The sequence below is a fragment of the Frankia sp. CcI49 genome, from assembly GCF_001983215.1.
GTDB classification, from domain to species: Bacteria; Actinomycetota; Actinomycetes; order Frankiales; family Frankiaceae; genus Parafrankia; species Parafrankia irregularis.
Window position 1 is genome coordinate 1 of record NZ_MOWP01000017.1, and the last position, 57,671, is coordinate 57,671.

The 57,671-nt window shown below is 72.3% G+C and carries 45 protein-coding genes (1 of these 45 running past the window's edge); 23 read left to right on the forward strand and 22 right to left on the reverse strand.

All coding sequences use genetic code 11. The features are described from left to right. Positions 1-760: hypothetical protein (locus CcI49_RS41555; RefSeq protein ID WP_198955549.1), on the reverse strand; the 760-nt coding region annotated here is incomplete at its 3' end. A 60-nt stretch (positions 761-820) separates the two neighbouring features. On the opposite strand from CcI49_RS41555, the gene CcI49_RS15390 reads away from it, so the two are divergent. Continuing rightward, positions 821-3,346: a sensor histidine kinase gene (locus CcI49_RS15390; protein WP_241840084.1), complete on the forward strand. Its 2,526-nt coding sequence runs from the start codon at positions 821-823 to the stop codon at positions 3,344-3,346. A gap of 126 nt (positions 3,347-3,472) precedes the next feature. Here CcI49_RS15390 and CcI49_RS15395 read toward each other — a convergent pair whose 3' ends face one another. From CcI49_RS15395 to CcI49_RS15430, 8 genes are all read right to left on the reverse strand, one after another. After that, positions 3,473-4,546, reverse strand: coding sequence for an NDP-sugar synthase (locus CcI49_RS15395; protein ID WP_076827414.1), 1,074 nt, complete (start codon positions 4,544-4,546; stop codon positions 3,473-3,475). 149 nt (positions 4,547-4,695) lie between these two features. After that, a complete protein-coding gene (locus tag CcI49_RS15400; protein ID WP_076827416.1) occupies positions 4,696-5,607 on the reverse strand; it encodes a glycosyltransferase family 2 protein in 912 nt (303 codons plus the stop codon). Positions 5,608-5,624: 17 nt separating this feature from the next. Next, entirely contained in the window at positions 5,625-6,755 is a 1,131-nt protein-coding gene (locus CcI49_RS15405; protein ID WP_006538404.1) for a glycosyltransferase family 1 protein, read from the reverse strand. 64 nt (positions 6,756-6,819) lie between these two features. After that, positions 6,820-8,112, reverse strand: coding sequence for a glycosyltransferase family 1 protein (locus CcI49_RS15410; RefSeq protein ID WP_076827418.1), 1,293 nt, complete (start codon positions 8,110-8,112; stop codon positions 6,820-6,822). Positions 8,113-8,533: 421 nt separating this feature from the next. Further along, a complete protein-coding gene (locus tag CcI49_RS15415; protein WP_054570574.1) occupies positions 8,534-8,722 on the reverse strand; it encodes a hypothetical protein in 189 nt (62 codons plus the stop codon). A gap of 130 nt (positions 8,723-8,852) precedes the next feature. After that, positions 8,853-9,566, reverse strand: coding sequence for a class I SAM-dependent methyltransferase (locus tag CcI49_RS15420; RefSeq protein ID WP_076827420.1), 714 nt, complete (start codon positions 9,564-9,566; stop codon positions 8,853-8,855). Continuing rightward, a complete protein-coding gene (locus tag CcI49_RS15425; RefSeq protein WP_083749529.1) occupies positions 9,563-10,939 on the reverse strand; it encodes a glycosyltransferase family 4 protein in 1,377 nt (458 codons plus the stop codon). Before CcI49_RS15425 ends, CcI49_RS15420 begins: the two co-directional genes overlap by 4 nt. Next, complete coding sequence (locus CcI49_RS15430; protein WP_054570571.1) at positions 10,929-11,873, reverse strand: glycosyltransferase family 2 protein; 945 nt, start codon at positions 11,871-11,873, stop codon at positions 10,929-10,931. Before CcI49_RS15430 ends, CcI49_RS15425 begins: the two co-directional genes overlap by 11 nt. 141 nt (positions 11,874-12,014) lie before the next feature. Here CcI49_RS15430 and CcI49_RS15435 point away from each other — a divergent pair, with 141 nt between their 5' ends. The 3 genes from CcI49_RS15435 (at position 12,015) to CcI49_RS15445 (ending at position 17,530) form a co-directional block, all read left to right on the forward strand. Then, positions 12,015-12,689: an acyltransferase gene (locus CcI49_RS15435; protein ID WP_235498380.1), complete on the forward strand. Its 675-nt coding sequence runs from the start codon at positions 12,015-12,017 to the stop codon at positions 12,687-12,689. Positions 12,690-12,692: 3 nt separating this feature from the next. Further along, the gene (locus tag CcI49_RS15440) at positions 12,693-14,804 is read left to right on the forward strand and encodes a DUF2142 domain-containing protein (protein ID WP_076827422.1); all 2,112 of its coding nucleotides are present in this window, start codon (positions 12,693-12,695) and stop codon (positions 14,802-14,804) included. A 119-nt stretch (positions 14,805-14,923) separates the two neighbouring features. Continuing rightward, positions 14,924-17,530: a protein kinase gene (locus tag CcI49_RS15445; protein ID WP_277872728.1), complete on the forward strand. Its 2,607-nt coding sequence runs from the start codon at positions 14,924-14,926 to the stop codon at positions 17,528-17,530. Positions 17,531-17,734: 204 nt separating this feature from the next. Here CcI49_RS15445 and CcI49_RS15450 read toward each other — a convergent pair whose 3' ends face one another. Next, positions 17,735-17,944, reverse strand: a complete 210-nt coding sequence (locus tag CcI49_RS15450) for a hypothetical protein (protein ID WP_054570567.1) — start codon at positions 17,942-17,944, stop codon at positions 17,735-17,737. Between the two features lie 283 nt (positions 17,945-18,227). Between CcI49_RS15450 and CcI49_RS15455 the strand changes: the two genes are divergently transcribed. Together CcI49_RS15455 and CcI49_RS15460 are read left to right on the forward strand one after the other, a co-directional pair. Further along, a complete protein-coding gene (locus tag CcI49_RS15455) occupies positions 18,228-18,482 on the forward strand; it encodes a type II toxin-antitoxin system prevent-host-death family antitoxin (protein ID WP_054570566.1) in 255 nt (84 codons plus the stop codon). Further along, positions 18,479-18,853, forward strand: a complete 375-nt coding sequence (locus CcI49_RS15460) for a type II toxin-antitoxin system VapC family toxin (protein WP_076827426.1) — start codon at positions 18,479-18,481, stop codon at positions 18,851-18,853. Before CcI49_RS15455 ends, CcI49_RS15460 begins: the two co-directional genes overlap by 4 nt. Positions 18,854-18,869: 16 nt before the next feature. Here CcI49_RS15460 and CcI49_RS15465 read toward each other — a convergent pair whose 3' ends face one another. From CcI49_RS15465 to CcI49_RS15475, 3 genes are all read right to left on the reverse strand, one after another. Next, a complete protein-coding gene (locus tag CcI49_RS15465; RefSeq protein ID WP_054570564.1) occupies positions 18,870-19,235 on the reverse strand; it encodes an MTH938/NDUFAF3 family protein in 366 nt (121 codons plus the stop codon). Positions 19,236-19,498: 263 nt separating this feature from the next. Beyond that, entirely contained in the window at positions 19,499-21,676 is a 2,178-nt protein-coding gene (locus tag CcI49_RS15470) for a class I SAM-dependent methyltransferase (RefSeq protein ID WP_241840085.1), read from the reverse strand. Next, entirely contained in the window at positions 21,673-24,264 is a 2,592-nt protein-coding gene (locus CcI49_RS15475) for a haloacid dehalogenase (RefSeq protein ID WP_054570562.1), read from the reverse strand. Before CcI49_RS15475 ends, CcI49_RS15470 begins: the two co-directional genes overlap by 4 nt. Positions 24,265-24,686: 422 nt before the next feature. On the opposite strand from CcI49_RS15475, the gene CcI49_RS15480 reads away from it, so the two are divergent. From CcI49_RS15480 to CcI49_RS15500, 5 genes are read left to right on the forward strand one after another with little or no spacing between them, the layout of a single operon-like run. After that, the gene (locus CcI49_RS15480; RefSeq protein ID WP_054570680.1) at positions 24,687-25,649 is read left to right on the forward strand and encodes an ABC transporter permease; all 963 of its coding nucleotides are present in this window, start codon (positions 24,687-24,689) and stop codon (positions 25,647-25,649) included. Next, positions 25,649-26,902 carry an ABC transporter ATP-binding protein gene (locus CcI49_RS15485; RefSeq protein WP_054570561.1) on the forward strand — a complete coding sequence of 418 codons (1,254 nt, stop codon included), beginning with the start codon at positions 25,649-25,651 and terminating at the stop codon, positions 26,900-26,902. The genes CcI49_RS15480 and CcI49_RS15485 overlap by 1 nt, the downstream gene beginning before the upstream one ends. Positions 26,903-26,940: 38 nt before the next feature. Next, positions 26,941-28,359, forward strand: coding sequence for a glycosyltransferase (locus CcI49_RS15490; protein ID WP_076827430.1), 1,419 nt, complete (start codon positions 26,941-26,943; stop codon positions 28,357-28,359). Further along, a complete protein-coding gene (locus CcI49_RS15495) occupies positions 28,356-29,960 on the forward strand; it encodes a glycosyltransferase (protein ID WP_054570559.1) in 1,605 nt (534 codons plus the stop codon). Before CcI49_RS15490 ends, CcI49_RS15495 begins: the two co-directional genes overlap by 4 nt. Before the next feature lie 47 nt (positions 29,961-30,007). After that, entirely contained in the window at positions 30,008-31,144 is a 1,137-nt protein-coding gene (locus CcI49_RS15500; protein ID WP_076827432.1) for a glycosyltransferase family 1 protein, read from the forward strand. A 258-nt stretch (positions 31,145-31,402) separates the two neighbouring features. Here CcI49_RS15500 and CcI49_RS15505 read toward each other — a convergent pair whose 3' ends face one another. The 5 genes from CcI49_RS15505 to rfbD form a co-directional block, all read right to left on the reverse strand. Then, entirely contained in the window at positions 31,403-33,388 is a 1,986-nt protein-coding gene (locus CcI49_RS15505) for a hypothetical protein (RefSeq protein WP_076827434.1), read from the reverse strand. Between the two features lie 22 nt (positions 33,389-33,410). After that, entirely contained in the window at positions 33,411-34,283 is an 873-nt protein-coding gene (locus CcI49_RS15510; RefSeq protein ID WP_054570557.1) for an NAD(P)-dependent oxidoreductase, read from the reverse strand. Further along, positions 34,280-36,016: a hypothetical protein gene (locus CcI49_RS15515; protein WP_076827436.1), complete on the reverse strand. Its 1,737-nt coding sequence runs from the start codon at positions 36,014-36,016 to the stop codon at positions 34,280-34,282. The genes CcI49_RS15510 and CcI49_RS15515 overlap by 4 nt, the downstream gene beginning before the upstream one ends. An 85-nt stretch (positions 36,017-36,101) precedes the next feature. Next, positions 36,102-37,790, reverse strand: coding sequence for a methionine--tRNA ligase (gene metG / locus CcI49_RS15520; protein ID WP_054570555.1), 1,689 nt, complete (start codon positions 37,788-37,790; stop codon positions 36,102-36,104). 50 nt (positions 37,791-37,840) lie between these two features. Then, positions 37,841-38,740, reverse strand: a complete 900-nt coding sequence (gene rfbD / locus CcI49_RS15525) for a dTDP-4-dehydrorhamnose reductase (RefSeq protein ID WP_076827439.1) — start codon at positions 38,738-38,740, stop codon at positions 37,841-37,843. A gap of 123 nt (positions 38,741-38,863) precedes the next feature. Between rfbD and CcI49_RS15530 the strand changes: the two genes are divergently transcribed. After that, positions 38,864-40,831 carry a glycosyltransferase family 39 protein gene (locus tag CcI49_RS15530; RefSeq protein WP_076827736.1) on the forward strand — a complete coding sequence of 656 codons (1,968 nt, stop codon included), beginning with the start codon at positions 38,864-38,866 and terminating at the stop codon, positions 40,829-40,831. Positions 40,832-40,893: 62 nt separating this feature from the next. On the opposite strand, the gene CcI49_RS15535 is transcribed toward CcI49_RS15530, so the two are convergent. Continuing rightward, complete coding sequence (locus tag CcI49_RS15535; RefSeq protein WP_076827441.1) at positions 40,894-41,247, reverse strand: metalloregulator ArsR/SmtB family transcription factor; 354 nt, start codon at positions 41,245-41,247, stop codon at positions 40,894-40,896. Positions 41,248-41,402: 155 nt separating this feature from the next. On the opposite strand from CcI49_RS15535, the gene CcI49_RS15540 reads away from it, so the two are divergent. The 3 genes from CcI49_RS15540 (at position 41,403) to CcI49_RS15550 (ending at position 46,318) form a co-directional block, all read left to right on the forward strand. Next, the gene (locus CcI49_RS15540) at positions 41,403-43,370 is read left to right on the forward strand and encodes a heavy metal translocating P-type ATPase (protein ID WP_063793303.1); all 1,968 of its coding nucleotides are present in this window, start codon (positions 41,403-41,405) and stop codon (positions 43,368-43,370) included. Between the two features lie 214 nt (positions 43,371-43,584). After that, positions 43,585-45,087: an LCP family protein gene (locus CcI49_RS15545; RefSeq protein WP_235498378.1), complete on the forward strand. Its 1,503-nt coding sequence runs from the start codon at positions 43,585-43,587 to the stop codon at positions 45,085-45,087. 265 nt (positions 45,088-45,352) lie between these two features. Beyond that, positions 45,353-46,318 carry a TIGR03089 family protein gene (locus CcI49_RS15550; RefSeq protein WP_076827443.1) on the forward strand — a complete coding sequence of 322 codons (966 nt, stop codon included), beginning with the start codon at positions 45,353-45,355 and terminating at the stop codon, positions 46,316-46,318. Between the two features lie 55 nt (positions 46,319-46,373). On the opposite strand, the gene CcI49_RS15555 is transcribed toward CcI49_RS15550, so the two are convergent. Further along, positions 46,374-46,946 carry a carbonic anhydrase gene (locus CcI49_RS15555; RefSeq protein ID WP_054570550.1) on the reverse strand — a complete coding sequence of 191 codons (573 nt, stop codon included), beginning with the start codon at positions 46,944-46,946 and terminating at the stop codon, positions 46,374-46,376. A 631-nt stretch (positions 46,947-47,577) separates the two neighbouring features. Between CcI49_RS15555 and CcI49_RS15560 the strand changes: the two genes are divergently transcribed. From CcI49_RS15560 to CcI49_RS15580, 5 genes are all read left to right on the forward strand, one after another. Continuing rightward, on the forward strand, positions 47,578-48,063 hold the full coding sequence (locus CcI49_RS15560; protein ID WP_054570549.1) for a GtrA family protein: 486 nt from the start codon (positions 47,578-47,580) through the stop codon (positions 48,061-48,063). 245 nt (positions 48,064-48,308) lie between these two features. Then, entirely contained in the window at positions 48,309-48,911 is a 603-nt protein-coding gene (locus CcI49_RS15565) for a TetR/AcrR family transcriptional regulator (RefSeq protein WP_076827445.1), read from the forward strand. A 415-nt stretch (positions 48,912-49,326) separates the two neighbouring features. Next, positions 49,327-50,592 (forward strand): hypothetical protein, encoded by a 1,266-nt coding sequence (locus tag CcI49_RS15570; RefSeq protein WP_054570547.1) that lies wholly within the window; start codon positions 49,327-49,329, stop codon positions 50,590-50,592. Between the two features lie 349 nt (positions 50,593-50,941). Next, a complete protein-coding gene (locus CcI49_RS42085) occupies positions 50,942-52,645 on the forward strand; it encodes a hypothetical protein (protein ID WP_054570546.1) in 1,704 nt (567 codons plus the stop codon). A 12-nt stretch (positions 52,646-52,657) separates the two neighbouring features. Next, positions 52,658-53,332 (forward strand): hypothetical protein, encoded by a 675-nt coding sequence (locus tag CcI49_RS15580; protein WP_083749530.1) that lies wholly within the window; start codon positions 52,658-52,660, stop codon positions 53,330-53,332. 37 nt (positions 53,333-53,369) lie between these two features. Here CcI49_RS15580 and CcI49_RS15585 read toward each other — a convergent pair whose 3' ends face one another. Further along, positions 53,370-53,879: a PH domain-containing protein gene (locus CcI49_RS15585; RefSeq protein ID WP_054570545.1), complete on the reverse strand. Its 510-nt coding sequence runs from the start codon at positions 53,877-53,879 to the stop codon at positions 53,370-53,372. Positions 53,880-54,014: 135 nt separating this feature from the next. Further along, positions 54,015-54,941 (reverse strand): biotin--[acetyl-CoA-carboxylase] ligase, encoded by a 927-nt coding sequence (locus CcI49_RS15590; RefSeq protein ID WP_241840087.1) that lies wholly within the window; start codon positions 54,939-54,941, stop codon positions 54,015-54,017. A 182-nt stretch (positions 54,942-55,123) separates the two neighbouring features. Between CcI49_RS15590 and CcI49_RS15595 the strand changes: the two genes are divergently transcribed. The 3 genes from CcI49_RS15595 to CcI49_RS15605 form a co-directional block, all read left to right on the forward strand. Next, on the forward strand, positions 55,124-56,719 hold the full coding sequence (locus tag CcI49_RS15595; RefSeq protein ID WP_076827449.1) for an acyl-CoA carboxylase subunit beta: 1,596 nt from the start codon (positions 55,124-55,126) through the stop codon (positions 56,717-56,719). Positions 56,720-56,819: 100 nt separating this feature from the next. Next, positions 56,820-57,071, forward strand: coding sequence for an acyl-CoA carboxylase epsilon subunit (locus CcI49_RS15600; protein WP_054570543.1), 252 nt, complete (start codon positions 56,820-56,822; stop codon positions 57,069-57,071). 130 nt (positions 57,072-57,201) lie between these two features. Then, a protein-coding gene (locus tag CcI49_RS15605) for a biotin carboxylase N-terminal domain-containing protein (RefSeq protein ID WP_054570542.1) crosses the window boundary here: on the forward strand, positions 57,202-57,671 show its 5' portion. It continues 1,294 nt past the right edge of the window; 470 of the gene's 1,764 nt are visible here — the first part of the coding sequence; it begins with the start codon at positions 57,202-57,204; its stop codon lies beyond the right edge, outside the window.

Consider the following 57,671-nt stretch of genomic DNA (forward strand, 5'->3'; position numbering starts at 1 on the left):
ACCCGGACACCGCCGGCGCCGAGGCGCTCGACCTCACCACCGCGCGCCTGCCCTGGCTGAACACCACCGTCACGGTCGAGGCCACCGCGACCACCACCGACGACAAAGAGATCACAACCAGCTGGACGACCCTGCAGACCGGCGACGGAACGATGGTGCCGGCGCTCCTCGCCCGGCTCCCCGGARGCAGCCTGGCCGCGGCGGCCCTGACGGACGACACCGTCATCGTCACGCTGACCGTCACCCCCGCCGACCAGGTCTGCCCGGCCCAGATGCGGCTGCGCATCCGCAACGTCCCGTCGAGCGCCTTCGCCGCGGACCCCACCGTCCCAGCGCCCACGGCGACCCCGACGGAGGACACTCCGACCGTGACGCCGTCGCCCACCGCGGCACCGACCACCACCGCGCCCACATCGCCGAGCGCCACCGCGGCACCGACCACCACCCCCACCACAGCGGCGCCCACCGCCACGGCCACGCCGACGGCCACCGCGACACCGACGCCGACCACTCCCGCGACGACCAAACCGGCGGCGACCACGCCGGCGGCCACCACGCCTCCCGCGAGCGCCACGGCCACCGCCAGCGCCACAGCCACCACGACCAAGGCCACGACCACAACAGCGCCCAGCACCACGTCGCCGGCGGCGTCCTCAACCGCGTCGCCCACGACGGGCACCAGCTGACCGGCCCCGACCAGCTCCGGGTGGGCCGCATCCACCCGGATGATCGGCCCGGAAATCCACAACTCGGCGACCATCGGGCACGACCCGGGCACACTCGTCCTGTGCCGGCAAATGCCCACCAGGCGCTCGACGCGGTGGCAGTACGGACCTTCGCCGCGATGCGGGCCCTGAACATCGCCTTCCTCGTCGCCTACGTCGTCGTCTGGCGTTCCTGGTACGCCGCACACCCCGCCGGGCTCGCCGCCGCCGTCGTGACGGCGCTCTGGGGCACCGTCTTCGTGACCGTCGCTCTTGCCCGGCCGCGGCTCGTCCGCCTGCTGGTCCCCGGCAACGTCGCCGTCGCCGTCGGTGTCAGCGCCGGTGCGGTGCTGTTCCTGCCGGCGCAATCCGTCGGTGGTTCCGCCACCTGGGTCTTCTCCGCGGCCGCCCATGCGGCGATCGTCGCCTCCTGGGCCTGCCGCCGGCGGGTTCTGGCCGCCGTGGTCGTGCTGATGGTCACGGCCCTCGTCGGCGGTGCGGCCATCGCCCAGGTCACGATGGACGACCCCGCGGCCGGCGGGAACCACACCCCGCTGGCGCGCGCGTTCGCCGCGTGCCTGCTGGTGATCGCGATCGCGGCCCTGTTCCGTCTCGCCCTCACCCGGCTCAGCACGATCGCCCGGCTGGCCGACGCCAGGCTGGGCACCGCCGCGGCGCAGCGGCAGGCGGCGGCAGTGGCAGCCGCGAGGCTTCGCGACGAACGAGAACGCGAACGGATGCTGCACGACACCGTTCTCAACACGCTGACCGGCATCGCCTGGGGAGGCGGCACCCGGGACCGCTCCGGCATCGCCCTGACCGCCGAGCAGTGCCGCTACGCGATCGACGCCGTCCGCACCATGCTGGACGGGACCGCGTCCGCCACCCGCGACCTCACCGAGCCGATGCTGCGGGTGGTGTCCGTGGCGGCGGCCCGCGGGCTACAGGTGGACGTCGCCTCGCTGCCCACCACGGACCTGCCGGAGGAGGTGGTCCGCGCGGTGGCCGCGGCCGCGCAGGAGCTGCTGGCGAACGTCCGGCGCCATGCCGGGACGGATCACGCCACGCTCACCGTCACGAACCGGCCCGGCGGCGGCGTGGACGTCGTCGTCGCCGACGCGGGCCGGGGCTTCGCCGCCGACGACGTTCCCGACGACCGGCTCGGGCTGGCCCGGTCGGTGCACGCCCGGCTCGCCGAGGTCGGCGGGCAGGCGACGATCAGCTCGGCCCCCGGGCACGGAACATCCGTCCGCCTGCGCTGGCCGGCACCAGCCCCAGCCCTGGCACCAGCACCAGGGCCGGCACCGGCATCGGTTCCGGCACCAGCACCGGCCGGGCCTGACCGATCGGCAGCCTCAACGGCACCAGGGCCCCTGCCACGGGGAAGGACGGCCGGCAAGGTGCCGGAATCGGCGGGAATGCTGCCGGGAGGCGTGCCGGCGGCTGCCGGGACGTCGGCCACCGAGCTGCGGGACTCCTACGCGGCCGTGCTGCGCCGCACGGTCGCCCTCGCCGCACCGGCCTGGTTCGGCTGCACCGCCGTCATCGTGCCGCTCACCCTCCCGTCCGCCCGGTCGGTGCCGCTCGCCGTGCTCTGCTGGCCCGCCATGGCGCTGATCGTGGCCGCCGCGGCCCGGACGTCCTACCGGCGGCCGCTGCGCCGCGGCGAGGCCGTCGCCGCTATCACGCTCGCGCTGGCGGTGACCGTGGTGGTGGCGCTGAACGTCACCCAGGCCCACGGTGCGACGGGGGCCGGCGGGCCACCGAGCCGGATCAACACCTGGCCGGTGCTGGTGCTCCCGGTGCTCCTCGCCCTGCTCGCGGTGTCCCGCCTGCTGGTCGCCTGGGCTTTCGCGATCATCGCGACCATCGCGGTGCTCGGCGTGCTCGTCCTGGCCGGCTCGGACACCGGCCCGCTGGCGCTCGCCCAGCTGCTGGCCGCGGCGAACAGCCAGATCGCGCTGCAGATCATGGTGGCGATGGGCGGCCCGGTGCTGCGACGCACCGCCGACCAGGTCGCCCGAGCGCTCGAGGAGGAGACCGCCCGCGCGGCGCTGGAGCAGTCGGCGCGCGCTGTCCGGGCCGACCGGGAGCGTGGTCTCGCCACGATCGAGCAGGAGGTGCTGCCGCTGTTGGAGGCGGTCGCGGACGGTCTGCTGGACCCGCGTGACCCGGCCGTGCGCGACCGCTGCGGCCAGCGGGCGGCCGCCATCCGCCGGGCCCTGGTCACCGGCGCCGGGCAGACGCTGGGTGAGCTGGGGCCGGCAGTCGTCGAGGCCCGCGCGCGGGGGCTCGGGGTCGAGGTGCGGCTGGCCGGCGAGCCGGGGCGGATTCCCGCGCCGGTGCGTGCGCGGCTCGCGGACATCCTGCCCGGCCTGCTCGGTGCCGCGCCGGCCACCGGCGCGCAGCAGGTTGTCCTCACCCTGATCTGCGACGACACCGGCGGGCGGCTCTTCCTCACCTACCCGGCCACAGGCCTGGGCGGGACGGCCGCGGCCCAGCCGTCCCCGCTTGCGCCGTCCCCGCTTCCGCCGGAGGACGGAGAGGAGGAGCTCCTCTCGTTGCACCGGGACGTCGACGACAGCCAGGTCTGCCTGGAGATCACCTGGCCCGCGCTGAGCCGGCAGACCGACCCGCGCTGAGCCCGCGGCCCCTTCCGCAGCGGCAGCCCGAAGCCGCGGCCCGATGAGTGGAGGACGTTCGTCGCCAGGACGACCGAAATCCTCCACTCATCGCCCCTCGCCACCGGCGCCATGGAGGCGCCCTTGCTAGGCGCGGTCGGAGCTGAAGCGGACGGCGCCCGCGCTCAGCACCGTGCCGGGGAACACCCGCGCGCCGGCGCGCAGCTCGTTACCCGGCTCGATCACGGCGCCGTCGCCGACGACGACGTTCTCCAGCACCACGCCGTTGCCGATCACCGCCGCCCGCCCGACGACACTGTCGCGGATGTAGGCGCCCGCGCCGACGGAGGCGCGGTCGAACAGGACGGAGCCGTCGATCCGCGCCCCGGTGCCCACCGACGCACCCGCACCGATCGTCGAGCCACCGCCGATCTTGGCGTCGGTCGCCACCGTCGACCCGGGCAGTACCAGCCGGTCGCCGACCGGACCGGGCAGCGCCGAGGACGGCATCCGCCCGGTGACGAGGTCACGCGAACCGCGGACGAACGCGGCCGGGGTACCGAGGTCGAGCCAGTAGGTGTCGTCCGGGTAGCCGACCACCGGAACCCCGGAGGCGAGCAGTGAGGGAAAGGTCTCCCGCTCGACCGAGACCGGTCGCCCGGCGGGGATGTCGTCGATCACGGAACGCCGGAAGACGTAGCAGCCGGCGTTGATGAGGTTGGTGGGCGGGTCGGGGGTCTTCTCCAGGAAGGCGGTCACCCGGCCGGCGTCGTCGGTCGGCACGACGCCGAACGCACGGGGATCCTCCACCCTCGTCAGATGGAGCGTCACCGCGGCACCGGCCGTGGTGTGCCGGGTGACGAGGGCACCGATGTCGAGACCGGAGAGGATGTCACCGTTGAAGATGACCACCGGATCGTCGGGGGCTGATTCGAGGCGCTCCGCGACATTGCGGATCGCCCCGCCGGTGCCCAGCGGCTCGACCTCCGTGACGTACTCGAGAACCAGCCCGTGCTCGGAGCCGTCCCCGAAGTACTCCTCGAAAACCTCGGCCCGATAGGAGGTGGCGAGCACCACCCGGGTGATCCCCGCGTCGCGGGCACGGGCGAGCATGTGGGCCGTCACCGGCACGCCGGCAACCGGCAACATCGGCTTCGGCGCCGACATTGTCAACGGGCGGAGACGGGTTCCCTGCCCGCCGACCAGCATCACTGCGTCCATGATTCGTCAGTGTCGCAGAGCACCTCGTCGCAGTTGCGCACACCTGTCCGGGAAATCGTGCCCCCTCAACGAGAGGCCACAACCCGGACACACATGCTCTATACCGAGTTCACGAGTCGTGACGGATATCCGTTATCTGGGTGAGAGAATCAGTGCTGCCGGCGCGCCGAAGCGAGCAGGTCAGCGGACCGGGTGGCCCGCGCGCCCGCGCTGTCCCGGGCGAACGCCAGCGCCAGCAGCAGCCGGGCACCGAGGCCGACCGTGAGCGCGGCACGCAGCGGCAGGTAGGCCGGGCTGTCGTACTGCCGACACAGATAGCGGATCATGCTGCGGTGGTGCGCGATCACCATCCGGCGCGACGACCGCTTCGTCGAGTGCCCGCCGAGGTGCTCGACCACGGCGCCGGGGACGTAGACCAGCTGGTGGCCGGCCAGCCCGACGCGCCGGCCCAGATCGACGTCCTCCATGAACATGAAGTAGGACTCGTCGAAGCCGCCGACCGCCTCGAACACCTCGCGCCGCAGCAGCTGACAGGAGCCGGACAGCCAGCCGGCGGTCATCTCCCTCGGAACGCCCCGCTCGCGGCGGTAGGAGGCCGTCCAGGGGTTCGTGGGCCAGCACCACCCGAGCAGCGCGTGGCCGATGCCCCGCCCGAGCGAGGGCAGGTCACGAGCGGACGGGTACAGCGCTCCGTCCGGGTTGACGATGCCGGGGCCGAACGCACCGCCGCCGGGCCAGCGGTCGGCCGCGGCGATCAGCTCGTCCAGGCTGCCCGGGGAGAAGGCGATGTCGGCGTTCGCCACCAGCAGCCACGGCGTGGACGCACCGRCCGCCCCCCGGTTGGCGCCGGAGCCGTAGCCGAGGTTGCGGCCCGGGCGCAGCAGCGCCACCTCGGGCCGCTCACCCGCGGCACGGGTCCCGACGTCGACCTGGGGTGAGTTGTCGACCACCACGACCTCGTACTGACGGGTGGTCGACTTGGCCAACGAGTCCAGGAAGGTTCCGATGACCTCCCCGGAGTTGAAGGTGACGACGACGACCCGGATCTCCGGCTTGTCCACCGGAAAACCGTAGCGCGTCAGGCGTCGGCCACCGCACGGGCATAGCTCGCCAGGTGCGCCTCCGCCGAGGCGGCCCAGGTGAACTCGCGGGAGCGGGCGAGGCCGGCGGCCGCGAGCTGGCTGCGGCGCTCCGCGTCGTCGAGCAGGGTGCTCATCTCACGGGCGATGGAGTCCGCGTCCGGCTGGGTGTAGGCGACCGCGTCCCCACCCACCTCGGGCAGCGACAGCCGCGGTGTGGTGAGCACCGGCGCGCCGCAGGCCATGGCCTCCAGCACGGGCAGCCCGAAGCCCTCGCCGTGCGACGGGTAGGCGACCAGCTCCGAGCCGCCGAGGTAGCCCGGCAGGTCGGAGAAGCGCAGGTAGCCCGGACGGATCACGCGCAGATGGCTCGGCACCGAGGCGACGGCCGCGTCGACGTCGTCGTCCCAGCCGGAGCCGCCGGCCAGCACCAGCGCCGGCGGCTCGTCCCGCCAGTGCACCGCCTCGGCCCAGCCGCGAATGAGGTTCGGAACGTTCTTCCGCGGCTCCAGCATGCCGAGAAAAGCGACATACCGGGTGTTTCCGAGACCGAGCCGCAACCGCACCCGCCGCCGGTCATCCTCCGTCGGCGGATGGAACGTGCTGGTGTCCACCCCGTGATACGCGACGTCGGTGGTGGTCGGATCGCCCTCGAGCACGCGGACGAGCTCGTCCCGCGTCGCCTTCGACGGCACGATGATGCGGTTCGCCCGGCGCACCGCCGTACGCATCGCCGAGCGGAAGAAGGTTCCCTTCACCGCGGTGTGCATCTCCGGCTCGGTGAAGAACGTGACATCGTGGATCGTCACGCACACCGGTCGTTGTGCTCGCAATGGCATTGTGTAGTGCGGGGAGTGGATTACTTCGGCATTGACCTGCTCCGCCACCAGCGGAAGGCCGGTCTGCTCCCACGCCAACCGCGCGGGCCGGTGCGCAATGGCCGCCGGGCCCGACAGGACGGTCGCCTGGGGCGCCATCCGGCTGTAGCGTTCCTCGTCCGATCGCTGGCACACCAGCGCCATGTCGGCGCCAGCCGCGCCCAAGGCGGCGACGAGCCCGTCGACATATCGCCCGACGCCACCGCGGTCGGCCGGGACCGAGGTCGCATCAACGAGCACCCGGGGTCCCACGGCGCTCCTTCCGAGACGTGCCGCCTGATTCAGTGTGGCCGCTTGCTTCTCAACGGTGGCAACACTACGCCCGCCCGTCCTCAGCGACGGACACGGCAGGGGAGCTGCTGATTCGACGGTAGAGCTCCCAGCACGATCGCGCCGCCTCATTCCAGGTAAATCCCGCCGCGCGGAGGAGTCCCGAACGCGACAGACGGCTGTGTAGCCGGGGATTCTGGACGATACGCCCGAGAGCCTCGGCAAAGCCGGCCGCATCACCGATCCGGGCCACCAGCGCGGCGTCCCCGGCGACCTCCACCAAAGCCGGCGTGTCGGACACGACCACCGGCACTCCGTGGGCCATGGCCTCGATGACCGGCAGCCCGAAACCCTCCGAGCGGCTCGGCGCGAGCAGGGCCGTCGCCCGGGAGAGCACGACCGCGAGATCCTCGTCACTGATCCGGCCCAGCGCGCGGAAACGCCCGGCCGCCGCGAGCTCGGCGAACCCGCCCGGGCCCGCGGTACCAGCACCGAGATCACCCCACCCCGCCGCTCCGACGTGCACCAACGGCAGATCGGGCGCCGCCGGGTGACGCATCGCGGCCAGCGCCGTGTCCAGCCCCTTGCGGGGCTCCATGGTCGCCAGCGTCAGCAGGTACCCCCGTTCGGGCAGGCCCAGCCGGGCGGCCCGGCGATCTGCGTCCGCCGGCACCCGCAGCACCGCGTCGGCGACTCCCTCGCCGATCACGTGCAGCCGCTCGGGGTCGATCGGCAGGTGCTCGCGGACGTCCGCGGCGACGGCCTGGGTCGGCACGATCACCGCGTCGGCCTCACGGGCGACCCGCTCCCCCATCTCGCGATGCCAGCGCACCCCGTGCGGGGTGAGGGTCTCGGGATGGGTCCACGGCACCGCGTCGTGCACCGTGACCACCAGACGGCTCCGTCCGTCCAGGCGGCTCCGTCCGTCCAGGCGGCCGCCGATCAGCGTGCGGCTTCGCGGGTCCGCGTCGCCGTGGCGACCGGTCGCCGTCCGCCGCCAGGCGGTGGCCATGTGGCGCACCCCGGGCGGGAGCGCCTCAAGGCCTCGTGGCGGCACGAGGAGCGTCGGCGCATGGACGACGTCCACTCCCCCGGGTATCGGGCCCACGCCGCGCGCCCAGGCCGCGGCAAGGGCGCGCCGTGGCAGCCCCAGGCGCAACGGCCCGAGAACACCGGGCACGGCGGCGCCCGAGACGTCGCGGCGGAACGCGCACCATCCGACGACACCGTCGCCGGGATCCGCGGTGCGAGCCAGGGCTGCGGCCAGCTCGGCGGAGTAGCGACCGGTGCCGCCGGGCACCGGCGCCAGCATCTGTTCGACCAGGAAACCGATCCGCACGGCGGTCAGTCTCCCGCGCGACGCCGGGCCCGCCGGCCTCGCCCCCTGTGACGAACTTCCGCTGCCGCCGAGCAGGACCGGAGGATCCTGGTCGGCAGCGAGCGTGCCGCCGTGCCCATGGAATGCGAACCCCACCGCGCACGGCCATCCGCCGACGACCCCGCACCGCCACGCGGCACCAGCAATTCACCTTCAATAGGGGCAAAAGGGACGCGAGTCGCCTGGTGAACCGCAAGAAGTACGGATTTTGGTCGTTGGAACGACCAAAATCCTTCACTCGTGCGACTCGCCAAACCGGGGCCGCCGGGCCCCCGGACTGCCGGGCCCCCGGACTGCCGGGCCGCCGGGCTCCGGAACGACCAGAGTCCTCAGATCTCCCGGATCATCCGAACGCCTCCGGGCTGGTGGGCCCTGGGCCGGGCTACTCGTCGCGGCGGCCGGCCGCCACACCCGCGACGACCATGATCACGCAGACTCCGATGCCGACCCCGTACCCCCAGGCACGCTCCCCGAACTGGTCGAAGGCCGCACCGAGCCCGAAGATCACCAGGGCGAACAGCAGAAAGGTGAGGAAGCCCGCGAGCACCTTCTGCCCGAGCGGCGCGCTCATGCCCATGCTCCAGGCCGGGCGGAGCCGACAGTCCGGACAGAGCTGACGGTTCGGGCGGAACTGAAGAGCCGAACAGTGCTGAAGAGCCGGGCGGAGCTGAAGGGCCGGGCGGGCCTGACTGGTCGGCTGGTCACGGCTGCCTCCTGCGGGCGTGGGTCAGCACGACGCTACCGGTGGTGTCCGGCGCCCTGCGATCGGACAGCGCCACCAACGGGGAGATCGCCGCGGCCGCGTTCCACCCGACCTTCCCGCCCTTGGCCGAAAGGTTCAGGTAGAGCCGTTCAGCCCGTTCGGAGCGAAACATGTAGGTCTGTCGGACGACCTCCAGCCCGGCCGCGTCGAGCAGCTTCGCCAGCCGCTCGCCGGGATACGTGTGCTGGACGTGGTACCGCTCCCGATGCCGGGCGAACAGGTCCGGCCAGCGCTCGGCCCGGGTCAGCGCGTCCGCGGACATCACCAGGTCACCGCCCGGGCGCAGCACGCGGGCCATTTCGGCCAGCGCGGCCGGTCCGTCGTCGAAGTGCTCGATGGCGCAGACCGACATGACGACGTCGAACGTCGCGGGTGCGAAGGGCAGCCGCAGCGCGTCACCCTCGACCAGCCCCGGGCGGTGCCTCAGCCGGCTGCCGAAGCTCAGCTTGTGGCGCGCGAGGTCAAGGCTCACCGCCCGGGCACCGCGGCGAATCGCCTGGCCGGCCCAGTATCCGTCGCCGCCCGCGACGTCGAGCATCGTCCGCCCGTGCAGGTCACCCGCCCAGGAGAGCAGCGTCCCGACCTCGCGGCGGCGCATGACGTGCACCTGGTGACCGGCGTAGGCGAGGGCGTCGTCGCGTAGGGGGCTCATGGCGCACAGTCTGCCTTTCCCGCGCGGTCGGCACCGGACGGGGCCAGCACCACGTCGAGGTAGCGGTCCCAGGCGGCGTCGGTGTCAGGTGGGGCCACTGCGGCCCGCAGCGCGGCGAGCGTCCCCGGCTCGTACAGCCGCCGCAGGGCCGCGGCGAGCGCGGTCGGGTCGTCCGGTGGGACGAGCAGGCCGTCGACGCCGTCACGCACCGACGTCGCGAGCGTCCCGACGCTGGTCGCGACGACGGGCAGACCGTGCAGGTGCGCGAGGTCGACGTTCTGCGAGGCGGTGCCGGCCCGGTACGGCAGCACCAGCGCGTCCGCGGCCGCGAACAGGCCTGGGACGTCCCGGGCCGGGACATAACCGGGACGCAGGTCGACGCGGTCGCCGAGGCCCAGCTCGGCCACCAGGTCCCGGGTCGCCTCCACCCCGCCCCAGAACTCCCCCGCCACCGTCAGGCGGACGTCGGCCGGCCCGGCCGTCAGCGCGCGCAGCAGCACGTCCAGACCCTTGTACGGCCGGACCAGCCCGAAGAACAGCAGCTCACGCGAGGGCTCGGGCACGGCGACGGCCGCCGCCGGAACGGCGATCCCCGCGGCGGGGCCGAGGCCGGGGTCGGAGTCGGAATCGGAGTCGAGGACGGGGTCGGCTTCGGAGTCGGAGTCGGGCGGGGTCCACAGGTGGGTGGCCATCTCGGCGACCCGCACCGGGACGTCGGTGAGCGTGCCCGCGAGCTCCGCCTGGGCCTGGGTGTGCACGAGCACCGCCGAGCTCCGGCGCAGCACGGCCGAGATCAGCGGCTGGTCGACCGAGCGCCGCTCGTGCGGCAGCACGTTGTGACACAGGGCGAGGACGGTCGGGGACCGCCGACGCCGGCCGCGTAGCCCGGCGAGGATCGCGAGATAGGCCGGCGCCTGGATCGGCGTCACGACGACGAGCACGACCAGGTCGACACCCCGCCCGTCGACGCCCCGCCCATTGACACCCTGCCCGCCGACGCCCTGCCCGCCGGCACGCTGCCCATTGACACCCTGCCCGTCGACGTCCGGGCGTTCGGCGCCTGGGCCGTCGGCCGGGGCGGTTCCGGTCGGCCGCAGCTGACGGCCCAGGCGCAGCCAGGTGTCGGGCCGGCGCCAGGAAAGCGGGTAGGACGTCGCGGGGAACGGCGTCCCCTCCGGGACGGCGACCCGCTGCTGGCCCGGGTAGAGCCGAGCGGGGTACTGGCGGGACCACGACTCGATCCGCACCTGGTGCCCGCGGTCGGCCAGCCGGTGTGCCAGCTCGGTCGTGTGCTGGGCGATACCGCCCTTGTACGGATGGGTCGGCCCGATGATCGCGATCCGCGCCGCGGACCGCGTCGGGTCAGGTGTCACTGCGCGACCGGGCCACCAGGTCACCGATCAGGGCGAGGACGACGATCTGGAACCCGACCAGGATCGCGAGCAGCGTCGAGGTGGTGACCCGGAAGTCGTAGCGGATGACGTCGGCGATCAGCTTGGCGAAGCCGAGCCCCATGATCCACAGGGCGACCGGCATCAGGACCTTGATCGGGTCGAAGTACATGACCATCCGCAGCACCTGCAGGATGTACCGGCGCGCATCCCGGAACGGGTGGAACTTGGACGTCCCCGAGCGCTTGGCGTAGTCGATCGGCAGGTAGTCCACCGGATGCTGGTTGGACAGGAACGCCATCGTGATGGTCGTGACGCAGGAGAATCCGGGCGGCAGCAGCCGCAGGTAGGGCAGTGAGACGTCGCGACGGAAGGCACGCAGCCCGGAGTTGAGATCAGGGATCTTCATTCCGGACAGCCGCTGCGCGATCATTCGGATGAGCCACTTCGCCGGCACACGCGCCCATTTGTGCGTGCCCTCCTCGGTGGTCCGGGCGCCGACAACCTGGTCGACATCCGGATTCTCGTCGAGGTACTGGACGAACTCGGGAATGCGCTCGTTCGGATACGTCATGTCCGCGTCGGTCCAGACGACGATCTTACCGCGCGCCTCCTGCGTCCCGATGCGCCGGGCGGTGCCCGACCCGCCGTTGCGCCGGAACGGCATCAGCCGCATGTTCGGGTACTTCGGCGCGACGTCACGCAGGACGCTCAGTGTGCTGTCGGTCGACTTGTCGTCGATCACCAGCAGTTCGTAGCTGTAGCCGCTCGCGTCCATCGCCGCGGTGATGCGCTCGAGCTCCAGGACGACGTGATCCTGCTCGTTGTAACAGGGAAGCACCACGGTCACGTAGGGCGGTGTCTCGACCGCCAGGCCGCTCTGGTGCTCGTGTGGATGGATGGCACTGACACTCACGTCGCTGTGACTCCCGGGTCGTGGTCGCGCGCCCGCGTTCCGTCCCCAGGCAGCTCGCGGGCAGTCCGCCCACCAGGGTGACACGGCTTGCTGTGGGGGCCGAACTCCGGTCGGCCCGATGCTGCGCCTACTGTTACCAGCGTGGGGACGTTCAGAGGTGATCTACGCGAGTATGTGCGCCATGTGCGGGCTCTGCGTGCCGCGAGGGAGACCTCGGCACGCTCGTTCGTGGCCGGACTGCGCTATCCGCTCGCCCACAAGCAGCCGATCTGGATCGGTTCGCCGACGGTGATCGAAGGGCACGAGCGGATCGAGTTCGCCGACGGCGCGGCGATGCGGATCGGGCTCGCCCCGTTCGGACTGACGTCGCGGCACGACGTGTCGGTGGTCCGCGTCCACCCCGAGGGCCGGATCCGCTGCGAGGGCGTCGTCTCGCTGCAGCGCGGGATTCGCGTCGTGGTCGACTCGGGTGTTCTCGAACTCGGCCCCTTCGCGAATATCAACGGTTTCGCGAAGATCCTGGTGCGGGAACGGGTGTCGATCGGCGCGTACTGCAACGTGTCATGGGACACCCAGCTTCTCGACAACGATTTCCACCCGATGGTCGTCGACGGTGTCGAACAGCCGATGAGTGGGCCGATCGTGCTGGAGGACCGGGCCTGGATCGGTGCCGGCGCGATCGTCCTCAAAGGCGTGACGGTCGGCGAGAGCGCCGTCGTGGCCGCCGGCTCCGTGGTGACCAGGGACGTCCCCGCGAAGGCGGTCGTCGCGGGCTCACCGGCGAAGGTCGTCGGGCATATCGACTACTGGCGCTGAGCGATGTCCGAATACCCGGGTGGCATCCGGTTCCGGCCACTGGTCCTGCTGCGTTCGGTCCCGCTGCCGATCTGGCTGATCACCGCCCTGTTCGGGGCGCTGCTCGCCTGCTGGTCGGTACTCGTCCCGCAGTACCACGCGCCCGACGAGCCGAACCACGTGGACGCCGTGCTGCGGCTGGTCCAGGGCGACGGCTGGCCGCATCCCGGGCACGCGTTCGTGAAGCCGGACGGCGTCGGAGCGATCGCGGCGTCCCCCTACGGCTCCGAAGCGGTGCCCTACGAGCTCGACCACGCGCCGATCGTCGCGGACGACGCCACCCCGCGCGCCGACCGCCCCGACTGGGACGAGCTGGGCCAGACGCTGCAGGCGGACGGTGATCCGCAGCCCCCCGGGGACATCCAGCAGCTCGTCCAGCACCCGCCGCTGTACTACTGGGTCGGCGCCGCGGTGCTGTGGGCGCTGCCCGGCGGCGGGGACGGCGACGGCCTGCGCTGGGACGTGACCATCGGTGCGCTGCGCCTGATGAGCGCGCTGATGGTGATGTGGCTGCCGGTCCTGGCCTGGGCGGGAGCGCACCGGCTCTCCGGTGGCAACCGCATCGCGGCGACCTGCGCGGCTCTCGTCCCGCTGGCGGTGCCCGAGCTCAGCCACATCGGGTCGAGCGTGAACAACGACAACCTGCTGGCGCTGACCGCCGGGCTGGCCACCCTGACGATCATCTACATCCTGCGCGGGGACACCTCGCTGCGCACCGCGGCCTGGGCCGGCGGGTTCATCGGGCTCGCCCTGCTGACGAAGTCGCTCGCCATCGTGCTCGTCCCGATGGCGGCGCTCGCCTACCTCGTCGCCTGGCTGCGAGCTCGGCGGGACGACCGTCACAACCGCACCAGTCGCACCAGTCGCGCCAGCTACCTCAGCTATCTCAGCCACCCCAGCCGCACCAGCCAGGCCGAGCGGGGCCGGGGCCGGGGCACGCTGGATCCGGACCGGGACGCGCCGTTCCTGCTCGCCGACACCGGGCTGCGTACCGTGCCGACCGGCGCCACCAGGGCTCCGTGGCGGCAGATCCTACTCGGCGGTGGGCTCATGGTGGCCTTCGGCGGCTGGTGGTGGGTCGTCAACATCGTCCGCTACCGCACGTTCCAGCCAGAGACGCCGAACTTCCCGCTCGGCGACTACCTGGGCGATGACTGGGACGCCTACCTGGACGTCCTGTTCAACGGCGCGGTCACGCGCTGGTGGGGAGCGTTCGGCTGGTTCGAGGTGACCCTGCCGACGGTGTTCGTCCGGACGGCGAGCGCGATCGTGATCGCCCTGTTCGCGCTGGGCATCATCCGGGCCCGCGACGGCCGGACCAGGGTGGACCTGCTGTTCCTGCTCTGGCCCACGCTCGGCCTTTTCGGGCTGATGACATTTCAGTCCGCGACAGGCTTCAGCGAGCACGGCCACCTGAGCGGGATTTCGGGGCGGTACATGTACGGCGGGCTGACCGCTCTCGCGGTCGGCGTCGGCATGGGAGTCCCCGCGTTTGGCCGGCAGGCCGCCCGCGCCTTTCCCGTCCTGTTCTTCGGGGCCGCCGCGGCAGCCCAGTGGTGGTCCGTCAAGACCGTTCTGGCGCACTTCTGGGAGCCGGCCGGCGGCGATCTCGCCGATTCCTGGGACGCACTGACGGCCTGGTCACCCTGGTCGCCCTCGGCGGTGATCACCGTTGTGTGGGTCGGTGTCGCGCTGGCCGTTCTCGTTCTCGTCAGCTGTGTGTGGACGGCCGTGCGCGGTGACACGCCGCCGGGTGGCGCCGGGCCGGATCATCCAGCCTCACCGGGCCTCGGTGGCGGCCGGAACGCTGCCAGGACGATCCAGCCGGCCCCGGCGACGACAGCGGCCGGGCCGGCCGAAGGGTTCGAACCGCTCCCGGCGGGCCCGGAACCCACGGACACCATCCCCATCCGCCCGTCGGCGCGGAAATCCGCGCCAGCCGGTTCCGCCGGGGCCAAGCCCGATGAGCAAGGGCTTTCCGAGCCGCCCCCGGGCGAATCCGCGCCAGCCGAGTCGGGACCCTCCGCGGCAAAAGGGAGGCCGTCAAGCATGGCCAGCCCCGTGCCGTCACACTGAAAGCAGGCCGCGGACCACTCACGTAAGGTTCCGGTGTCCGTCATCTCGGTTCGGGGGGAGCCGTGCGCCGAAAGCGGGGCTGGGAAACCACACCGCCCGCGGATTCAACCGGCCCCTCGGTGGCCGCCGCCTCGCGGCTGGCGTCCCCGCTGGGCCCGGACGATCCGGCCCGGCTCGGCCGCTACGTGCTGGTGGGCCGGCTCGGCGAGGGCGGAATGGGCACGGTCTACCTCGGCCGTGACCCCAGCGGGCGGATGGTCGCCGTCAAGGTGGTCCGGGCCGACCTGGCCCGGCTGCCCGAGTTCCGGACCCGGTTCCAGCGCGAGGCCGACCTGGCCCGCCGGGTCGCGCGCTTCTGCACCGCCGAGGTCCTCGACGTCGTCGACCCACCCGACGGGCAGCCGTACCTGGTGACCGAATACGTCGACGGGCTGACGCTGGCCCAGGCCGTCGCCGTCGAAGGCCCGCTGCGCTCGGCCGACCTGGAACGGGTGGCGGTCAGCGTGGCCGCCGCGCTGACCGCGATCCACGGCGCCGGCATGGTCCACCGGGACCTCAAGCCGTCCAACGTGCTGCTGTCCACCCTCGGCCCGCGAGTGATCGACTTCGGCATCGCCCGCGCCCTGGACGCCCAGACCATGGTCAGCCAGGAGATCCAGCGCATCGGCACCCCGGCGTTCATGGCCCCCGAGCAGGCCAACGGCGAGCCGGTGACATCGGCGGCCGACATCTTCGCCTGGGGCGGTCTGGTCACCTACGCCGGCACCGGCTCGTACCCCTTCGGTGACGGGCCCACCCCGGTGCAGCTCTACCGGGTGGTCCACCGCGAACCGCTGCTGGACGGCCTCGATCCCGCGCTGCGGCCCATCGTCGAACAGGCGATGCGCAAGAACCCGGCCGAGCGCCCGACCGCGCAGGAACTGTTCCTGCGGCTGGTCGGGATGGGCCCGGCGACCCACCCCGACCCCGACGTCTCGGCGGCGATCCAGACCACCAACGCGCCCATCGCCGACCCTGCTCCACCGGTGGCGCCGGTCGGCCAACCGGGCAACCTGCCGCTCCCGGACCTGACCAGCGGCATCGTGGCGGCCTCGGCGCCACGTGTGGTCACGGGCGTGCCCGCACAGCCCGCACCCGAGCACGACGTCGCCACCGGCCCCCGCCCGCCGGCGATCACCGGTGCTCCCGACGCCGGAGGCCACACCGGCACCGGCGGCACTGGGGGCTCTGGGGGCATTGCAGGTACCGGGGGCGCTGTGGGCAGCCGCACCGGCGGCGGAAGCCTCACCGGCACCGGCACCGGCGGCCGGCCATCTGCCGGACCCGCCGGCACCGGTGACGTCGTCGGCGCCGGGGCCGCTGGGGGCACCGGTGGCGGTGCCGCGGCCGGTGCTGAGGCCGGCGCCTCCCGGGTCACCCGTCTGCTCGCCGCCACCACCCGCCGCCGGATCGTGCTCTTCGCCGTGCCCCTGCTCGCGCTGCTCCTGATCGCCGCGCTCATCCCGCTGGCCTTCACCGGCGGCGGCCGCGACGAGAGGCAGACCCGGGACAGCGTGGCCCGCCGGGTCGCTGCGATGGCCGAGTCGATCCGTGACTCCGACACCGGGCGCGCGGCACGCCTCAGCCTGGCCGCGTTCCGGATCAGCCCGGTACCCGAGGCCAGAGCCAGCCTGCGGACGTCCTTCTCCCCCGCCACGGCGACGGTGCTGACGGGGCACACGGAGTCGGTGCTCGGCCTCGGCGTCAGCCCGGACGGGCGCACCGTCGCCACCGGCGGCGCTGACAACCTGGTCCGGCTGTGGGATGTCACCGACCGTTCCCACCCCCGTGAGCTGGCCACTCTCACCGCCCACTCGGCCTGGGTGCTCGACGCCGCGTTCAGCCCGGACGGAAAGCTGCTCGCGACCGTCAGCTACGACCGCACCGTGCGGCTGTGGGACATCCACGACCTGGACCAACCCAGGCAGCTCGCCGTGCTGCTGGGCCATGACGGCTACGTCCTCGACGCCGCCTTCTCCCCGAACGGGCGGATCCTCGCCACCTCGGGCTACGACAACACCGCCCGGTTGTGGGACATCAGGAATCCGGAGTCCCCGCACCAGCTCGCCGTGCTGAACCGGCACACCAGCTGGGTCAACGAGGTCTCCTTCAGCCCGAACGGAAAACTGCTGGCCACCGCCAGCGCCGACCGCACCGCCCGGCTCTGGGACATCAGCGACCCGAGCTCACCTCGCCCGCTGGCCGCCATCACCGCCCACACGGACTACGTCTGGGCGGTGGCGTTCAGCCCGGACGGGAAGCAGCTGGCCACCGGCGCCTACGACGGCCTGGTGAAACTGTGGGACGTCACCGATCCCGCCCGGCCCAGGGCGACCGCGTCGATCGTGGCCGACGAGAAATGGGTCTTCGACCTCGCCTACAGCCCCGACGGCCACACCCTGGCCACCGCCGGCTGGGACACCACCGCCCACCTGTGGGATCTGAGCGCCCCGGGCAAGGTGACCGCCGCCGGGGTGATCTCCGGCCACGGCGACTGGGTGCAGGGCGTCGAGTTCATGCCGAACGGCGAGTCGCTGGTCACCATCAGCGACGACTACACGACCCGTATCTCCCGCATCGACGACGCCGGCCTCGTCGCCCGCGCCTGCGCCGACCCGGCGAACCAGATCACCCAGGCCGACTGGCAACGCGACATCGCCGACGTCCCGTACCAGCCCGTCTGCTGAGAACCAACGTCATGGCGACGCTCCGCACCGACGAGGCGGCTACGTACACCTGCCGATGAGTGAGGCTGGCCGGGTCGAGGTCGACCGGGAACGGGGCTTCCAGCTCGGGGCGCGCCCCCGCGCCCGGGCCGTTCGCCGGGCCGGCGTCACCGGCCCGGCGAGACAGGGCACGGACGGGCTGCCCGGGCCGACGCCAGGCGCCGCCTACCGAGGCGTGCCGGAGGCGCAGGGTGCGTGCGGATCCTCCTGGATGGCGAGGCCGAGGTCGACGTCCGCCAGCAGATCGCCCCAGGATGCGAAGTCACCGACGACGAGCCCGTGGCGGCTGACCCTGAGTACGCGTGCGTTACGGCCGTCATCAACGGTGATGATCGTCTCGTCGATCGCGTAGTCGTTCTCGCTGCTCCATCGCATGCTGCGAGGGTTCCTCAGTCGAGCCGTGTGATCGCGGGCACCCTGTCACCCCAACCCACGGACCTTCACCGCGCCGCCCGGGACGTCCAGCCCGTTGGGCCCGCCCCGCAACGCGCGAGCAGGGTCAGCCGACGTACGAAATCCGCTGGCCTCCATCGGTTCCGGGGCCGATCAGAGAGGACCTGCGCGCTGATCAGTCGAGCGGACCCACTGCTGTCATCCCGATCCAGGGCGTAGACTAACCACTTAGCTAAGTTGGAGCCGGGCATGGAAGGTGGCGCGGATGGCGGCCGAAGCCGTGCACTTCAACATGCACGAGGCAAAGACCCATCTGTCTCGCATCATCGACCGGGTCGAGCGCGGCGAAGAAGTGGTCATCGACCGCGCCGGCACACCGGTCGCCAGAATTGTTCCGTTCGTTCGGCGCGTCGATCGCCCTGCGATCGGCTCGCTCGCCGGGCGGCTCGACCTGTCGGGCGACTGGGACACGCCTGCGACCAACGACGAAATCGCCGCGGACTTCGGTATCTCGTCTTGAAACTGTTGCTGGACACCCATGTCGCCCTGTGGGCCATCACCGCCGACCCCACACTCGACGAGGCTTTTCTCGACCGCCTCCGGCATGATCCGGATGTGTTCCTCAGCCCCGTCACCCTCTGGGAGATCACGATCAAGCAGGCCGCCGGCAAGCTCGGTGGCCCGTCGGATCTGGCGGAGCATGTCCGGGGCATGGGATTCGCCGAGCTACCGGTCAACCATGCGCACACGATCGCGGCGGGCAGGCTTCCCGTCCACCACCGCGACCCGTTCGACCGCATGCTGGTGGCGCAGGCGACGGTGGAGGGTCTGACCCTCGCCACCCGCGACGCCAACATCCAGCACTACGACGTCGACCTGCTCGTCGTATGACGCACGCGAGCCCGCCTCAACAGGTCGAATGGAGAAGCGCACCGACGGCAACGGTCCCTGCCAGCCGGTTGTAGAGGGCCACGGCGGCCTTCGTCTCCTCGACGTGAACCTCGACGTTGTGATCGCGCAGCAACTCGAGCGTCTCCGGCATCGTCCGCAGGCGAAGCTCCATCCCGCGGCTGAGCACGACCGCGGTCACGCCCACGTGGAGGATCTCCTGTACATCGGCCGGCTGGATTCCCGGCTCATGGCGGGTACCGTTCTCGGACCAGTCCCACTCCCGGCCTCCGCCCGGATACAGGATGAAGTCCTTGCCCGGCCCGAGCCTTTCCACGTCGATGCGACCCCATGAGATGTGGACAACGTGGGGCGAGCGGGCCATCGGACTCCTCAGAACCGGATCGGCGTCACATCCCAGCGAAGATCATTGGATCACGTGGCGACGTCGGGTGCGGTGGCCTTCCCGAAATCAGCGCTCCGGCAACGGTGGCCGGTCGTCGCAAAATGGCGCCTCAGGCCTTGCCTGGCAGCAGCGATCGACGCTTTCAGATCGGAAGATCCGAGGCTTTTCGTCGTTCCGGCAACCAGGCCCCTCCGATCTTGCCCGACAGCAGCGGCAGCCCGACGCCCAGCTGGCCCGCGCGGTCAGTGCCCGCGGTGGCGGGAGGAGTTCGGGGTGCCGCCGGTGGATCTGTTCTCCACCAGCCGGGCGAGGCCTGAGCCCAGGCGGACGACCGCGGCGCCGCCGGTGCGGGTGCCCGCGGCCAGCGCCTGGGCGCCCCGTGACGGGATAGCCGTCGAGCCAGCCGCCCCGTCACCGGAGTCGCCGGAGTCGCGGACACCCGCCTCACCGCCGAGACGGGCCCGCAGGGCCGCGCCGGCGATGCGGGCTGCGGTGAGAAGCCTTGGCTCGTCCGGTGTTCCAGGGCCCCAGGGCGGCCGCTGCTGCTCCCGGCGGGCCACGGCGAGCTCCTGCTCCAGCTCGCTGATGCGGCTCAGGCGCTGCAGGTCCCGAGCGGCGAGCTCGCTGCGCTCGGCGTCGATGCGGGACCATTCCCGCTGCCGGGCCCGGGCGGCGGCGGCGGCGTCGTCCTGCATCGCGAGGACCCGCAGGTACAGGTCGATGCGGTTGCGTTCCATCCGGGCCAGCAGGCTGTTCGCGACCCAGGGTGCGAGCAGGTCGGCGATGTGGCGGGCCCAGGGTGCGCGCCGGTCGAGGAGCACCCCGAGGCCGAAGATCGGCGCCACCGTGATGAACCGCAGGTCGGGGTGGTCCATCGCGAAGTCCTCGACGGCGGTGCGCACACCGTTGCGGGGGCCGCCTTCGGTCAGCGCCCAGGCGAAGGCGCCCGCCCCGCGGAAGCCGCGGCCGGGGATCGCGTCGGACTTGTCGATCTCCACGCCGACGTCCCAGGAGTTCGGCTGGCGCTGCTCCTCGGGGATCCGGTCCGGGGCGTAGTACTGGTCGCGGCGACCGGCGGGCCAGCCGACGTCGTGCAGGATCACCAGCGGGAAGTAGGCCCGGTCGAAGTCGCGCACGGCGGCCGCGATCGCCGCGAGCTCACCGCGGACCGTGGCGTAGTTGTGGTCTCCGTCGACGAGGTAGGCGTCGGTCGGTGCGTGGCCGTCAAGCGCCTCGGGGCTGAAGCCGCGGATCACCTCGACGTCCAGCCCGCCGCCGGACGTCGGGGTGACCCCCGGCTCGGGGTCGATGACCACCAGGCGCCCGCCGCCACCCCGGCGCAGCAGGCCGACGAGCAGCGACGTCGTCGCGCCGCTCTCCGAGCCGATCTCGGCGACGCTGCGCGCGCCGGCCGCCTCCAGCAGCGGGATCCAGATCTCGCGCAGGTCGGTCAGCGAGTGCAGGAGCAGCGGCGCGAGGGTCTTCTCTGTGATCTCACCTGGCTCGGCGGCGTGGTCGCCGCCGTCGTAGGCGTCCACGGCCAGCTCCGCGAGACTGCCGTGCACCACGCTCGACGTCTCCGTCGAGCCGGACGTCCCGGGCGGGCTGGACGTCTCCGCCGGCTGCCGCGGGGCGTCGGGTGCGGGTTCCGCCCGGCCGGCGGGTGCGCGGTCGAAGGGTGCGCCGTCAAAGGGTGCGCGGCCAGGATCCGCCCGATCGAGGTCGGGACGATCGAAGCCCGGGCGGTCGAGGCCTGGAGGGCCGGGGTCCGGGCGGCCGAGGTCTGGGCGGCTGGGGTCTGGGCGGCTGGGGTCCGGATGCCTGCGGTCCGGGCGGTCGTGTGTGCGGTCCCGCGCGTCGCGGAACTCACGGGGGTCGCGGGGTGGTTCGAAGGTCGCCGAGGTGCCGGGGGTGACCGGGTAGCCGGGCAGCGGAAGCGGAGCCGTGACGGGCCCGCCTGGCGAGGAGGGCTGCGCCGGGGCGTTCTCGGCGGCGCGCCGGGCCGAGCGCGGCGTGAAGACCGACATCTCGGGGGGTGACGGGGCCGGCGGTGTGGCCGCGGGCGGCCGGGGGGCCGAGGAGGCCGAGGAGGCCGAGGAGCGCACGGGGAGCGGGCCGGACGGTGGCCCCGCAGGTGGGACCGACGCAGACGGCGGCCCGGCGGGTGGCCGTGGCCCGGTGGGAGGCGGCGGCCCCGCGGGAGGCGATGGCGGTGACACCGACGGGAGCAGGCTGGTCCACAGCGGGTCGGACTGGCTCGGCGGCGGGCGGAACCAGCTTCGCTCGGTGTCCCCGGGTCCCGAGGGCTCCGGGGCGCCCGCGGTGCCCGAGGCGCCGGCGGCGCTACCCGGAGACGGGGAGGGGCGCGGATCGGGGGACATGCCCTCCGTGTCGGCCGTGTCGTCTGCCTCTGACGTCACCGCAGCCCTCCCAGCTCGCGACGGATCTTCCGGGCGGCTCGGACGGGCAGGCCGGTGCGGGCCGCGTCCGCCGTGCGCACCTGCAGCGGGTCGGCCCGGATCCCGAGCCAGCCGAAGGCCATCTCGACGTCGATCGCGTACGTCCCGCCGAGCTGCGGCTGCGTGCCGTGATCGATCGTGTAGATGATCTGCGGATCATCGCCGACGATCTCCAGCAGGTTGGCCTGCAGGGGCCGCAGGCCGATGAGCGCGAGCTGCTGGCCGGCGAGGTCGTCCAGGGAGGTGACGGTCACCTTGTACGGCTCGGGAGCGTTGTGCAGGTGGAAGGAGATCGTCAGCCAGTCGAGGCGGAGCAGGCCGCGCCGGCCGGCCGGGTCGATCCGCACCCGGCGGGCGCCGACACCCTCGACCCTCAGCCGCACGATCGACATCCCGTCGCGCCCGGAGCGGGTGACGACGGTCTCCTTGTGGCCGTTGACGAAGTCGCTGCCGGTGTCGACGTAGACCTCGACCGGGCCGGCGGCGGCCTCCGGGGAGACCTCCTCGGCCCGCACCCCGGCGGCGGCGGCCAGGCCACTGATCACGGCGAGCGACCGGTTCGCGACGCCGGCGACACCGGCGGGCCAGTACAGCTCCCGCATGGTGATCTTCTCGACGTCCGCCGGGGTCAGGTAGGGCATCCGCCGGACCAGCTCGGGCGGCAGCAGGCCCTCGGTCGAGTCCGAGCCGAAGTTGTCGTCGTGGGCCCACGCGCCGAACGCGGAGGCCTCGGCCGCGGTGGGGCGGGCGACGAACCGGGTCAGCATCCGCAGCGAGGCGTGCCGGGCCCCCGCCTCGGACAGCGACGGCATCGCCGTCTCCGAGCGCCGGTAGCGCAGCCATTCACGCTGGAAGGCGAGGATGCCGTCCTGGACGGCGACCCGCTGGGCGACCTGGGTCCGGGAGGTGCGGTCGATGCTCAGCACCGGGCGGTGCTCGTCGTCGAAGGAGACCAGCGAGCCGATGTCTGGCATGCAGAGCTGTTCGAGCACCTCGGGGCTGCGCATGAGCTGGTTGGCCATCAGCTCCGGCTGCCCGCCGGAGGCGGCGTAGCCCTCGATCTGCAGGCCGGCGAGGCGGTGCGTGCCGGCGGCGGCGTTCGTCGCCAGGTAGAGGCCGCAGACGTCGAAGTCCCGCCCGGTGGAGGCGAGCAGGCGGGCGAGCAGCGCCTGGATGGTGCCGCCCCAGCCGAGGTCGGCGACGACGATCCGCCCGGATTCGGGCAGCTGGGTGTCGAGGTACTGGACGTACCGGTCGCGCAGCCGGGCCGCGGTCAGGACGATCTCGCTGCGGATGCGCTCGTCGGAGCACAGCGCCTCGAGGGTGTCGTCGAGCAGGCCGGGGACGTCCAGGCGCCGGTCGGCGAGCGAGGAGATGCCGGCGACGTCGTCGACGGCGACCCCGAGCTGGCGCAGCAGCTGGCCGACGCTCGGCGCGTGCCGGCGGACGAGGAAGCTGCGCAGTTCCTCGGGGCTGCCCTCGAACACGTTGGACAGCGCGCAGACCTGGCGTGACGCCCACAGGGTGGAGGTGGTCACACCGGCGTCCGCACCCGGCTCGGCGACCAGGCGGGAGAGGAACTCGCCCTCGCGCATCAGGCAGTAGATGTGGTCGGCGCCGTGGTCTCTGGTGCGTTCCACCGCCCAGTCGGCGAAACCGGTGAAGACCGGGCCGAACACGGTCGCGCCGGTCTCCCAGTAGCGGCGCAGGCCCGGCGGGACGGCGGCGGCGTCCGCACGGTGCAGCGAGCGGGCCCGCAGCGCGGTCATGCCGTAGTCGCCGTGCGCCGAGTCGATCGGGGTGTCGTCGCCCGGACCGGTGAGCAGGCCCTCCAGCTCCAGCGTCGACTTCAGCGAGCCCGAGTACTTCGGATAGTGGATGGCGACCAGGCCGTGCTCGCGGGCGCTCTCGACGTCGGCGACCGGGTGGTCGCCGAGGTGCACGACCCGCGACGGCTGCAGGTTCGAGGCGGCCAGCATGTGCCGGAACAGCCCGTCGCTCTTGCTGATCCCGGCGTCGGACGAGGTGAAGATCTGGGTGAACGGCACCCCGGCCAGCTCCGGGCGGCTGAGCAGGCGCTCCAGCTGGGCGGCGGAGAAGTAGGTGTCGGAGAGCAGGTACACCGGCAGCCCGAGCTTGGTCATCGCGAGCTCGGCCAGCTCGACGACCGCCAGGTCGGCCCGGCACAGGTCACGCTCGACGGCGAGCTCGACGTCCATCAGGTCGCCGAGGCTGCCCGCGCCGGGCAGCGCCGGCACCAGCACGCCCCAGATCTCGTCGAGGCGCACCTCGTAGGTGCCCCGCACCTCGTGCGAGTGCTCCCGGGCCTTGTGCTCCGCGTAGACGCGCAGGCGGGCGAACTCGCCGGGGGTGACGCCGGTCGGCAGCTGGCCGATCTCGGCGAGGCGGTGCCCCAGGGTGATGAAGGCGTGTGCCGGTTCGGGCACCATGCGCCACAGCAGGGTGTCGAACACATCAAGAGTCAGGGCCTGGGCACCGCCCGACTCCAGATGCGACCAGACCTCGCGAAGTCGGACGTCGGTGAACACTGCCCGCCCCTCCCGGACAGCCGGTCCCCCGACCGCCCAATCTGGGCCGGCCAGGCACCCCCGGGACCACCGCCGGACAACACCGGAGGTTTCCGGGTTGTCAGCGGGTGGTTCGGGTGGAGCGCTCGCCGGCCGGAGCCAGATAGACGGATCGATACTATGAACCCCCCTGGGGGTGCCAGTCACCGGACTCGGGGCATCGCCTCCGGGGTGGCACGCGGTACGGTCTACGGCCATCGTCTCCAACCTGGGCGACGACGTTCAAGCACGACGACGTTCAGCACGACGGCGTCCGAGCACACGACGACGTTCGAGCAACGGTCGAGGAGTCGACGCCAACCGGTGACGGTTGCGCTGGGCGGAGGAGGGGCCGAGCACGGTGCGGGTCCGAGATGTACGCCCGACAGGGGAAGAAGAAGGTCATGTCGCGGGTCGCTGACCTCTCCACGTTCCCCTCATCGCCATCGCCGTCAGCGGGCCAGGGGTCCGGGCAGGCACCGGCACCGGCACAGCGCCCTCGCGGCTCACGTTCCGGCGCGCGCCATGTCGATCACCGCAGCCGGGCACAGACCCGGGTGCGGTGGGAGCTGCTGCGCAACCTCGTCCGCAAGGACCTGAAGGTCAAGTACAAGGGGTCGACGCTCGGCTTCGCCTGGTCGCTGGCGAACCCGCTGCTGCTCCTTGTGGTCTACACGTTCGTCTTCCAGGTGGTGCTGAAGACGGGGATCCCGCGTTTCGGCATCTACCTGATGTCCGGGATGCTGGTGTGGAACGCGTTCTCCGGCAGCGTGTCGTCCGCCTGCGGCGCGGTGGTCGCCAACGCGAACCTGGTGAAGAAGGTGCGCTTCCCGCTGCTGGTGCTGCCGCTGTCCGCGGTCGGCTTCGCCGCGGTGCACTTCGCGCTCCAGCTGCTGGTGCTGTTCGTGGTCATCCTGGGGCTGCAGTACAGCCTGTTCGGGCCCGAGCTGCTGCTGATCATCCCCGCCGGGGCGGTCGCGCTGCTGTTCACCGTCGCGCTGTCACTGCTGCTGTCGGCGCTGAACGTGCGTTACCGCGACACCCAGCACCTGCTGGACGTCGCCCTGGTGGCCTGGTTCTGGATCAACCCGATGGTCTACGCGTACGGCCTGATCTCCGACCGGCTCGGCGACTGGACCTGGGTGTACCTGCTCAACCCGATGGCCGTGGTGGTGATGACGTTCCAGCGGGCGATCTACGACCCGCCGCCGGGCAACTCCACCGGCTCGTCGTCGATCATCGCCGACACCGGGTACACGTTCTACCTCGAACACCTGGGGATCGCCGCGCTCATCTCGCTCGCCGTGCTCTTTCTGGGGCTGCGGGTGTTCCGGCGCTTCCAGGCCGACTTCGCCGAGGACCTCTAGTGTCGTCACCGCCGCTCGCCCCGCCCGCACAGCCCGACCGCCCCGCGGCCTCGGCCTCGGCGGCGCAGTCGCCGGGCTCGCCGACAGTGATCCGCGCGGCCGGGGTCAGCAAGAAGTTCGTCGCCTACAGCAAGCGCGCGACCAGCCTGAAGGAGCGGTTCGTCCGCCGCGAGGGCGCGAGCGGGGAGGATTTCTGGGCGCTGCGCGACATCGACGTCCAGATCGGGCGCGGGCAGACGGTCGGCCTGGCGGGCGCGAACGGGTCGGGCAAGTCGACACTGCTCAAGGTCCTCGCCGGCATCCTGCGCCCGACCTCCGGCGAGGTGGCGGTCAACGGGCGGATCGCCTCGCTGCTGGAGCTGGGCGCCGGGTTCAACGGCGAGCTGTCCGGCCGCGACAACGTGTACCTCAACGCCTCCCTGCTCGGCCTGTCCAAGCGGGAGATCGACCGGCTCTTCGACTCGATCGTCGACTTCGCCGAGCTGCGACACAAGATCGACGACGAGGTGAAGCACTACTCGTCCGGCCAGTACGTGCGGCTCGGCTTCGCCGTCGCGGTGCACGTCGACCCGGACATCCTGCTCGTCGACGAGGTGCTCGCCGTCGGTGACGAGGCGTTCCAGCGCAAGTGCCTCGACAAGATCGCGCAGTTCCGGTCCGAGGGGCGGACGATTCTGTTCGTCACCCACTCCCTCGACCTGATCGAGAACATGTGCGACCGGGTGCTCGTCCTGGAGACGGGCAACCTCATCTACGACGGGCAGCCGGCGGTCGGGACGAAGCTGCTGCGCCAGCGGCTGGGCAGCCTGCCCGTCGAGGGCGGGGCGGTGCCGTACGACCTGTCACCGGCCAAGCCGACGGCGGTCACGTTCAGCCGCGATCCCGGCGGAGCCCCGCAGGTGCAGTACGACCCGGGTGAGCAGCTCACCGTCAGCGTCGAGCTGGACCTCACCGACTACGCGCCGCAGCACGTCTACCTGCACGTGGACATCATGGGTCAGGGCGAGGTCCCGATCTGGATGATGGAGACCCCGCCCGGCGGCATCAGCCCGGGGCCGGGCATCGTGGTGGTGGACTTCGTCGTTCCCCGGCTGCCGGAGCTGCTCGGGGCGTTCGCGGTCAGCGTCCGGGTGTCGGACGCCGCCACCGGCCAGCCGGTCACGGTACGGCGGTTCGAGGACCTGTTCGGCGTGAGCGGCCCGCAGGTCGCCGGGCTGCTCCGCGTCGACTACCAGGCAGGGCTGCGCCGGTGACGGCTGGCAGTGAGGGCTGGCAAGGAGCGGATGGTGCGATGAGCAGCGCTTCCAGGAGCAACGGCGACGGCAACGGCGCCGAGAGCAGCGCCGTCAGCAGCAGCGACGGCAGCGGCGCCGGGCCACTCGCGACGGTCGTCATCGTCAACTGGAACGGGGCGCACCTGCTGCCGCCGTGCCTGGACGCGCTCGCCAAGCAGGACGCGCCGTTCGCGTTCGAGACCCAGGTGGTCGACAACGCCTCCGCCGACGACTCGCTGGAGCTGCTCGCCAGCCGCTACCCCTGGGTGAAGGTCGTACGGTCGGACCGCAACCTCGGTTTCGCCGGCGGGAACAACCTCGCGCTGCGGAACGTGACCACACCGCTCGCGGTGCTGCTGAACAACGACGCCATCCCCGAGCCGGACTGGCTGGCCCGGCTGCTGGCACCGTTCGACGAGCCCGGTGGCGGCCGGCTCGGCGCGGTCACCGGCAAGGTCGTCTTCCTGCCCCGGTTCCTGCGGCTCACCCTGGCCACGCCCACCTTCTCCCCCGGCCCCCACGACCCGCGCCAGCTGGGTGTGCGAGTCAGCTCGGTGACGGTGGACGGGCGCGAGGTGCTGCGCGAGGTGCTGTGGGAGAAGCTCACCTTCGGCGCCGAGGGCCCGCCGAAGGCCCCGTTCTTCTGGACCCGCGGCGACGGCGAGCTGTGCGTGCCGGTGCCCGAACATGGCCAGGTCACCATCGGGGTCACCTGGGCCGCGGACACCGCCAAGGACGTCACCCTGGGCTGGGACGGCTCGTCGTGCACGCTGCCGGTGACGGCCGAGCCGTCCACCGTCTCGTTCACGGTGGGCGCGGGCGCCCCGCGGGTGGACGTCATCAACAACGTCGGCGGCATCGTGCTGACCGAGGGGTACGGCGCCGACCGCGGCTACCAGCAGATCGACATCGGCCAGTTCGACAACCCGGAGGAGGTCTTCACCGCCTGCGGCAACGGCATGGCGATGCGGACCGAGCTGGGCCAGCAGCTCGGCTGGTTCGACGACGACTTCTTCCTCTACTACGAGGACACCGATCTGTCCTGGCGGATCCGCTCCCGCGGCTACCAGATCCGCTACGTGCCGGGCGCGGTACTTCGCCACGTCCACTCCGCGTCGAGCGTCGAGTGGTCCCCGCTGTTCGTCTTCCACACCGACCGCAACCGGCTGCTGATGCTGACCAAGGACGCGACCGCGCGCACCGCGATCTCGGCGGTCGCCCGCTACCCGCTGACGACCGCGTCGATCGCCGTGCGCACGCTGCGCCAGGCGTGGCGCTCGCGCAGCCGGCCGGCGGTGCGTCCCACCCTGCTGCGGGTGCGGGTGTTCTCGTCCTACCTGCGGCTGCTGCCCACGATGCTGCGCCACCGCCGGGAGATCGGCGCCGCCGCCACCGAGCGGCGGGTCAGCCTGCAGAGCTGGCTGGTCGAGCGATGACCGCGCCCGGTGCCGCGAGCCCGACCGGTGCCACCGGTCCACGTGCGCAGGGTCTGCGCGCGGCCGTCTACAACCGCTTCTGGCACTCGATGGGTGGCGGCGAGCGCCACAACGGCATGATCGCCCAGGTGCTGGCCGCGGACGGCCTCGACGTCGACATCATCGGGCATTCCGACGTCGACCTCGCCGCGATCGGCAGCCACCTGGGCCTTGATCTGTCGGGCTGCCGCTACCGGCGGCTGCCCGACCGCGGCGAGGACGCGATCGCCGTCCTGTCCGAGGAGTACCACCTGTTCGTCAACGGCTCGTACATGAGCCGGCTCGCCCCACGGTCGCCGCGGTCGGCGTACCTGTGCTTCTTCCCGACGCCGTTCGACCACGACATGGCCGCCTGGCGCAAGGCCGCAGTGCGTACCGCCGGCCCGCTGCTGCGCGGGGTGACCCCCGCCGTCAGTTTCGGGCAGGGCTGGTATCCGCCGGAGGGCGGCCGGCGTCGGCAGTGGACCTGGACGAACGGCTCCGGCATCCTCGCCGTCAACCCGGGCGGCGGGCGGACCCTGCGGGCCGACATCGGCCGCCCCGGCGCCCCCGAGGGGGTGCGGCTGCAGGTCCTCGACGCCGACGGGACGGTGCTCGCCAAGCTGACGGTCGGCCAGGAGTTCGCCCCGTTCGAGGTGGCGCTGCCGTCGTCGTCGAAGGGCACCGAGCTGACCCTGGTCAGCGACGCGTTCTCCCCCGGCGAGGCGGATGTGCGGGAGCTCGGTGTGGCGGTGAGCCGGCCCCGGGTCACCGACGCCGACGAAGGCCCGCTGGAGCGGATGGCGCTGCGCTTCCCGTGGCTGCTGCGCGACCCGGCCGACCTCGGCTACCTCGACGGCTACGACACCGTCATGGCCAACTCGCAGTACACCCGCGGCTGGATCAGCCAGCTGTGGAAGCGGGACTCCGACGTGCTGTTCCCGCCGATCCAGGTCGACCGGCTCCACCCGGCCCCGGAGCGGGAGAAGGCCGTGATCACCATCGGGCGGTTCTTCGCCCCGGGCCTCGGCCACGCCAAGCGGCAGCTGGAGATGGTCCAGTGGTTCGGCGAGCTGTACCGCTCCGGCGGGCTGCCCGACGGCTGGAAGATGTACGTCGTCGGCGGCTGTGAGGACTCGCAGAAGCCCTACGTCGAGCAGGTCCGGGCCGCCGGTGCGGGGCTGCCCGTCGAAGTGCTGCCGAACGCGCCGCGGGCCGAGGTCGAGCGGCTGCTGTCGACCAGCTCGGTCTTCTGGTCGGCGACCGGCTACGGCGAGGACGACCGGCGCCGCCCCTGGACCGCCGAGCACTTCGGGATGACCACCGTCGAGGCGATGGCCGGCGGCTGCGTGCCGGTCGTCATCGACCGCGCCGGGCAGCGCGAGATCGTCCGGCATGGGCGGGACGGCTACCGCTGGAGCGATCCGGAGCAGGTCGCCTCGTTCACCCGCCGGCTGGCCGCCGAGGACGGGCTGCGCTCCCGGCTGGCGGCGGCCGCGGTCGACCGGGCCCAGCAGTTCTCCGACGCCGCGTTCGCCGACCGGTGGCACGACATCGTCGAGCGCCGCCGGCTGTACGCCTGATGCGGGCACTCTCCTGATGCGGGTGGTCTCCTGATGCGGGCCGTGTGATGCGGGTCGTTCTCGACGGCACCCCGCTGCTCGGGCCGCGCACGGGGGTCGGCCGCTACACGGCGGCACTGCTCGCCGGGCTGGGCGAGCTGGCCCGCGTCGACCAGCTCGATCTCGACGTGGCGGCGACCGCGTTCACCTGGCGGGGCTCGGCGGGGCTCGCGGCCGCGCTGCCGCCCGGCGTCCGCCCCGCGGCGCGCCGCGTCCCCGCCCGGCTGCTGCAGGACGCCTGGATGCGCTCCGAGCACCCGCCGACCGAATGGCTCACCGGCGCCGCGGACATCATCCACGGGACGAACTTCGTGCTCGGCCCGCTGGCCGCCGCCGACGGCGTGCTGACCGTGCACGACCTGTCCTACCTGCGCACGCCCGACACGGTGTCGGAGGCGTCCGCCCGTTACACGACGCTCGTCCCGCGCGGGCTGCGCCGTGCCGCCGCGGTGCTGACCCCCAGCCAGGCCGTCGCGGACGAGGTGATCGCCGCCTACCGGCTCGACCCGGAGCTGGTCACCCCCACGCCGCTCGGCGTCGACCCGGCCTGGTTCACCGCCGCCGCCCCGGCCCGCGGCTGGCTCGCCGCCCACGGGCTGCCCGACCGTTACCTGCTGTTCGTCGGTTCCGCGGAACCGCGCAAGAACCTCCCGGCGCTGCTGGAGGCGCTGCGGAGGCTGCGCGCCACCGAGCGCGACACCCCGCCGCTGGCGCTGGTCGGGCCGCCCGGCTGGGGTCCCGCCCTGGACACCGTCGGGCTGCCACCGGAGGCGGTCGTCACCCTCGGCTACCTGGACGACGCCGAGCTGCGGTCCGTGGTGGCCGGTGCGGCGGTGCTGTGCTTCCCTTCCCGCTACGAAGGTTTCGGGCTACCGCCGCTGGAGGCGCTGGCCGCCGGGACCAGGGTCGTCGCCGCCGACATCCCGGCGGTGCGCGAGGTCGTCGGCGGAGCCGCCGGCGTCCGCCTGGTGACCAGTGGGCGGGCCGACGTGTTCGCCGACGATCTCGCCGGCGCCCTGTCCGCCGCCCTCAGCGCACCCGCGAACGGCACCGAAACCGCTCGAGGCCGTGACCACGCCCGCGCCTTCACCTGGCGGCGCACCGCGGAACTGACCGCCGCCGTCTACCAGCGAGTCGCTCGCTGAACCCTCGATTCAGGCGCAGCCTGGGCCTGCCCATCGAGGATCCCGCACCACCGCGCAGCACCAGCAATTCACCTAAGCGCGACAAAAGGGGCACGGAGTCGCCTGGCTAGCCGCAAGAAAGAAGAATTTTGGTCGTTGGAGCGACCAAAATCATTCACTCTTGCGACTCGCGAAACCGTGCCACCACGCTCCCGGGCGCTCGGAGGTCCGCACGCTCCCTGGAATCCAGATTCGGGCTCTCCGCCCGGCAGGGGCCTTCTAGGCGCTGCCGGGCGGGCCGACGACCTCGCCGACACTTTCGCCGACGATCTGGCCAATGCTTTCGCCAACGCCATCGTCAACGCTCTCGTCAACGCCATCGTCAACGCTCTCGTCAACGCTTTCGCCGACGACCTCGCCGGCGCCCTGTCCGTCGCCCGCACCGCACCCGCCGCGCATGACTCCGAAACCGCTCGCGGCCGGGATCATGCCCCCGTCCACCGGAGCGGCGCCGGCTGAGCCACGGGCCGGGCGCATCCGCCAGCGGGGAACCACGGCGGGAGCGAGCATCAACATCGACAGGGCCAGCAGGACGATTCCGAGCCCGGCCAGGGCGAGCAGGACGCCGACCACCAGCGACGCGCCGCTCGGGCTGAACGCGGTCGCGGCGATGGCGCCGCGCAGCCGGCCGAGCAGGTCCCGGTCGGCCAGGCTCGGGTCATGCCGTGCCAGCTCACGGCTGAGCATGACGATCGTGGTGCACCACAGCGCCCCGACCACCAGCACCGTCGGCACGCCTCGGCGGGCCAGCGGAAGGGCGGAACATCCCGCCGCCACCGCCAGGGCCAGCATGGGCAGCGCGGGCAACAGGTAGCGCGCGAACGACGCGCCGCCCGCGGCCACGAAACCCACCAGTGTCGCGACCGCGATCAGGGCCTGCGCGCCGGCGACCAGCCAGCACATCAGATTGATCACCGGGGTCCCCCGGGCCGGACCGACACCGCAGGCAGCACCGCCGGCAGCAACACCCGCAGTAACGCCAGCGGCATCGCCAGCAGCGCGGTGGCCGGCCCGGCGGGCGACAGCATGGGCGAGGCCGGCGCGCAACGCGGCCGCCAGCAGGCCCACCAGGGTGAGTAGCCCGACGCCGACCGCGACCCGGTACGGCCAGCCGAGGAGCAGCTTCGGGCGCCCGAACAGGCCGCGGTAGACCAGCCACCAGAAATCCTCGGACGTGACCACCTGCCAGGCCGACCGTTCCTCGATCCCGGTGGGGAACATCGACGCGATCCGTCCGGTGGCCGTCAGGTCTCCGTACAGCCGCTCGTTGCGCAGGTAGAACCAGCCGGCAGCCGCCGCCGTCAGCAGACCTGTGGTCACGGCGGCGGCCAGCCCCACCAGGGCGCTGCGCCACAGCCCCGGACGTCGGCCCGGCTCCGGACGCCCACCCAGCGCCGGACGTCGGCCGCCGCCCAGGCCCACGCCACGCGCGAACGCAAGCCCGACCGCCACCCCGACCGTGGGCACCAGCAGCGACGCGGCGATCGCGCCGCTGGCCCGGCTGAGGGCCGCTGCGGGAACCAGAACGGCCACCGCCAGCAGCGTCCGCGCTGACGGCCCCCGGCGCAGGAGGACCAGCGTCGCCGCGGTGGCCGCGGTGATCAGGGCCACCGCGAGCGCGTCGTTGTAGACCTGGGTGGTGACGGCGATGAACCCGCCCATCGCACCGGTGATGGCCGCCGCGGCCACCGAGAGATCCGGCCGACCGGGCACCAGCACCCGCACCAGCCAGGCCGTGGCGACCAGCGCCGCGAAGCCCACCGTCAGGTTGAGCATCCGCGCCGCGTAGAAACCGGCCAGCGGATGGCCGGCCGACCGGCCGATCCGCAGCGGCACCGATTCGAGCAGGTAGAACAGCGGCGGATGGTTCGCCGTGTAGATGACGTCGAAGGTCATGAAGGCACGGTCCCGGGCCGCGCAGGCCGGCAGCGACGCCTCCGCCGCCCGGTCAGAAGCCGCACGGCGCACCTGCGCCGGGTCGACCCGGCAGTCGGCCGGCAGGCCGGGCATGCCCGGGATGGTCGCCCGCACCGGCGTGTCCAGCTCGGGCAGGCGCCCCTCGCCGACCTCCACCGCGTACGCGGTGTGCTGTGCCTCGTCCGCGCTGGCGAAGGGTTCCGTCGCGAGCACGCCGAGCAGGCCGACCGAGCTCAGCGTCAGTCCCGCCGCGACCACGCCGAGCAGCAACCAACGTCTGGTGGCCACCGGATCGGTACCGCGGCCGTGCTCAGGCCGAGCCGGAGACGTCCGAGCCGAAGACGTCCGCCGCGGCGATCGCGGAGAAGTCGTCGTCGGCGTGACCGGCCTGTTCGGCGGCCGCGGTGAGCGCCAGGGTCGCCTCGGCGACCGGCAGTGGCCCCGCGACCGACGCAGTGGCCAGCCGGACGTCCTTCGCCAGGCCGGCGACCGTGAACGCGGCCTGGGAGTAGTCGTCCGAATCCAGCATCGGCCGTTTGTAGTTGACCAGGGTGCCGAGCGGCCCGGCGGCGAGCTCGGCGAGCACCAGGCCGCGGTCGAGGCCGAGGTCGGTGCCGTAGCGAAGCACCTCGGCGACGGCGGCCATCCCCTCGGCGAGAGCGAGGTTGACGACGGTTTTCAGCTCGCTGGCGGTTCCGATGGACCCCACATGGTCGATACGCTCCGGATCGCCGAAGGTCCCCAGGATGCTCCTGGCCGCGGCGAGATCCGCGTCGGCGGCGCCGACCAGAATCCGCAGGGTGCCGGCCTCGGCCGGGCCGACCGTGCCGACCACCGGGGCGTCCAGGTAGCGCAGCCCGGCGCCCGCGGCCGTGCGGCCCAGCTCGCGTGCCGCCGCCGGGCCCACCGTCGTGCAGTTGATCAGAAGGGCGCCCGGCTCGGCGGCCGGCACGACCGCGGTGAGCACCTCCGCGACGGATTCCGGGTCGAACAGCATCAGCACGCAGGCCTCGGCACCGCGGACGGCGTCAGCGGGGTCCGCGGCCTCGATGGCGCCGGCCGAGGTCAGTTCCTCGGCACGCCCCGGGGTGCGGTTCCAGACGACCAGCTCGTGGCCGGCGACCAGCACGTGGCGGGCCATCCGGCGCCCCATCCGGCCGAGGCCGAGAAACGCGATCCTCACAAGATCCCCCCATGAAAGCGGTCCGCGGGCCGGGCACGCAGCACCCGCACGAGCGCGACGGCTCCCAGCACGGCGCCCGCGGCGAGCAGGCCGATGACCGACCCCAGATAGCGGTAGTCGAACGCGGACGTCAAAGAACTCAGCAGCAAGGTGGACATACCCGCTCCCGCCGCCAGCCAGAACAGCCGGCCCGGCCCCGCCACACCACGAATCCGCCCGGCCACCCCCGCGAGCACACCGGCGAGCAGGCCCAGGCCGACCAGTGGCATCACGGCGTAGGACAGCCCGGAGTAGAACGAGAGCACCGCGGCGGGGCCGTCACGCAGGTCCTTGACGGCGAAGTAGCCGTCGGTGGCGTGCGGCTGCCCGTCGGGCAGCCGGTTTCTGGTGGTGTCGGGCAGCTCCCAGGTGTCTGCACGGCTGGTGAGTTCGGTCTCGTACTGGACGGGCCAGAAGTAGCCGCCCAGGTAGCGGGCCGTGGTAGTGATCATCATCCAGGGCTGGGCCCGGACCACGTGCTGGGCGAACTCGCCGGCGAGCGCCTCCCGTCCCGGTGGGACGAGGTCGTTGCCCTGCCGCAGCAGTGAGTCGTCAGGCCACAGATAGGTCACCGGTGAGCCCCGCTGCGCGAGTGGCCGCGGGTCGCAGAGGGACCTTAGATCGGCGTCGTCGGGCAGCCGGTCGCAGTCGGCGAACGGCGCGACCCGCCCGTAGAGGAAGAAGCCCGAATGGGCGCTGACCGTGAAGCCACTGCCCTGGCTCGCGCTCCAGGCCGAGTACGCGACGACCGGAGCGGCCGCGGCCAGCACGAACGCCGCCACGGGCGCGACGACACGGACAGCCCTGACCACGCCGGAAGCGCCGGAAGCGCCGGTAGCGCCGCTAGCGCTGGTGGCGCCGGCGCGGTGGTGGCCGATGACCAGGATGATCGTGCCGGCAACGCCCAGGGCGATCGGGCCATAGCCGACCGTGCGGACCGTGACGCCCGCTCCCAGCAACAGGCCGGCGAGGGCGAACCGCCAGCCAGCCGGGCGGCCAGGCCAGGCCAGGGCCAGGACCCCGCCGAGCACCAGCGTGCCGAACAGGCTGTCAGCCAGGACGAACTGGCCGAGGTCGAGCACCCAGGGCGCCAGCAGCGCCGGGGCCGCGACCAGGGCGGCGGGCCAGCCACCGCGGCCTCGGGCCGCCGCGGCAGGACCGAACCGCTCGAACAGCCGCCGTGCGGTGGCGTACAGGGCCACGCCGACCAGCAGTGTCAGCGTGTGCTGGACGATCACCAGCCTGGTCAGGTGGTCGGGCGCGCCGAGGACCCGCAGGAACATCGGGTAGCCCGACGGCCGCCAGTCCCCCGCCCAGAGCCTTCTCGTGGCCTGGTCCAGGTAGGCGGGGGAATCCCCGTAGTAGAGCAGCGCCGGCCGGTAGGTCCAGACGACCGCCGCCCTGGCCGCGACAGCCAGCACCAGCACGACCAGGAAAGCCGCGTGGCGCTCCCACAGCTGCGCCGGGAGGCGGCCCCGCAGAAGGCGCGGAAGGCGTGGAAGGCTGGCATGCCCGTCCTGCGGACGGCCCGGCCGCGCGGCCGGGATCTGATCGGCAGGCGGATCCGCGGGGGCTGGGCGATCAAGAAGATCGGAGTGCGGCTGGCTCGACTGAGCGGGTACCTCTCCTGCCGCCGCCCCGTCCCGGGTCGGCGGTGTGCCTACCGGGGACGGCGGGCCCGATGCGCTCGCCATTTGGGAGTCAGTGTCCCAGCCCGCACGCGGCGGCCGCGCGCCACCCCCGGCCGGTTGCCCGGGGTGGCGCAGGGCCGTCACGCCATCAGGCGCCGGTGGGTGCGGCGACGTCCAGGGCGTCCGCGTCCAGCTTGGTGAACAGGCCACCGGACCAGACCAGCTCCCGCCCGGCGGCGACCGGCTGCCGTGCCCACACCCCGAGGTCGATGCCCAGCACCTCGGCGACCCGCGCGGAGCTGAACGGCAGGAACGGTGCCAGCGCCGTCGTGATGCCGGAGATCGCCTGGACGGCGACCGCGAGGCTGTGCGCCGCGGTGGCCTTGTCGACCTTGACGGTCTTCCACGGCTCCTCGCGGTAGAGGTAGGCGTTCACCTCGGCGGAGATCTCCATCGCCGCGCGCAGTGCGGCCCGCAGCTCGACCCGCTCCAGCAGCTCACCCACCCGGACGAGGCCGGCGTCGACGGAGGCGAGCAGCTCGGCGTGCACCCCGTCGAGATCGCCGGTCTCGGGCAGCGCCCCGCCGAAGAACTTGTTGATCTGCGCCATCACCCGGTTGACGAGGTTGCCCCAGTTGGCGATCAGCTCGTCGTTGACGCGGCGGACGATGTCCGCGTCCGAGATCTCGGTGTCGTTCTGCTCGGGGAGCACCGAGGCGAGCGCGAAGCGCAGCGCATCCGGCTGGAGCAGGTCGAGGTACTCGCGCACACCCCGACCGATCCCCGCCGACTTCGACGCCTTGGCACCGCCGAAGGTCACGTACTGGTTCGCCGGGACGTCGGTAGGCAGGTCCAGCCCGCCGTGGCCGAGCAGCATCGCCGGCCAGATGACGGTGTGGAAGGGGATGTTGTCCTTGCCGACGAAGTAGTAGGCCGCCGCCTCCGGGTCCTCCCACCAGGCCCGCCAGGCCTCGGGGTCACCGGTGCCCGCCGCCCACTCCTTGCTCGCCGACAGGTAGCCGATGACGGCCTCGAACCAGACATAGAGCCGCTTGCCCGGCCCGAGCTCGTCGGTGGGCAGCGGGACGCCCCAGTCCAGGTCACGGGTGATCGCACGGTCGTGCAGACCGTCCTTGACGAACTGCACCGACCAGTTCAGCACGTGCCGGCGCCAGCCCTGACGGGCCTGCAGCCAGTCGAGCAGTTGGTCGGAAAGCCCGGACAGGCGCAGGAAGAAGTGCGTCGTCTGGCGCATCTCGGGGACCGCKCCGGTGACCTTGCTGCGCGGGTCGACCAGCAGCTCCGGGTCGAGCGTGCGGCCGCAGTTCTCGCACTGGTCGCCCCGCGCCTGCGGGTACGAGCAGTGCGGGCAGGTGCCGACGACATACCGGTCGGGCAGGAAGCGGCCCGCGTCCGGGTCGAAGAACTGCGAGGTCTCCTTCGGGTAGATGTACCCGGCCTCGCGCAGCCGGGTGAACACGCTCTGGGCGACCACCTCGTGGTTGTGCGTCCGGGTGGTGGTGAAGAGGTCGAAGCTGATCGCCAGATCGGACCAGATCCGCAGGAACTCCGGGTGGTACCGGTCGACGATCGCCTGCGGGGTGACCCCCTCCTCGTCGGCCCGCACGGTGATCGGCGTGCCGTGTGCGTCGGACCCCGAGACCATCAGCACCCGGTTGCCGATCATTCGCTGGTAGCGGGCGAAGATGTCGGCGGGCAGGTAGGCACCGGCGATATGCCCGAGGTGCGGCTGCCCGTTGGCGTAGGGCCACGCGACGGCGACAAGGACCGGACGGCCCGGACGCCGCGCTTCCGTGTCGGGGGTCTGAGTGCTCACAGCATCAAACTACTCGCCGGCCGCGGCGCCGATCTCCGATCAGAGTCGGCTCAGAGCTCGGCGCCGAACTCGGCGAAGGCCGCGGCGAACGCCTCGTCCCAGGGGCGCAGTGGACGCAGCCCGGCGTCCTGCCAGGAACGCTGGGACAGCACCGAGTAGGCCGGGCGCGCCGCCGGGCGCGGGAACTCCGCCGTGGTGATCGGCACCACCTTCGCCGGGTCCTGCCCGAGCGCGCCCACGATGGCGCGGGCGAAGCCGAACCAGGTCGTCTCCCCACCGCCGGTGCAGTGGTAGAGGCCGGGCGTGGGCAGCGCCGTGACCAGGTCGAGCAGGCCGGCAGCCAGATCGGCGGACCAGGTCGGGCTGCCGTGCTGGTCGGCGACGACGGTGAGCTGGTCACGCTCCCGGGCCAGCCGGGCGATCGTCTTGACGAAGTTGCCGCCCGTGCGCCCGTACACCCAGGCGGTGCGCACGACGTAGGACCCCGGGCAGAGCTCCAGCACCGCCTCCTCGCCGGCGAGCTTCGTCCGCCCGTACGCGCACCGGGGCCCCGGCGGGTCGGTCGTCTCGTAGGGCTTCGAGGCCGTGCCGTCGAACACGTAGTCGGTGGAGATGTGCACGAGGACGGCACCGGCCTGGGCGCAGGCCGCGGCCAGGTGCGCCGGCCCGGCGGCGTTCACCGCGTAGGCACCGCCCTCGTCCGACTCGGCGCCGTCGACGTTCGTCCAGGCGGCGGTGTTGATGACGACGAGGCCGCCCTGCACCCGGGCCGGGCGGGCCTGGTCGGCGATGACCGCACGGACCCTGGCAGCGTCGGACAGATCGAGCTCGGACCGGGTGAGGCCGGCCCAGGCAAGCACACGCGGGCTGTCAGCACGGGACTCGGCGTCAAGAAGACGACACAGATCGCTACCGAGCTGTCCACCGGCACCAGTGACGAGGATGCGCACCCCGCGAGTCTCGCAGACCGATTCAAACAGCCGATGACGCGCCGTCAGCTATGTCGCCCGCGCGCGCGACGGGTCCGGCGGCACCGGCGGAGGCACGGGTGCGGGCGACTACCCTGAGCGGTGATGACGCCCGAGACTCCCATGCCGGAAAAGGCCGATACGCAGGAGAACGAACCGCGGCGGGACGAACCGCCGGGGTCCGGGCGGTCGTCCGGGCGGTCGAAGGTCCCGGTCCTGGTGCTGCTCATCACCGCGCTGCATGTGGCACTTCTTGTGACCTACTCGTTCGTCTACACGACCTGGACGGGCTACGACGAGGCACAGCACGTCGACATGGTCTACGGCCTGCAGCACGGGGCCGGCTGGCCCGCCCCGGGCGAGAAGATGATCGCCACCGGCGTCGCCGCGACCTCCGACGACTTCGACCGCGGCCGGTTCCAGGACATGTTCCAGTCCGGCGGCAAGCGCCGCGGCTCACCGTCGTTCGCCGAGATCGCCCCCACCCCGCGCGGCGACCGGCTTTCCTTCGACGAGCTCGGCGGCGCCACGCCGGTCGACGACGGCCGGCTGTCGAACCAGATGATCCAGCACCCGCCGCTGGTCTACGCCATCGGCGCCGGCCTGCTCGACGTCGTGGCGGGCTCCGAGCACTGGGCCTACGACCAGCAGGTGCTCGTCCTGCGGCTGCTGAACATCCTGCTCCTCGCACCTGTGCCGCTGCTGGCCTGGGCCGCGGCGCGCAGGTTCGGGCTGCGCCGCCCGCTGGCGACCGCGGCGGCGGCGCTGCCCCTGGCGGTGCCCGGTTTCACCAGGGTCGGCGCGACCTTCAACAACGACGGCATCCTGATCCTCGCGACCGGCGCGCTCACCGTCGTCCTGGCCGGGGTCGTCCGCGGTGACCTGCGCCGGCGCACCGCGGCCTGGGCCGGCGTGTGGTTCGGCGTGGCCATGCTGTCCAAGGCGTTCGCGTTCGCGCTCCCGTTCACGATCGCCGCCGCCTACCTGGTCGGCTGGCGTCAGGCCCGGCGCGACCAGCACCCGGCCGGTGACGGGCGCCCCTGCGCCGGCCGGGTCCGGCTGCCGGTGCTGCCCGCCGTGATCGCGGTCGGTCTGGGGGTGGCGATCGGGGGCTGGTGGTGGGTCCGCAACTACCTGCTCTACGACGCCCTCCAGCCGAACGGCTGGGCCACCGACCCGCCGCGCCGCGAGCCGCTGCTGCTGCCCGACTCGTTCTTCACCTGGTTGTGGTACTTCGTCCGGACGATGATCAGCCGCTTCTGGGGTGGCCTCGGCATGTTCGAGCCCCCGCAGCTGTCGCCGATCGCGATCGTGGCCGCGACGGTGACCGTGATCGGCCTGTCCGTCACGGCCGTGGTCACGGCGGCCCGGCGCCGCGCGCCCGTGGCGGAGGCCGTGACGGAGGACGCGCCGGCGGCCGCAACGGAAGCCGCTCCGGACGCCGCGGTGGAAGCCAGCCCGAAGGCCGCGACCACGGCCAGCCCGGAGGCGACGACCACGACCGAGGCCACGACGGAGGCCACGACGGCCAGTACTGGGCTGGGCTGGATCACGCGGGCGGCCGCTCCGCTCGTGCTGCTCGCACCTGTGTTCCTCGCATACCTCATGGTCGGGCAGCGGAGCTGGGCCGAGTACGAGCGGTATACCCGGGGCATCGCGGTTCAGGGCCGCTACCTGTACCTCGGTCTGGTGGGGCTCGCGGTCGTCGTGGCCGCGGGGCTCGGGCGGTTGCTCGGCCGGCGGGCCCGGTGGGCGCCGTCGGTTGTTCTGCTCGGCGCTCTGGTGATGCAGGGGCTCGCGCTGCTCGCGGTGTGCAGCTACTACTGGCTGCCACGGGGTGTCCGTTTCGTCCCCACCCGGATTCCGGACGTCGTCTCCGCGATCGCCCGCTGGGCGCCGCTGCCCGTCGGTGTCACGATCGGCGCCTTCGTCCTGACCGGACTGCTGTGGGTCGGAGTTCTCCTTGTTTCCGTCCGAACAGCCCGGCGCGGCCCCGCCGCGACCAGCCGAACGGACGCGGGCGGGGAGACCACCGAGACCAGTCCCCAGCCCGACCAGGTGGCGTTGGCCTGACCGCGCCCTGGCGCGCCGCTCGCCCCGCAGCCGCCGACCCGATCAGGCACAGCCCACGCGCGTCACGTGACGGCGGCGGCGGGTTCCTCGGGGAGCTCGCGGTCGATGTGGTCGGCGTGGAACAGGGCCTGTGCCAGCAGACGGCGGACGTGCTCGTCAGCGGCGGAGTAGTAGACGAAGGTGCCCTCGCGGCGGCCCTTGACCAGACCGGCCAGCCGGAGCTTGGCCAGATGCTGGCTGACCGCGGTCGGCGCGGCCCYGGCGAGCTCGGCGAGGCAGGCGACTGACGACTCGCCCTGCAACAACGCCCACAGCACCCTGATCCGGGTCGGGTCGGCGAGCATCCGGAACGTCTCCGCGGCCAGATGCACCTGCTCCTCGCCCGGCATGTCGAACTCCGGCAGCGACGTGTGCACAGCCCAGCATAACCCGCCATCCATCTAGCTGAGTATCTTCATGCATACGCATATACGCTTGCAGCGTGACAGTTCACGTGGAGAGCACCGCCGCGCCTGTCCCGGACGCGCCTGTCCTCGACGCGCCCCCGCCCGCACGGCGAAGGCGAACCGGCATGCGGTCACTGCCGGAGGTACGTGCGGCGGCGGCCGCGGCCGCGCTGTTCACCCTGGGGCTCATCACGCACCTGGCCCACGGCCCGGAGGAGTTGTGGTGGGCGCTGTACCTGGGCTGCTATGTCGCCGGTGGAGCCGAACCCGGCGTCGCCGGGCTACGAGCGCTGCGGAACAGAGCTTTGGACGTCGACCTGCTGATGGTCGCCGCGGCGATCGGGGCAGCGGCCATCGGACAGGTCCTCGACGGCGCGCTCCTGATCGTGATCTTCGCGATCTCGGGGGCGTTGGAGGCGCTCGCGACCAGACACACCGAGGACTCGGTCCGTGACCTGCTCGATCTCGCCCCCGAACACGGCACCCGGATCAGCGCCGCCGGAGAGGAGATCGTCCCAGCCGCCGCGCTGCGGGTCGGCGACGTGATCCTGGTCCGGCCCGGTGAGCGGATCGGCGGCGACGGCGAGGTCGTCGCCGGCGCCAGCGAGGTCGATCAGGCCAGCATCACCGGCGAGCCACTGCCGGCGGACAGGCGGACCGGGGACCGGGTGTTCGCCGGCACCGTCAACGGCACCGGGGCGCTACACGTGCGCATCACCCATCCCGCCGGCGACACGCTGATCGCCCGCATCGTCACCATGGTCCAGCAGGCCAGCGCGACCAAGGCCCGCACCCAGCTGTTCATCGAAAAGGTCGAACAGCGCTACTCCATCGGCATGGTCACCGCGACGCTCGCCCTGTTCGCCGTCCCATTGATGCTCGGCGCCGACCTGCGTCCCACCCTGCTCCGCGCGATGACCTTCATGATCGTCGCCTCACCCTGCGCCGTGGTCCTCGCGACGATGCCCCCGCTGCTGTCCGCGATCGCCACCGCCGGCCGGCACGGCGTCCTGGTCAAATCCACCGTCGTGCTCGAGCACCTCGCCACCGCGACCCACATCGCCTTCGACAAGACCGGCACCCTCACCGACGGCAGCCCCCGCCTCGCCCACATCCACGCCCTCGGGAGCATCCCGGAGTACGTGGTGCTCGCCTGTGCCGCGGCCGCAGAGAATCCCTCCCAGCACCCGCTCGCCCGCGCCATCGTGACCGCCGCGCGCGACCGGGGCATCACCCCAGACACCGCCGAGGACTTCACCTCCAAGCCGGGACGGGGAGTCCGCGCCCGGGTGAACGGGCAGCTCGTCGAGATCGGCAGCCCCGCCCAGACCCTGCCCACCGCCGATCGGCTCAGCCTCGCGGGGAACCTCGTCGCCGCCACCGAGAACGCCGGCTACACCGCCGTCGTCGTCCGCATCGACGGGACCCCCGCCGCCGTCCTCGCCCTGGCCGACCAGACCCGCCCCGACGCGGCGGACACGATCGCGCGACTGACGGCGCTGACCGGCAACCGACCAGTCCTGCTCACCGGCGACAACCCGCGCGCCGCCACCCGGCTCGCCGCCGATCTCGCCATCAGCGACGTCCGCGCCGGCCTCCTGCCCGAGGACAAGGTCGACGCCGTGCGCGACCTGGAGGCCACCGGCGACCGGGTCGTCGTCGTCGGTGACGGCGTCAACGACGCGCCCGCGCTGGCCGCCGCACATGTCGGCATCGCCATGGGCCGTGCCGGCTCCGACCTCGCGCTCGACACCGCCGACGCCGTGATCACACGCGACGAGCTCGCCACACTGCCCGCGCTGATCGCTCTCGCCCGCCGCGCCCGCCGCCTGGTCATCGCCAACCTCGTGATCGCGGCGACCTTCATCGCCGTCCTCGCGGCCTGGGACCTGCTCGCCACCCTCCCGCTCCCGCTCGGCGTCGCCGGGCACGAAGGCTCGACCATCATCGTCGGGCTCAACGGCCTACGCCTTCTGCGGTCCCGCACCTGGGCCGCGCCTGGACGACACCCACGGTCATTCCTGACGACATCGCGTGTACTCCAACCCCCCGCGGGCATGCAACGTGATGCTACGAGTACGTTGAGTAGCTGAACGCGCCGAGGAGTCGCAGGCCGAAGTCAAGGCCGGTCGCCGAGCGAACAGATCGTGGCCACGTCCGGGCTCGTACTGGCACGGGCTGACATCCAGCAGGCACGGTGAGCTACCGGAAGATGGCGGAGGGGGACGTGTGACCGGTGCTGGACCGCGCGCCTCGACCGGGGGACCTCCCGGTCCCGAGGCACATCATCTCCGCCTCGTGCCGCCGGTGGGCGCTCGCCGCCGACCGATCGCCGCCAGGCTCACCACCGGCCTCTGCGGCGCCCTCTCCTGCCTGATCTTCGCGTTCGTGGTGGGGGGATTCGCGCTCTACGAGCACTTCGACCGCCAGATCAACCGGCTCCGGCTGAGCCTGGAAGGCGAGCGCCCCGCCGACCCGATCGAGGGAACGACCAACTTCCTGCTCGTCGGGTCCGACAGCAGGGCCGGCACCGGAAACGAGTTCCAGCACGACGGCGAGGTCACCGGGCAACGTTCGGACACCACGATCCTCGCCCACCTCGACGTGAACGGGACGACCACGCTGGTCTCCTTCCCACGCGACACCCTCGTCCACATCCCGGGGCACGGCCGGGACAAGCTGACCCAGGCGATCTCGATCGGCGGCCCGTCGCTGCTGATCCGCACCATCGAGCGGCTCACCGACATTCGCGTGGACCACTACGTGTCGGTCGACCTCGCGGGCTTCCGCGACATGACCAACGCGATCGGCGGGGTGACCGTCTGCGTGAAGGCCCTGCCGGACGGTTCACGGAGCAACCTGCACGACAACTGGTCGCAGTGGCGGGGCCGGGTCGGCGAGAACCACCTCGACGGCGACCAGGCACTCGCCTTCGTCCGGCAGCGCCATGGCCTGCCCGACAACGACTTCGACCGCATCCACCGCCAGCAGCAGTTCATCGGGGCGGTGTTCCGCAAGGCCACCAGCGACGGCGTGCTGACGAACCCGGCCCGGCTGGAGAGCCTGATCAGCGCGACGACGAAGTCCCTGACCATCGACGACGGGACGGACATCGACGACATCCGGCTGCTCGCGAAGCGGATGAGCGCGATGAGCTCCGACCAGATCAGGTTCGTCACGATCCCCGTACACGCGCCGACTCCCGCGGAGGGCGGGAACGCCGTCGGCGAGCTGCCCCGGTACGGATCGGTGCAGCTGTACGACCCTGCGCAGCTCAACGCGTTCCTCGCCCCGCTGCGCGGCCGGGCGCCGGCCCCGTCCGCACCGGCGCGGCCCGCCACGGCGGCACCGAAGGACGTCTCGGTCGACGTCTTCAACGCGGCCCGGATCGGTGGCCTCGCCGGCGCGGCCGGCGCGGACCTGTCGAAACTGGGCTTCCGGGTCGGCTCGCCCCGCGACTGGCCGAACGGCAGGCTCTCGACCAGCGAGGTCAGGTACGGGCCCGGGCAGGAGGCCGCGGCCCGCGCGGTCGCCGCCGTCGTGCCGGGCGCCCGTCTCGTCCGGGATGACGGTCTCGCCAGCCGGGTCTCGCTCGTGCTCGGCACGTCGTTCCAGCAGGTGCGGTCCGGGGCGGCTCCGGCGCCCGGCACCCGCGCGGCCGCCGGGATACCCGCACCCGGGTCATCCGCGTCCGCCACGGGCTCCACTGGCTCCATGGGCTCCCCCACGACGGCCGGCACCGCGACGACCGGCACCAGGACGAGCGCGCCCCTCACCGCAACGCAGCTGACCACCGGTTGTACCTACTGAGGCTGCCGGCCGACAGCCTGCCGGCCGGCGGACCGGCCGGCCCGCTGGAGGGCCCGAGATGGCGACCCCGAAACGGTGCCCGCGCGGTGTTCGCGCGGTGTTCGCGCGGCGGACGTTCGGGGTCGGTCCCGGGAGTCGGTAGCGTTACGTTCCACGGTGGATCAGCACCGCCGGCACACTCCGCCAGCGCCGCCACCCACCACCACCCGCCACCGGCACCACCCACCACCGGCACCGCCGACGACCGGATTGGAGACCGCGACCGTTGGACGTCCGGTTCGTCCCAGCTGCCTCGGTGCTCCGCGCCGTCGCCCTGCCCTCCGAGGCCACGACCGAGGCCGCGACGCAGGCACCCGCCGCGCCCTTCCCCGGGGTGGCCGCCGCGCTCGCCGCCCGGCTGACCCGCGACCCGGGCCGACCAATGGTCACCTTCTACGACGACGCCACCGGTGAGCGGGTGGAGTTCTCCACCGCGACCTTGGACAACTGGGTCGCGAAAACCGCCAACCTGCTGGTGGACACGGTTGGCCTGGCGCCCGCGGACGCCGTCGGCATCGACCTCCCCCCGCACTGGACGAGCTGCGTGATCCTCCTGGCGGCCTGGTCGGCGGGCATGGAGGTCCAGCTCGCCGTGAGCCCGGGAGGGCCGGTCGACGAGCGCGAGGCGAGCGGGCACGGCACGGACCGACACGGGGCGGGTGAACACAGGGCGGGTGAAGACGGGGYCGGCGCGCCACCGCGGCACCCCGGCGTCATCTTCACCAGCGAGGACCGGCTCGACATCGCGACCGCCCTCGACGTCGACGAGGTCGTCGGGCTTTCGCTACGCCCGCTCGGCGGCCGGCTGCGCGCCGCGGTGCCGGGGGTGCTCGACTACGCGGTGGAGGTCCCCCCGCACGGCGACCGTTTCGGGCCGCCACCGCCGCCCGCGGAGCAGGCGCGGCTACTCGGCCTCGCCGCCGCCGTGGCACGCCGCGACGCGCTGGGCCCGGAGGATCGCATCCTCACCGTCGGGGGGCCCGCCACCGTGGCCGGGCTGCTGGTCGCCACGCTGGTCCCGCTGGTCAGCGGCGCGTCGGTGGTGTTGTGCCGCAACCTGGACGACCTTGACCCGAAGGCGCTGGCGCGCCGGGTCGACAGTGAGCGGATCACCGCTGTCGACTGGTCGGTACCGCAGTCCCGCACCATCGGCCTGCCGTCCCAGGTCCGCAGGCTCCCCGCCCCCTGGTGACCCGCGCTGCCCTGTCCCCGCCCCAGGCCCGCACTCGAAGAGGCGATGGCCTGGGTCAGACGGCCGTGCCCTGCTTCCGGGCAGCGAGTGAGCTCTCGGTGATCTCCTGAAGCTCACCGGAGTCGACGTCATAGACGAAGCCCCGCACCGACGTCGATGCCCGCAGGAACGGTGACGAACGCAGCGTTCGGATGCCCTCCAGGACATCGACGGCGACGTCGGCGAACGCCCGGACCCGCCAGGGCGGACGGACGCCGGTCCGCCTGGCGAGGGAGTCACTGAACCCCTCGTCGCTGATCTGTTCCATGCCGCACCGGGTGTGGTGCACGAGAATGATCTCGGTGGTGCCGAGCGCGTGCTGGCTGACCGCCAGCGATCGCTCGACATCCTCGGTCACCACTCCACCGGCGTTGCGCACGATGTGCGCGTCGCCCTCGGCCAGGCCGAAGAGCGCCTCGACGTTGAGACGGGCGTCCATGCAGGCCACGACGGCGACGCCGGTCGCCGGCTGACCCGGCAGCGGGGGTCGATCGGGGGCGCCACCACGCAGTGCGGCGAAGTCCGCCGCGCGGGCCAGCAGGGTGCGGGTCGCACCCTGAGCGGGTCCGACATCCTCGGGCACGCTCATGACCGCAGGTCACCTCCGTCGGTACGTCGCTCACGCGGCATACCGAGCCGCGGAGGGATTGCCACTGCCCCAAGCATGCAGGGCCCGGACCCGCGCCGCCACTCACTCTGCCCCRATTGGGGGCGTGTGTGTCGCCCCCGAAAAGGAACTTCGTCACACATTCAGGGCATTTCTCCCCGCGAATGCCCTCACGGAGGCGGCCGCGAAGCCGACACAGATCACGCACGCGGTGCGAGTGACGTATCGATCGGGAGGCGACCGGGAACACTGTGACAGTGAACCGTCACCCAGCGCAGCCCTGGCCGGCTCCTGCCCGCATCCGGGCCCGGGCCGCCGTTCGTCCGGTCGTCTCGGCGTGTCGGCCTCGTCGGCGCACGGGAACGGCGGAATCATGACGCGGGCGTCGCGGGCGGCCCGCCCGGCGCAGCGGGCCTTTCACCCGCAACCGGCGTTCCACAAGCAAGGGACGCCGGTCCGTAAACGGACGCTTCGGGACCGCGACACGACCAGGACCCGCAGGCCCCGGCTCCGGGGGCGGCGATCGAGTCCGGACGAGTCATCTGTACTCTCTCCTGGTGGTCAAAATCGATGTTCGCAAAGTCGATCGGCGCCGCCCGTGGTGAGCCATCGGATGCCACGCTCACGGATTCAGGTGCTCATCCACGAGGTGGGCAAGTTCGGCATCGTCGGGGCGATCTGCTATGCGATCGACTTCGCCGTCTCGAACCTGTGTCACACCCTTCTGGGGATGGGGCCGCTCAGCGCCAAGACCGTATCGACGGTGATCGCGGCGACCTGCGCGTACATCGGTAACCGGCAATGGTCCTTCAGCCATCGCGCGCGCACCGGAGTCCGCCGTGAGTACAGCCTCTTCGTGGTCCTGAACGCGATCGGTCTGGCGATCGCGCTGGCGTGCCTGGGCTTCGCCCGGTACGTCCTGGGCCTCGAAGGAGTGGTCGCGTTCAACCTGTTCGGCAACGTTCTCGGTACCGGGCTGGGCACGATCTTCCGCTTCTGGGCCTACAAGAAATACGTTTTCCTGCATCCCGACCACCCGAAGGTGGCGGCCCCGCCGCTCAAGGACCAGCGGATTCCCGAACCCGCCGGCCAGGCCTGACTGGTCCGCGGAAGTGGCCCGGCCCGAGGCGGATCACCGCCGGGCCGGGCCTCTTCTTGTCCCGCCTCCGCCCCGCCGGGACAGAAAGGGAACAGGTTGGTTCCGGTACCGATCAGTTCTCCTGCCGGCCGGCTGCGCTAGGCTCGCGTCACCAGCCCATGCACAGCGTGCCGAGTTCTCCACCAGAGGTGACCTGGTCACCCCGGTACAACGCACGGCCCGCTCAAGGTCCAGGAGGGTGCGCCGTGACGCGGCCGACACTCGCATCACCCAGGCCCGGCGGACGCCCCCGCGACGAGAGCAGGGACCACACCATCCGCCAGGCGGCCCTCGAGCTGCTGGCGGAACACGGCTACGACGGCGTGACCATGGACCGCGTGGCCACCCGCGCCAAGGCCGGGAAGGCCACCATCTACCGGCGTTGGCCTTCCAAGATCGCGCTTGTGATGGATGYGCTCACCCAGTTCACCGAGCAGACGCTTCAGGTCGCCGAAGCCGACTCGATGCGCAAGGAACTGGTCGCCTTCCTGTCCGCCTTCGCGGACCTGGTCGGCCACGCACAGGGCCGGATCATGGCCGAGGTCGTCTCCGAGATGCCGCGCAACCCCGAGCTGCGCGCCGCGGTGCGCGAACGCATGTGGAATCAGCGCATGACCACATCGGAAGGCATCGTCAACCGCGGCATCGCCCGCGGCGAGGTCGGTCCGGCCGCCGATCCGAACATTCTCGTCGAGGTCGGCACGGCGATGATTCTGCAGCGGCTGCTCATCACCGGGGATCCGGTCGACGGGGCCTTCGTCGAGCACATCGTGGATGACGTGATCCTGCCCTACGCACGCGGCGTCTGAATCTCACCGTGGCTCGGCGCAAGCCCCGCGGCGGCTCACCCGCGGCGGATCCGGGTACCCCGACTCCGGACGGCAACTGCGGGCAGTGACCGTGTTGAAACGCTGACCGGATGGTCATGTCCGGAAAGCGACCCGGACCAGCTCAATCTCCGCGTTGCTCCTACTCTTGGGCGGGCACCAAAGTCGAACCCGCACCGGCCACCCGTCAATCCACGGCGGACCACTCCCGGACCGGGCACGGCCGGGCGCCCGCAAACGCCCAGCAGCTCGACGCCCGGAACCTGGCCACCCATGCACGCGGCGCCGTCACGCGAGGGCCGTCCAGGTTCCATCGCGCCACCACCGGACCGGTCACACCGGCCGTGGGCGGCGCGACAAAGGCACAGCGCGGTACAGGCACATCAGGAGGGACGTCATGCAGCCACCGAACCCGGGTCAGCACGACCCGGACGCCGAAACCCGGCGGGCCGACAGCGGCGGTCCCGGATTCGGTGGTGGTCCCGGATACGACGACGACGCCGTGACCCAGATCGCCGGCGGCGGTTCGACACCTCCCGGCTCCTATCCGTCCGGTCGCGGCGGCTACCAGCAGCCGGGGGGCGGGGCGGCCGGCGGGCAGCAGCCACCGGCCGGCGCGGGCTACGGCCAGCAGGCGTACCCACCGACCGCCGCCTACCCGCAGACCGGTGGCGGCTACCCGCAGACCGGCGGCTACCAGCAGGGCGGTGGCTACCCGCAGACCGGCGGGTACCAGCAGGGCGGGTACGGCGATCAGAACCAGCAGGGCTACGCCCAGACCGGCGGCTACCAGCAGGGCGGCGGCTACCCGACCGAGGGCTACCAGCAGCCCGGCTACGACCAGGCCGGCTACCAGCAGGGCGGGTACGGCCAGGCGGGCTACCAGGGATACGGCAACCAGCAGGGCGGCGGCTACCAGACCGAGGGCTACCAGCAGCCCGGCTACGACAACTATCCCCCGGGGGGCTACCCGGGCAACCAGGGAAGCCCCGGCGGGCCCAGCCAGAACAACCGCCGCAACATCATCATTGTCGCGGTCGCGGCGGCCGTCGCGCTCGCCATCGCCATTCCGGTCGCCCTGATCGCCACGAAGGACTCCGGTAACGACGATCCGTCCGGGCCCGTGGTCGCGACGTCGCTGTCTCCTTCCGTGACGACGAGCGCCACGCCGAGCTCGTCGCCGTCACCGACGGCGACCAGGACGTCGGCCGCCCCCACCCCGACGGAATCGGCGAGTTCCGGGTCCTTCACCAGCAGGCAGTCAGCACTGGTCGCCCAGCTGGACCCGAGCACGATGACCGACTGCGAGCCGAATTCCGATGGCGAGGACGAGAACATCGACGCCTCGGTGACCTGTACCGCCGCGGACAACGGCCTGCCCGTGGCCGCATACCACTATTCGAGCACAACGGGCCTCACCGACGACATCAACAGCCGTAAGTCACTGGTCACCGACCAGGGCGAGTGCTCGAGCGGCGATCCCGACATCTTCACCTGGAACGTCGGCGACGGCCCGGTCCAGGGAACCGTGATCTGCTTTTACAACCAGAACAACTTCTTCATGTTCTGGAGCTACGACGACGATCTGGTTTCCTTCCTGACGGTGACCGACGGCAACCCGACCGCGCTGCACGAGTGGTGGCGCACCTTCGACCCGATCTAGTCGACGGGTCCACACCGTTCCAGCCCCGTCTCGGCCGGCGGGAATCGACGCGGAACCGTGGGTGGGGGACGTCCGGGCGCAACATCGGACGCCCTCCGCCCACACGGTCGCGGCCGGTTTCCGCACCCGCCGTCGCATCAACAACCCACGATTCACGCCGATACCTGACAGTCGGTGGAGCATGTGCGCCTAGGCTGACTACGCACACCGTCGTCGGCAGATATCCCGTATCCCGGTCACCCCGGGCGGGAAACGCTGTTCGTCCCACATCCGACGTCGCCGGCACACCCGGCGTCACTGTCCGTCCCGGCTTCACCACTTCCGGCCAGATCCCCTCCCAGGAGGAATCGTGCCCAGCCAGAGCCCCGGCGATGGCGCGTCGCCCGCCTTCGAGCCACCTGCCCCGTACGGCCCGCCGCAGCCGGGTGGCCCGCGCTCGGACGGCCAGTGGTCAGACAGCGAGCAGCCGGTTGGCCATGAGCCGGTCCCGATGCCGGACGACGACGTGACGGATGACGACGCGGACGAGGCGGGCAGCACCCAGGTCCTGCGACCTTCCGACCTGGGTGCCGGTGGCTTCCTGCTCCCCGGAACGCACCCGGGTGGGCCCGCCGCGCGAGGCGGCCTCCCGGGGCTGTACGCACAGCCGACGGCCCCGACGCCCACTCCCCCACCGATCAGCCCGCTGCCGCTACCGCTTCCTCTCCCGCCCGCGCCGCGTTTCGACACGCCCGGGCCGGAGGTGGCGGCTGCGCTGCCCGACGAGGACGCCACCTACCGGTTGGCCCCGCCGGGACCGGCCCCGGCGGCCCACCGGACCGCCCAGCCTCCACAGCCGGTCAGCCCGCCGGACGACACCGATCAGTTCACCGTGACCGGTCCACCAGGACCGGCCGACGGCACCCTCGACACCCCGCCATGGCAGGCCTGGCGAAGCGGCCCCGCGCAGCCGCCCCAACCGCCCCAACCAGCTCAGCCACCTCAGCCGCTCCAGCCTGCCCAGCCGCTCCAGTCGCCGCAGGGACCCCAGCCGCCGCGGCACGGCGGCACGGTGCCGCCGCCGCTGACCGGGCCGCATCCACTGCCCCCGCCACCCGGCGAGTCGTTCACCGTGCGACGTCCGTCGCAGGAAGCCCCCGACCAGGTCACCGGCGGGCCGGCCTGGCCGACGCCGTCGAGGTACCCGGCCACACCCACACCCGCGGGTGGCGGCCTGAACCCGCCGATCCCACCCAGAATCACCACGCCTGGTGGCCCTCTCGGTGGTCTGAGCGGCCTTGACGGCCCGACCGGGTCGGACGGTAGCGGCTGGGGCGGTGGGAACTGGGGCGATGGTGGCTGGAATCGCGGTGGCCCCGCTGGCGACATGCCCGGGCGATCCTCGCAGCTGCCCGGGCCGGGCCTGGGCGCGGGCGACGTGCCCGAGCCGCCGACGCGCCGGGGCCGCACCCTGGCCGTGATCGGCGCGCTGGCCGCGGTCGTCGTGATCGTGGCCACCATCGGCATCGTCGTGACCACGCGGTCCGACGACAGTGCCGAGACGACCCCCGCGGCCACGGCACCTGCGAACGATCTGGCCGCGCCCGCCCCGAACAGCTCCGCCGGTGCCGGCACCGGGCAGAACCCGGCGGCCACGGCCGCAAGCCCCGAGGAGGCCCTGCGCTCGCTGCTCAACCCGGTCACGATGACCAGTTGCGCAGCCCCGGCCAGCAGCGACAGCCCCTACGCCGACGCCACCCTGCAGTGCGTCGGCGCGGAGGGTGTCGAAGTCCTCGCGTACCACTTCCCGGACCCGTCCGCCCTCGACCGCCAGATCGGTGCGCGCGCGACCTACTACACCGACGCCGGCAACTGCGACGAAGGCCAGGAAAGCGTCGAGGAATGGACCTCTCCGCAGGAACCGGGCGGCGGGGCTCGCCTCTGTTACAAGTACGCCGACCGCTTCGTCACGTTCTGGAGCGTCGACCGTTCACTGGTCGCCTTCTCCGCCTCGGATCTGGACCCCGCACGCCTGGTCACGTGGTGGCACAGATTCGATCCCATCCGCCGCTGACGGGAGGCAGCTGTGGCCCGAGTGACGTCGATCCGCATGCTGGTCCCAGCAGTCCTGGCCGTCGCGGCCCTGGCCTGCGCGGGTGTGCTGATCGGGCTGGCCGCCCTCGACAGCGGGTCGTCCGGCCCCGCGGCCGGGCAATCCACGCCGTCGGGTGCCGCACCGAGCCCGGCGGCGTCGCCGGCGGCAACCGGGAGCCCGGGACCTGACGATGGCGCGGCGCTGAGCGAGGCCGAACGCGAACTCGCCGCCAGACTGTCCTCCTTCGAGCTGACCGACTGTGTGTCGGCCACGGCGGAGGCGACCAGCTCGTCGGCTGCCCGCGGCCCGACCAGCAGCGCGGCGACCGGCGTCGTGGCGGCACTGCGCTGCGCTCCCGGCGTCGCCGGGGGCGGCCGACCACCCGCGGAGGTGATCGTGCTCGGCTACGCCGACAGCCCCGCGATGGCCGCCGACGCCGCCCGGCGGTCCACCGCGACCGTGGATGTCGGTTCCTGTGAGGCGGGCCAGACGAGCAGCGAGGCCTACCTGTTGCCGTCGCGGCGGTCGGGAACGTTCGTCTGTGAGGCCGCGGCGGGCCGCTTCACCGCCTACTGGACGATCGACCGCGAGCGGGTCGGCTTCATCGCCGCGACCGACGACCCGACCGGCCTGATCACCTGGTGGCGCACGTTCGACCCGCTCTGACGTCCTTCCCGGGCGGCTCCGTCAGCCGCCCGGGACGTCAGCCGCCGGAACGCCGGCGGAGATCGGCCGCGTCGGCGAGCTCGCGCAGCGTGGCGTACACCCCCTCGACCCGCGGGACGTGGGTGAGGATGATCGGCCCACGCTGGCCGGCGCTCTCGATCGACAGTGTTCCGGCACCCACCAGCCGGTCGGGCAACGACTGGTCCCAGGAGACGTTGCTGAGCCAGACGAGCGGGATGTCGCGGCCGGTGTGGTTCACGACGCCCTCACGGATGATCAGCCGCTCGGTGGTGAACACGAAGTGCGTCGTGATCCAGCGCAGCCAGGGCGCCACACCGAAGTACCCGATGGCGGCCAGCCCCAGTGCCAGGACGAGGTACTGGAGCGCCTCCCTCGCGAAGTTGTCAGGCACGAAGAAGACCCCGAGGGTCATCAGCGCGAGCGCGGTGACGACGGAGAGCACGGGCAGCACCAGGCTGCCCCAGTGCGGATGCAGGTGGAGAACCACCTCTTCGTCGTCGGTCAGAACGTCGTCCGGAAACGCCACCGCCAGATCTTCGCATCCCGGACAGGCCTGTCCCAGCAGTGCTCGCTCAGCACCCAGGCAACTTCGCGCAGCGCCCGGTCAACTTCGCGCGGTCCCCGGTCAACTTCGCGCGGCGCCCCTCCGCACGGCGCCTGGTCAACGCAGATGGATCACGTCGGCGGCGCTGAACGCGCGGCCGTCGACCACGAGCCGGCCGAACTCGTCCACGTCGGTGGCCGTCCCCCGGACGGACGTCCCGTCGGGAAGCTCGACCCGCACGAGGCGGCCCAGGGTCGTGCAGACCTCCCGGTACTCACCGCGGGCCCCGTCGGGCGCCTGCTCCCACCGGGAGATCGCGCCGACCAGGTCGGTGAGGAGCGCGGTGAGGAGCCGCCCACGGTCCAGCAGGGCCGGCTCGACGTCCCGCAGCAGCAGGCTGGTCGAGCGCTCCGGCAGCTCGTCGGCCAGCGCGGTCACGTTCAGCCCGAAGCCGATGACGGCCGCCGGGGGGACCCCTGGGCCGGGTGCGAGCTCCACCAGGATCCCGCCGAGCTTCTCGCCGTCCACCTGCAGGTCGTTCGGCCATTTGAGCACCGCCGGCAGCCGCGCGTACGAGCGCAGGGTCCGCACCAGTGACGTGCCGACGACCAGCGGCAGCCAGCCCAGCCAGCGGGTGGCGACGGCCGGGCGGACGAGCACGGACACCATGAGCCCGGCGCCGACCGCGGACTGCCACGACCGGTCCATGCGCCCCCGCCCGGCGCTCTGCCGCTCCGCGACGAGGACGACCACCGGATCACTGGCCAGCTCACCGGCCAGCTCATCGACCGGGTCGCTGGCCGGGCTGGCTGGGACGCCGCCTGGCGGCATCACCGCGGCTCCTCGGTCCGTCGGCACCGGCAGCCCCGTCGAGCCCCGGACCCCGCGGGCGAGGCGGACGAGCTCCGCGTTCGTCGAGTCGATCTCGTCGACCACGGCCAGGACGACGCCGAGCCGCGCGAGCGGCGGCCCGAGCGCCCCCGCGCCCAGCGGGCGGCGCAGCCCCGCAAGCTCCGGCCGGCGCCCGGGCGCGGAAGCGGTCACAAGCCCATCATCAGGCCCGCGACCTGCGGCGCAGGCTCCGGAGGCGGGATCAAACGGGGGTGTTGGTCGTCCATCTGAGTCGATCGGCACAGCGGGCACGGGACTACCTTCCCAGAGGCCAAGTGAGACGGTCTCCACATCAATCGAGCGCGTGGGCCACCGCCCGCCGTACGCTTCGCTCTATGGCTCTCCCGGCTTCCGCGCACGAACCCACGCCCGAACCGCACAGCACCGCCGGCCGGCTTGCTCGATTGCAGGCCGTGACCGAAGAGGCTGTCCATGCCGGTTCGCAGCGGTCGGTGGACGCGCAGCACGCCAAGGGCAAGATGACGGCGCGGGAGCGGATCGAGGCGTTCCTCGACCCGGGTTCCTTCGTCGAGACGGATGCCTTCGCCCGGCACCGTTCGCACGACTTCGGGCTGGACCGCAACCGCCCGTACGGCGACGGCGTCGTGACCGGCTACGGGACGGTGGACGGCCGCCAGGTCTGTGTGTTCAGCCAGGACTTCACCGTCTTCGGCGGGAGCCTGGGCGAGGTCTTCGGCGAGAAGATCGTCAAGATCATGGACCTCGCGCTGCGGACCGGGGTGCCGGTCGTCGGGATCAACGACTCCGGCGGCGCGCGCATCCAGGAGGGCGTCGTCTCGCTCGGCCTGTACGGCGAGATCTTCTACCGCAACGTGATGGCCTCGGGTGTCGTCCCGCAGCTTTCACTGATCATGGGGCCGTGCGCCGGGGGCGCGGTGTACTCGCCCGCGATCACCGACTTCACCCTGATGGTCGACCAGACCAGCCACATGTTCATCACCGGCCCCGACGTGATCAAAGAGGTCACCGGCGAGGACGTCGGCATGGAGGAGCTGGGCGGAGCGCACACGCACAACTCGCGCAGCGGCGTCGCCCATTTCCAGGCCGCCGACGAGAACGACTGCCTGGAGCTGGCCCGGGCGCTGCTGTCCTACCTGCCCTCGAACAACATGGACGAGGTGCCCGCCTACGCCGAGGTGGCCGATGTCGAGGCGGAGGTGGACACCGAGCTCGACACCTTCATTCCGGACTCGCCGAACACCCCGTACGACATGCACCACGTGATCGAGCGGGTTCTGGACGAGGAGGACTTCCTCGAGGTCCACGCCCAGTTCGCACCGAACATGATTGTCGGCTTCGGTCGGATCGACGGCCGCTCGGTCGGTGTCGTCGCCAACCAGCCGATGCAGTTCGCCGGCACCCTGGACATCGACGCCAGCGAGAAGGCCGCACGCTTCGTGCGTACCTGCGACGCGTTCAACATCCCGGTACTGACGTTCGTGGACGTCCCCGGATTCCTGCCGGGTACCTCGCAGGAATGGAACGGCATTATCCGGCGCGGCGCCAAGCTCATCTACGCCTACGCCGAGGCGACCGTTCCCAAGGTCACCGTCATCACCCGGAAGGCCTACGGCGGCGCGTACGACGTCATGGGTTCCAAGCACCTGCGCGCCGACATCAACCTCGCCTGGCCGACCGCGGAGATCGCGGTCATGGGCGCCCGCGGCGCCGTGAACATCATCTACCGCCGCGAGCTCGCGGGCTCGGATGCGCCCGACGATCGCCGGGCCGAACTGATCGACGACTACAACGAGCACTTCGCTACGCCGTACATCGCGGCGGAGCGCGGCTACCTCGACGCGGTCATCCAGCCCTCGGTCACGCGGCGCGAGGTCATCCGGGCACTGCGCCTGCTGCGCACCAAGCGCGCGACGCTGCCGCCGAAGAAGCACGGCAACATCCCGCTGTAGCGGCCGGCCGGTCCGCGGGGGCCGGGAGCATGCGCAGCATCGAGGCAGACAGCGCGGGTCCGAAGCGGGACCACGGACGAAGTACCGAGGAGGGCGGCCGGTGGCAGACAGACCCGAAGAGCCCGCGGGCCGGGCGCACCTGCGGCTGGTCCGCGGCGACGCCTCGCCGGAGGAGATCGCGGCGCTCGTGGCCGTGCTGGCCGCGCGGGCCGCGTCGGGCCCGCCGGCGGTTCGGGCCAGATCCACCTGGGCCGACCCGGCGCTGGCCATGCGTGGCAGGCTGACCGCCGGCCCGGGAGCATGGAGCCGGTCGGCCCGCACGGCCGGCCAGCGCTTCCCGGCAGGTAGTTGACAAATCGGTTATGTGAGAACAACCGGCGTGCGGGCCGGCGGTGGGCTAATTTGTTTCACCGCTGCCGGCAAAGAAGGAACACGGTACGGCCCGACTCGCCCAGACTCAGGCCGGACGAGACGGGAGGAATGTGCGTAAGATCCTCATCGCCAACCGGGGCGAAATTGCCGTCCGGGTGGCGCGGGCCTGCCGCGACGCGGGTTATTCCAGCGTCGCCGTGTATGCGGAGCCCGACATTGACGCCATGCATGTTCGGGTCGCCGACGAGGCCTACGCGCTGGGTGGGTCGACCCCCGGTGACTCGTACCTGAGAATCGACAAGATTCTGCAGGCCTGCGCCAGCTCCGGCGCGGACGCGGTGCACCCCGGCTACGGTTTCCTCTCCGAGAACGCGGATTTCGCCGAGGCCGTGATCTCCGCGGGTCTGACCTGGATCGGCCCGCCGCCGGAGGCCATTCGCCGGCTCGGTGACAAGACCGCCGCCAGGCACATCGCGCTCGCCGTCGGCGCCCCGCTCGCCCCGGGCACCGCCGATCCGGTGGCCGGTGTGGACGAGGTCGTCGCCTTTGCGAACGAGCACGGTCTGCCCGTCGCCATCAA

Coding starts and splice junctions, on each gene's coding strand:
- CcI49_RS15530 (WP_076827736.1), top strand. CDS start 38,864: ATGACGCCCGAGACTCCCATGCCGGAAAAGGCCGATACGCAGGAGAAC.
- CcI49_RS15540 (WP_063793303.1), top strand. CDS start 41,403: ATGCGGTCACTGCCGGAGGTACGTGCGGCGGCGGCCGCGGCCGCGCTG.
- CcI49_RS15495 (WP_054570559.1), top strand. CDS start 28,356: ATGACCGCGCCCGGTGCCGCGAGCCCGACCGGTGCCACCGGTCCACGT.
- CcI49_RS15450 (WP_054570567.1), bottom strand. CDS start 17,944: ATGCGATGGAGCAGCGAGAACGACTACGCGATCGACGAGACGATCATC.
- CcI49_RS15515 (WP_076827436.1), bottom strand. CDS start 36,016: ATGGCGAGCGCATCGGGCCCGCCGTCCCCGGTAGGCACACCGCCGACC.
- CcI49_RS15455 (WP_054570566.1), top strand. CDS start 18,228: ATGGCGGCCGAAGCCGTGCACTTCAACATGCACGAGGCAAAGACCCAT.
- CcI49_RS15420 (WP_076827420.1), bottom strand. CDS start 9,566: ATGAGCCCCCTACGCGACGACGCCCTCGCCTACGCCGGTCACCAGGTG.
- CcI49_RS15415 (WP_054570574.1), bottom strand. CDS start 8,722: ATGAGCGCGCCGCTCGGGCAGAAGGTGCTCGCGGGCTTCCTCACCTTT.
- CcI49_RS15465 (WP_054570564.1), bottom strand. CDS start 19,235: ATGGCCCGCTCGCCCCACGTTGTCCACATCTCATGGGGTCGCATCGAC.
- CcI49_RS15500 (WP_076827432.1), top strand. CDS start 30,008: ATGCGGGTCGTTCTCGACGGCACCCCGCTGCTCGGGCCGCGCACGGGG.
- CcI49_RS15555 (WP_054570550.1), bottom strand. CDS start 46,946: ATGAGCGTGCCCGAGGATGTCGGACCCGCTCAGGGTGCGACCCGCACC.
- CcI49_RS15440 (WP_076827422.1), top strand. CDS start 12,693: ATGTCCGAATACCCGGGTGGCATCCGGTTCCGGCCACTGGTCCTGCTG.
- CcI49_RS15570 (WP_054570547.1), top strand. CDS start 49,327: ATGCAGCCACCGAACCCGGGTCAGCACGACCCGGACGCCGAAACCCGG.
- CcI49_RS15595 (WP_076827449.1), top strand. CDS start 55,124: ATGGCTCTCCCGGCTTCCGCGCACGAACCCACGCCCGAACCGCACAGC.
- CcI49_RS15480 (WP_054570680.1), top strand. CDS start 24,687: ATGTCGCGGGTCGCTGACCTCTCCACGTTCCCCTCATCGCCATCGCCG.
- CcI49_RS15560 (WP_054570549.1), top strand. CDS start 47,578: ATGCCACGCTCACGGATTCAGGTGCTCATCCACGAGGTGGGCAAGTTC.
- CcI49_RS15490 (WP_076827430.1), top strand. CDS start 26,941: ATGAGCAGCGCTTCCAGGAGCAACGGCGACGGCAACGGCGCCGAGAGC.
- CcI49_RS15395 (WP_076827414.1), bottom strand. CDS start 4,546: ATGGACGCAGTGATGCTGGTCGGCGGGCAGGGAACCCGTCTCCGCCCG.